This window comes from Serratia sp. ASV30 (assembly GCF_016428815.1).
GTDB lineage: Bacteria > Pseudomonadota > Gammaproteobacteria > Enterobacterales > Enterobacteriaceae > Chania > Chania fonticola_C.
In genome coordinates this window covers 114532-168646 of the sequence record NZ_JAELTL010000002.1, presented here as the reverse complement: position 1 = coordinate 168646, position 54115 = coordinate 114532, and the positions used below count along the sequence as shown (strand labels likewise).

The 54115-nt window shown below is 54.5% G+C and carries 48 protein-coding genes, 1 tRNA gene and 4 pseudogenes; 28 read left to right on the top strand and 25 right to left on the bottom strand.

Annotated features, from left to right (window positions below):
* Positions 1-223 (top strand): annotated as a pseudogene (locus JHD74_RS26565) (IS110 family transposase); the annotation flags it as partial.
* Positions 224-668: 445 nt separating this feature from the next.
* Here JHD74_RS26565 and mtnA read toward each other — a convergent pair.
* Positions 669-1697 (bottom strand): S-methyl-5-thioribose-1-phosphate isomerase, encoded by a 1029-nt coding sequence (gene mtnA / locus JHD74_RS01580; RefSeq protein ID WP_199061384.1) that lies wholly within the window; start codon positions 1695-1697, stop codon positions 669-671.
* 142 nt (positions 1698-1839) lie between these two features.
* Between mtnA and mtnK the strand changes: the two genes are divergently transcribed.
* Entirely contained in the window at positions 1840-3039 is a 1200-nt protein-coding gene (mtnK, locus tag JHD74_RS01575) for an S-methyl-5-thioribose kinase (RefSeq protein ID WP_199061382.1), read from the top strand.
* Between the two features lie 75 nt (positions 3040-3114).
* Here the strand turns inward: mtnK and fadE are convergent, their stop codons facing one another.
* Positions 3115-5571 carry an acyl-CoA dehydrogenase FadE gene (gene fadE / locus JHD74_RS01570; RefSeq protein ID WP_024483640.1) on the bottom strand — a complete coding sequence of 819 codons (2457 nt, stop codon included), beginning with the start codon at positions 5569-5571 and terminating at the stop codon, positions 3115-3117.
* Between the two features lie 256 nt (positions 5572-5827).
* Here fadE and lpcA point away from each other — a divergent pair, with 256 nt between their 5' ends.
* Positions 5828-6409: a D-sedoheptulose 7-phosphate isomerase gene (lpcA, locus tag JHD74_RS01565; protein WP_021181931.1), complete on the top strand. Its 582-nt coding sequence runs from the start codon at positions 5828-5830 to the stop codon at positions 6407-6409.
* Positions 6410-6493: 84 nt separating this feature from the next.
* On the top strand, positions 6494-7294 hold the full coding sequence (locus JHD74_RS01560) for a class II glutamine amidotransferase (RefSeq protein WP_024528984.1): 801 nt from the start codon (positions 6494-6496) through the stop codon (positions 7292-7294).
* On the opposite strand, the gene dpaA is transcribed toward JHD74_RS01560, so the two are convergent.
* A complete protein-coding gene (gene dpaA, locus JHD74_RS01555; RefSeq protein ID WP_024528983.1) occupies positions 7232-8002 on the bottom strand; it encodes a peptidoglycan meso-diaminopimelic acid protein amidase in 771 nt (256 codons plus the stop codon). The genes JHD74_RS01560 and dpaA overlap by 63 nt on opposite strands.
* Positions 8003-8675: 673 nt before the next feature.
* On the opposite strand from dpaA, the gene JHD74_RS01550 reads away from it, so the two are divergent.
* The 10 genes from JHD74_RS01550 to JHD74_RS01505 all read left to right on the top strand — a co-directional run bounded on the left by JHD74_RS01550 (position 8676) and on the right by JHD74_RS01505 (position 18215).
* Positions 8676-10025: a Na(+)-translocating NADH-quinone reductase subunit A gene (locus JHD74_RS01550; protein WP_199061380.1), complete on the top strand. Its 1350-nt coding sequence runs from the start codon at positions 8676-8678 to the stop codon at positions 10023-10025.
* Between the two features lie 3 nt (positions 10026-10028).
* Positions 10029-11270 carry an NADH:ubiquinone reductase (Na(+)-transporting) subunit B gene (locus tag JHD74_RS01545; RefSeq protein WP_065683842.1) on the top strand — a complete coding sequence of 414 codons (1242 nt, stop codon included), beginning with the start codon at positions 10029-10031 and terminating at the stop codon, positions 11268-11270.
* Positions 11260-12054: a Na(+)-translocating NADH-quinone reductase subunit C gene (locus tag JHD74_RS01540; protein ID WP_074030679.1), complete on the top strand. Its 795-nt coding sequence runs from the start codon at positions 11260-11262 to the stop codon at positions 12052-12054. Before JHD74_RS01545 ends, JHD74_RS01540 begins: the two co-directional genes overlap by 11 nt.
* On the top strand, positions 12047-12676 hold the full coding sequence (locus JHD74_RS01535) for an NADH:ubiquinone reductase (Na(+)-transporting) subunit D (RefSeq protein WP_024528979.1): 630 nt from the start codon (positions 12047-12049) through the stop codon (positions 12674-12676). Before JHD74_RS01540 ends, JHD74_RS01535 begins: the two co-directional genes overlap by 8 nt.
* Before the next feature lie 6 nt (positions 12677-12682).
* The gene (gene nqrE, locus JHD74_RS01530; protein WP_021181925.1) at positions 12683-13279 is read left to right on the top strand and encodes an NADH:ubiquinone reductase (Na(+)-transporting) subunit E; all 597 of its coding nucleotides are present in this window, start codon (positions 12683-12685) and stop codon (positions 13277-13279) included.
* A gap of 15 nt (positions 13280-13294) precedes the next feature.
* Complete coding sequence (nqrF, locus tag JHD74_RS01525) at positions 13295-14518, top strand: NADH:ubiquinone reductase (Na(+)-transporting) subunit F (protein WP_024483648.1); 1224 nt, start codon at positions 13295-13297, stop codon at positions 14516-14518.
* A 24-nt stretch (positions 14519-14542) separates the two neighbouring features.
* Positions 14543-15556 carry an FAD:protein FMN transferase gene (locus JHD74_RS01520; RefSeq protein WP_233169401.1) on the top strand — a complete coding sequence of 338 codons (1014 nt, stop codon included), beginning with the start codon at positions 14543-14545 and terminating at the stop codon, positions 15554-15556.
* Between the two features lie 5 nt (positions 15557-15561).
* Complete coding sequence (nqrM, locus tag JHD74_RS01515; protein ID WP_065683846.1) at positions 15562-15789, top strand: (Na+)-NQR maturation NqrM; 228 nt, start codon at positions 15562-15564, stop codon at positions 15787-15789.
* A gap of 264 nt (positions 15790-16053) precedes the next feature.
* Entirely contained in the window at positions 16054-17112 is a 1059-nt protein-coding gene (gene dinB, locus JHD74_RS01510; protein ID WP_024528976.1) for a DNA polymerase IV, read from the top strand.
* A gap of 89 nt (positions 17113-17201) precedes the next feature.
* Positions 17202-18215: a hypothetical protein gene (locus JHD74_RS01505; RefSeq protein ID WP_199061379.1), complete on the top strand. Its 1014-nt coding sequence runs from the start codon at positions 17202-17204 to the stop codon at positions 18213-18215.
* 37 nt (positions 18216-18252) lie between these two features.
* On the opposite strand, the gene pepD is transcribed toward JHD74_RS01505, so the two are convergent.
* Complete coding sequence (gene pepD, locus JHD74_RS01500) at positions 18253-19713, bottom strand: beta-Ala-His dipeptidase (RefSeq protein ID WP_024528974.1); 1461 nt, start codon at positions 19711-19713, stop codon at positions 18253-18255.
* Positions 19714-20049: 336 nt separating this feature from the next.
* Here pepD and gpt point away from each other — a divergent pair, with 336 nt between their 5' ends.
* From gpt to proA, 5 genes are all read left to right on the top strand, one after another.
* Positions 20050-20508: a xanthine phosphoribosyltransferase gene (gene gpt / locus JHD74_RS01495; RefSeq protein ID WP_021805588.1), complete on the top strand. Its 459-nt coding sequence runs from the start codon at positions 20050-20052 to the stop codon at positions 20506-20508.
* A gap of 167 nt (positions 20509-20675) precedes the next feature.
* Positions 20676-21923, top strand: a complete 1248-nt coding sequence (gene frsA, locus JHD74_RS01490) for an esterase FrsA (RefSeq protein WP_024528973.1) — start codon at positions 20676-20678, stop codon at positions 21921-21923.
* Between the two features lie 60 nt (positions 21924-21983).
* Positions 21984-22385, top strand: a complete 402-nt coding sequence (gene crl / locus JHD74_RS01485) for a sigma factor-binding protein Crl (protein ID WP_024528972.1) — start codon at positions 21984-21986, stop codon at positions 22383-22385.
* Positions 22386-22496: 111 nt separating this feature from the next.
* Positions 22497-23600 carry a glutamate 5-kinase gene (gene proB, locus JHD74_RS01480; RefSeq protein ID WP_024483654.1) on the top strand — a complete coding sequence of 368 codons (1104 nt, stop codon included), beginning with the start codon at positions 22497-22499 and terminating at the stop codon, positions 23598-23600.
* A gap of 9 nt (positions 23601-23609) precedes the next feature.
* Positions 23610-24863, top strand: a complete 1254-nt coding sequence (gene proA / locus JHD74_RS01475) for a glutamate-5-semialdehyde dehydrogenase (RefSeq protein WP_037434933.1) — start codon at positions 23610-23612, stop codon at positions 24861-24863.
* 87 nt (positions 24864-24950) lie between these two features.
* On the opposite strand, the gene JHD74_RS01470 is transcribed toward proA, so the two are convergent.
* The 3 genes from JHD74_RS01470 to JHD74_RS01460 all read right to left on the bottom strand — a co-directional run bounded on the left by JHD74_RS01470 (position 24951) and on the right by JHD74_RS01460 (position 27728).
* On the bottom strand, positions 24951-26582 hold the full coding sequence (locus tag JHD74_RS01470) for a class I SAM-dependent methyltransferase (RefSeq protein ID WP_199061377.1): 1632 nt from the start codon (positions 26580-26582) through the stop codon (positions 24951-24953).
* A gap of 10 nt (positions 26583-26592) precedes the next feature.
* Positions 26593-26850 (bottom strand): YjhX family toxin, encoded by a 258-nt coding sequence (locus tag JHD74_RS01465; RefSeq protein WP_024483657.1) that lies wholly within the window; start codon positions 26848-26850, stop codon positions 26593-26595.
* 305 nt (positions 26851-27155) lie between these two features.
* A complete protein-coding gene (locus tag JHD74_RS01460) occupies positions 27156-27728 on the bottom strand; it encodes a DUF1349 domain-containing protein (protein WP_074030689.1) in 573 nt (190 codons plus the stop codon).
* 327 nt (positions 27729-28055) lie between these two features.
* Here JHD74_RS01460 and JHD74_RS01455 point away from each other — a divergent pair, with 327 nt between their 5' ends.
* Both JHD74_RS01455 and JHD74_RS26560 read left to right on the top strand, forming a co-directional pair.
* On the top strand, positions 28056-28910 hold the full coding sequence (locus JHD74_RS01455; RefSeq protein WP_199061375.1) for a glycoside hydrolase family 16 protein: 855 nt from the start codon (positions 28056-28058) through the stop codon (positions 28908-28910).
* Positions 28885-29047 (top strand): annotated as a pseudogene (locus tag JHD74_RS26560) (alkane 1-monooxygenase); the annotation flags it as partial. The gene JHD74_RS01455 and the pseudogene JHD74_RS26560, both read left to right, overlap by 26 nt.
* Positions 29048-29050: 3 nt before the next feature.
* Here the strand turns inward: JHD74_RS26560 and JHD74_RS27020 are convergent.
* A pseudogene (locus JHD74_RS27020) lies at positions 29051-29128 on the bottom strand (hypothetical protein); the annotation flags it as partial.
* 112 nt (positions 29129-29240) lie between these two features.
* On the opposite strand from JHD74_RS27020, the gene JHD74_RS01450 reads away from it, so the two are divergent.
* Positions 29241-30134 (top strand): LysR family transcriptional regulator, encoded by an 894-nt coding sequence (locus tag JHD74_RS01450; protein WP_199061373.1) that lies wholly within the window; start codon positions 29241-29243, stop codon positions 30132-30134.
* Between the two features lie 33 nt (positions 30135-30167).
* Here JHD74_RS01450 and JHD74_RS01445 read toward each other — a convergent pair whose 3' ends face one another.
* The 3 genes and pseudogenes from JHD74_RS01445 to JHD74_RS01435 form a co-directional block, all read right to left on the bottom strand.
* The gene (locus tag JHD74_RS01445; protein WP_199061371.1) at positions 30168-31157 is read right to left on the bottom strand and encodes an aldo/keto reductase; all 990 of its coding nucleotides are present in this window, start codon (positions 31155-31157) and stop codon (positions 30168-30170) included.
* A 26-nt stretch (positions 31158-31183) separates the two neighbouring features.
* Positions 31184-31261 (bottom strand): annotated as a pseudogene (locus JHD74_RS01440) (aldo/keto reductase); the annotation flags it as partial.
* Positions 31262-31339: 78 nt separating this feature from the next.
* Positions 31340-31882 (bottom strand): phospholipase D family protein, encoded by a 543-nt coding sequence (locus JHD74_RS01435; protein WP_370592608.1) that lies wholly within the window; start codon positions 31880-31882, stop codon positions 31340-31342.
* 233 nt (positions 31883-32115) lie between these two features.
* Here JHD74_RS01435 and JHD74_RS01430 point away from each other — a divergent pair, with 233 nt between their 5' ends.
* Both JHD74_RS01430 and JHD74_RS01425 read left to right on the top strand, forming a co-directional pair.
* Complete coding sequence (locus JHD74_RS01430) at positions 32116-33435, top strand: hypothetical protein (RefSeq protein ID WP_199061369.1); 1320 nt, start codon at positions 32116-32118, stop codon at positions 33433-33435.
* Between the two features lie 42 nt (positions 33436-33477).
* Positions 33478-33550, top strand: a tRNA-Glu gene (locus JHD74_RS01425).
* Positions 33551-33554: 4 nt separating this feature from the next.
* Here the strand turns inward: JHD74_RS01425 and fadK are convergent.
* The 5 genes from fadK to JHD74_RS01400 form a co-directional block, all read right to left on the bottom strand.
* The gene (gene fadK / locus JHD74_RS01420) at positions 33555-35240 is read right to left on the bottom strand and encodes a medium-chain fatty-acid--CoA ligase (protein ID WP_199061368.1); all 1686 of its coding nucleotides are present in this window, start codon (positions 35238-35240) and stop codon (positions 33555-33557) included.
* A gap of 258 nt (positions 35241-35498) precedes the next feature.
* A complete protein-coding gene (locus JHD74_RS01415) occupies positions 35499-35792 on the bottom strand; it encodes a ferredoxin (RefSeq protein ID WP_024483667.1) in 294 nt (97 codons plus the stop codon).
* A complete protein-coding gene (locus tag JHD74_RS01410) occupies positions 35789-37078 on the bottom strand; it encodes an FAD-dependent oxidoreductase (protein ID WP_024528722.1) in 1290 nt (429 codons plus the stop codon). Before JHD74_RS01410 ends, JHD74_RS01415 begins: the two co-directional genes overlap by 4 nt.
* A gap of 59 nt (positions 37079-37137) precedes the next feature.
* Positions 37138-38088 carry an electron transfer flavoprotein subunit alpha gene (locus JHD74_RS01405; RefSeq protein ID WP_199061367.1) on the bottom strand — a complete coding sequence of 317 codons (951 nt, stop codon included), beginning with the start codon at positions 38086-38088 and terminating at the stop codon, positions 37138-37140.
* 22 nt (positions 38089-38110) lie between these two features.
* Positions 38111-38875 carry an electron transfer flavoprotein gene (locus tag JHD74_RS01400; RefSeq protein WP_024483670.1) on the bottom strand — a complete coding sequence of 255 codons (765 nt, stop codon included), beginning with the start codon at positions 38873-38875 and terminating at the stop codon, positions 38111-38113.
* Between the two features lie 361 nt (positions 38876-39236).
* On the opposite strand from JHD74_RS01400, the gene JHD74_RS01395 reads away from it, so the two are divergent.
* A complete protein-coding gene (locus JHD74_RS01395) occupies positions 39237-40121 on the top strand; it encodes an AraC family transcriptional regulator (protein ID WP_024528720.1) in 885 nt (294 codons plus the stop codon).
* A 70-nt stretch (positions 40122-40191) separates the two neighbouring features.
* On the opposite strand, the gene JHD74_RS01390 is transcribed toward JHD74_RS01395, so the two are convergent.
* From JHD74_RS01390 to JHD74_RS01360, 7 genes are all read right to left on the bottom strand, one after another.
* Complete coding sequence (locus tag JHD74_RS01390) at positions 40192-41343, bottom strand: acyl-CoA dehydrogenase (RefSeq protein WP_024483672.1); 1152 nt, start codon at positions 41341-41343, stop codon at positions 40192-40194.
* A 13-nt stretch (positions 41344-41356) separates the two neighbouring features.
* Entirely contained in the window at positions 41357-42952 is a 1596-nt protein-coding gene (locus tag JHD74_RS01385) for an acyl CoA:acetate/3-ketoacid CoA transferase (RefSeq protein ID WP_199061366.1), read from the bottom strand.
* Positions 42953-43130: 178 nt separating this feature from the next.
* On the bottom strand, positions 43131-43883 hold the full coding sequence (aroD, locus tag JHD74_RS01380) for a type I 3-dehydroquinate dehydratase (protein ID WP_199061365.1): 753 nt from the start codon (positions 43881-43883) through the stop codon (positions 43131-43133).
* 76 nt (positions 43884-43959) lie between these two features.
* Complete coding sequence (gene ydiB / locus JHD74_RS01375) at positions 43960-44826, bottom strand: quinate/shikimate dehydrogenase (protein ID WP_024528717.1); 867 nt, start codon at positions 44824-44826, stop codon at positions 43960-43962.
* A gap of 62 nt (positions 44827-44888) precedes the next feature.
* Positions 44889-46124: an MFS transporter gene (locus JHD74_RS01370; protein ID WP_024528716.1), complete on the bottom strand. Its 1236-nt coding sequence runs from the start codon at positions 46122-46124 to the stop codon at positions 44889-44891.
* A 579-nt stretch (positions 46125-46703) separates the two neighbouring features.
* Complete coding sequence (locus JHD74_RS01365) at positions 46704-47912, bottom strand: MFS transporter (protein ID WP_024528715.1); 1209 nt, start codon at positions 47910-47912, stop codon at positions 46704-46706.
* 193 nt (positions 47913-48105) lie between these two features.
* The gene (locus tag JHD74_RS01360) at positions 48106-48462 is read right to left on the bottom strand and encodes a YdiL family protein (protein WP_199061364.1); all 357 of its coding nucleotides are present in this window, start codon (positions 48460-48462) and stop codon (positions 48106-48108) included.
* 350 nt (positions 48463-48812) lie between these two features.
* Between JHD74_RS01360 and JHD74_RS01355 the strand changes: the two genes are divergently transcribed.
* The 3 genes from JHD74_RS01355 to arsC are packed head-to-tail and all read left to right on the top strand — an operon-like array spanning position 48813 to position 50938.
* The gene (locus tag JHD74_RS01355; protein ID WP_024528714.1) at positions 48813-49163 is read left to right on the top strand and encodes a transcriptional regulator; all 351 of its coding nucleotides are present in this window, start codon (positions 48813-48815) and stop codon (positions 49161-49163) included.
* 53 nt (positions 49164-49216) lie between these two features.
* On the top strand, positions 49217-50506 hold the full coding sequence (locus JHD74_RS01350) for an arsenic transporter (RefSeq protein ID WP_199061362.1): 1290 nt from the start codon (positions 49217-49219) through the stop codon (positions 50504-50506).
* A gap of 12 nt (positions 50507-50518) precedes the next feature.
* Complete coding sequence (arsC, locus tag JHD74_RS01345; protein WP_199061360.1) at positions 50519-50938, top strand: glutaredoxin-dependent arsenate reductase; 420 nt, start codon at positions 50519-50521, stop codon at positions 50936-50938.
* Positions 50939-50977: 39 nt separating this feature from the next.
* Here the strand turns inward: arsC and JHD74_RS01340 are convergent, their stop codons facing one another.
* Positions 50978-52510: a DHA2 family efflux MFS transporter permease subunit gene (locus JHD74_RS01340; protein ID WP_199061358.1), complete on the bottom strand. Its 1533-nt coding sequence runs from the start codon at positions 52508-52510 to the stop codon at positions 50978-50980.
* A gap of 3 nt (positions 52511-52513) precedes the next feature.
* Positions 52514-53683: an EmrA/EmrK family multidrug efflux transporter periplasmic adaptor subunit gene (locus JHD74_RS01335; protein WP_199061356.1), complete on the bottom strand. Its 1170-nt coding sequence runs from the start codon at positions 53681-53683 to the stop codon at positions 52514-52516.
* Between the last annotated feature and the right edge of the window lie 432 nt (positions 53684-54115).

The following is a 54115-nucleotide window of genomic DNA, read 5'->3' as shown; positions in this document are numbered from 1 at the left end:
ATCGAAAGTGGGACACGGTGAGCTGCGAAGCGCGTTATACATGCCCGCGGTGGTGGCAGGCCAATACAATGTAGTGGTTAAGGACTTGATAGAAAGGCTGAAGTTACGCGGAAAGACGGGCAAAGAGAGAGTCTGTGCAGCGATGCGCAAACTACTGCAACTGGCTTATGGCGTGGTGAAATCAGGAAAGACATTTAATGCGGAAATACCGCTTGCCGGATAACCGACAAGACGGTATCTCTCCCACAAGGAGAGGGAACCGATCGAGCTTGCTGATTTTTCTGCATTCTACCGCCATCCTCGTCGTTCTTGCTCCCAACTTCCCGAAGTTGCACGATCCAACCACGCGCTCCGGGCAGCTCAGCCCAATCCTCTCCCACGAGGAGAGGGAACCGATCGAGCTCGCTGATTTTTCTGCATTCTACCGCTATCCTCGTTGTTCTTGCTCCCAACTTCCCGACGTTGCACGATCCAACCACGCGCTCCGGGCAGCTCAGCCCAATCCTCTCCTTCGAGGAGAGGGAACCGATCGAGCTTGCTGATTTTTCTGCATTCTACCGCCACCCTCGTTGTTCTTGCTCCCAACTTCCCGACGTTGCACGATCCAACCACGCGCTCCGGGCAGCTCCCTCTCCCTGTGGGAGAGGGTTGGGGTGAGGGGCAAAAAGTTATGCCAATGCGCGCTGGAAAATCCCGTCGGCAACCTGCTCTGGCGTAATGACGCCGCTATCCAACACCCAGCCGCTGATTAGCGCCGCAGGAGTCACATCAAATGCCGGGTTGTAGGTTGGCGCATTGAGCGGTGCCCACTGGCAGGAACCAAAGCTGCCGCTGACGCCGGTGATTTCTTCGGCCGCGCGCTGTTCGATAGGAATGGCTGCGCCGTTGGGGCAGTGAGGATCGTGCGTGGTATGTGGGGCGGCCACGTAAAACGGAATATGGTGGTAATGGGCCAGCACCGCCAAGCTGTAAGTACCGATTTTATTGGCCACGTCACCGTTGGCCGCAATGCGGTCTGCGCCTACCCAGACTGCATCGACCTGGCCCGTAGCCATCAGGCTGGCGGCCATGGAATCGCAGATTAAGCGGTAAGGAATGCCCAGTTCTCCCAGTTCCCAGGCGGTAAGGCGGCCCCCTTGCAGCAACGGACGAGTTTCATCGACCCAAACCTGGGCGATCTTGCCTTGCTGATGTGCACGAAGCAGAACGCCAATCGCCGTGCCCACGCCCGCCGTCGCCAGTCCCCCGGTGTTGCAATGGGTGAGCAGGTGACTTCCCGGTTTCACCCACTCGGCCCCGTTATCGGCGATGCGATCGCACAGGGTTCGATCCTCCTCGACCAGGCGCAGCGCTTCCTCGGTCATCGCGCTCACCCAATCCGGCTGAGCCAAAGCCTGCTTCATACGATCCAGATTGTTCATCAGGTTCACCGCCGTCGGGCGTGAGGCGCGAAGTGTCTGTAATGCCTGCTCCAGCTCAGCCTGCGACAGGCCACGCTCAGCCAACAGGGCGAGCAGCAGGCTGGCAGATAGCCCGATCAACGGTGCGCCGCGCACCCGCAGGGCGCGGATATGCCCAACTAATTCGTCCACGCTGTCGCAGGGCAACCAGCACTTTTCCTGCGGCAAAGCTTGCTGGTCGAGGATTTGGAGACGGCTGTCTTGCAGGCTCAGGCTGGTGGTGTTAAGTGCTTGCATCAGTGGTTAAATCCTTGTGTGTTTCTTATTGCATCTGTGAACCCATTCTGCCAACATGACATCCGGATGTATAGACGTCCAAACGCTTTTGCGGCTAAAAATAAAAAATCATCGCTATGGGAAAGAACAGAGGGGTTGGGGGATGTCACAATATCGTACGTTTACTGCTGCCGATGCCGTTGAATACGCGCGCCAATATGGGCAACTGGCCGATCCACTGGCGTTGGTAAGTGCCGATGAGATCGGTGATGGCAATCTGAACCTGGTCTTTAAAATCCGTGATGCTGACGGCGTCAGCCGGGTGGTTGTCAAACAGGCGCTGCCGTATGTACGTTGCGTGGGGGAATCCTGGCCGTTGACGCTGGATCGGGCGCGTATCGAAGCGGAAACGCTGCTGATCCACGGGGCGCTGTGCCCACGCCACACGGTGCAGGTGCTGCATCACGATCCTGAGCTGGCGGTGATGGTGCAGGAAGATCTCTCTGATCATCACATCTGGCGCAGCGAGCTTGTGAAGGGGCGCTACTATCCGCTGGCCGCCGGGCAACTGGCAGAATACCTGGCGCAAACTCTGTTCCACACCTCTGATTTTTACCAGACCGCACAGCTGAAAAAGGCAGAAGTCAGCCGTTTCACCAATCCGGAACTGTGCCAGATCACCGAAGATCTGTTTTTCAGCGATCCTTACCAGGATCATGAGCGTAATCAGTTTGACGAGGCGCTGTTGCCTCAGGTGCTGGCACTGCGTGATGACGCGGCGCTGAAGTTGGCGGTGGCCGGGCTGAAACATCGCTTCCTGAGCAAGGCTGAGGCTTTGCTGCACGGCGATATTCACAGCGGATCGATATTTGTAGCTGAAGGCAAGTTGAAGGCGATCGACGCCGAGTTTGGCTTCTACGGGCCGATCGGCTTCGATATTGGCACTGCGCTGGGTAATCTGCTGCTGAACTATTGTGGGTTACCAGGGTTGTTCGGCCCGCGTGATGCGGCGGCCGGGCGTGAGCAGCGGTTGCAGGATGTGCGTGAGCTGTGGCTGATCTTTGCCGATCGCTTTCTGGCGTTGTGCCATCAACATAGCCGTGACGCAACGTTGGCGCTGCCGGGCTATGCCGAGCAGTTCCTGCAACAGGTATGGACAGATGCGGTGGGTTACTGCGGTACGGAGCTGATACGCCGTACTATCGGGCTGGCGCACGTGGCCGATCTGGACAGCATCACCGATGCGGAAATGCGCGCCGAGTGTCAGCGCAACGCCCTTAATCTGGGGCGCGCGCTGATCGTCAACGCGCCGCACATAGAACACATCGATGCCTTGCTGGCGCGTATCCGCCAACATGGTTGAGCCAATCTGAATCTGCAATGAGAAAGGGGCGATCCTTAACGGTATCGCCCCTTTGGCATTTACGGCCGCTGAACGTTATGCAGCTTCAGTCTGCTGCTGGCGTTTTTCCAGCTTTACTGGCTTTACCGGCTGCTGCGCCGCCAGCGCGTCTGGCGCAAAGTCATCAACGTTGATTGAACGCAGACGGCTCTCTTCCGCTTTCACCAGGATCTTGGCTTCGTCGGCGCTGATTTTGCCTTCATCCAGTGCACGCTGTGCCAGACGGTCCAGACGGGTGAACGGCAGGTTCTTACCGGCTTGCTTGCACAGGCGCTGGTGGATAGGTTCTGCGGCAATCACGTCCAGCAACGCGGCTTCCAGCAGGCCAACCGGGTTATGCTCGCTTGGCGTCAGGTATTGACCACGGCCAAGGCGGCTACGGGTGGCTGAAGGCTGTTGGATAATCTTCGCCAACTGGTGGTCCAGCTTATCCGAAGGTGCGGTATGCACGCGGCCGAATGGGAACACCACCAGGCGCATCACCCCGGCGATAAAGCGGTTCGGGAAGTTGCGCAGCAGGTCGTCCAGCGCTTGCTCTGCCTGATTCAGGCTGTCTTGTACGCCCCAGTGAACCAGTGGCAGATCTTCTTTCTGACGCCCTTCATCTTCAAAGCGTTTCAGCGTGGCCGAGGCCAGGTACATCTGGCTCAGCACGTCACCCAGGCGGGCAGAGATACGCTCGCGGCGCTTCAGGCTACCGCCCAGCACGCCCATGGAAACGTCAGACAGCAACGCCAGGTTGGCGCTCAGACGGTTTAGCTGCTGATAGTAGCGGCGTGTAGCGTCTTTGGTTGGCGTGCTGCTGGTGCGGCCATTGGTCAGGCCGAGCCACAGGCTGCGCATTTTGCTGCTGCCGACGTGGCCGAGGTGGCCGAACAGCGCCTGGTCGAAGCTGTGCAGATCGTTGTTCTGAGCGGCTGCCATTTCGGTCAGTACATAAGGATGGCAGCGGATCGCCCCCTGGCCGAAGATCATCATGGTACGGGTCAGGATATTGGCACCCTCCACCGTGATGGCGATCGGTGCGCCCTGGTAGGCACGGGCCAGGAAGTTGGCTTCGCCCAGCATGATGCCTTTACCGCCGGTGATATCCATCGCATCAATGATGGCCTGTTGGCCACGGTGGGTACAATGGTATTTGACGATGGCGGACAGCACCGCAGGTTTTTCGCCCTGCATCAACGCATAGGTGATCAGCGACGCGGCGGCATCCATCACGTAGGTGTTACCGGCAATACGTGCCAGCGGCTCTTCAATCCCTTCCATCTTACCGATAGAGATTTTGAACTGGCGGCGAATATGGGCGTAAGCGCCTGTCGCCAACGCCACGGATTTCAGGCTGCCGGTGGAGTTGGACGGCAGAGTGATACCACGGCCAACCGACAAGCATTCAACCAGCATCCGCCAGCCTTGACCGGCCATTTTTGGCCCGCCAATGATGTAATCGATCGGCACGAACACGTCGTTGCCGCGGGTTGGGCCATTCTGGAACGGCACGTTGAGCGGGAAGTGACGGTTGCCGATCTCTACCCCTGGGGTGTTGGTTGGGATCAACGCACAGGTGATGCCGGGGGATTCGTTATCGCTCAGCAGGCGGCTTGGGTCATGCAGCTTGAAGGCCAGCCCCAGCACGGTGGCAATCGGAGCCAGGGTAATGTAGCGCTTGTTCCAGGTCAGGCGCATGCCCAGCACCTGTTTGCCTTGCCATTCGCCCATGCATACGGTGCCTACGTCCGGGATGGCCCCGGCGTCGGAACCCGCTTCTGGGCTGGTCAGTGCGAAGCAAGGAATTTCGTCGCCGCGCGCCAGGCCTGGCAGGTAGTGATCTTTCTGCTCTTCAGTGCCGTAATGTTGCAGCAGCTCGCCTGGGCCGAGGGAGTTAGGCACGCCGACGGTGATCGCCAGAATACCTGAGACACCCGCCAGCTTTTGCAGGACGCGGGCCTGAGCATAAGGGGAGAATTCCAGCCCGCCGTACTCTTTTTTGATGATCATCGCAAAGAAGCGGTGTTCTTTCAGATAGGCCCACAGCTCCGGCGGCAGATCGGCCAGTTCGTGGGTGATCTCGAAGTCATTGGCCATGCGGCAGGCTTCTTCTACCGGGCCGTCGATAAAGGCTTGCTCTTCTTCCGTCAGCTTAGGCTGCGGATAGTTGTGCAGCTTGTTCCAATCCGGTTGGCCACGGAACAGATCGCCTTCCCACCAGGTGGTCCCGGCATCGATGGCTTCTTTTTCCGTGGTGGACATTGGCGGCATCACTTTGCGGAAGGCGCGCAGTGCTGGGGCAGAAAGCAGCGAGCGGCGCAGCGAAACGATGTTCAGCGGCAGCAGCACGATTGCCAGCGGTACCAGCATCCAGTAGGTCCAAAGGCCGATAGCGCCCATGGCCGCCGTAAAGGCCAACAGCAGCAGACTGCTGAGAGCCAGGTTCACTCGGTGATAAAACACCACACCAATGAGTGCGAGTAGAACAACGATACTAAGAACCATCATAAGAAGCTCCGAAGTAGTAAGAGGTCTGACCTGTTGTGTATATCTAATGGTTTTAGTCCATACCCATTTTTTTATCAATGCATTTACACTTTAATTACAACTTAAGTCACAAACTGACAGCATCAATTGTCAAAAAATCGCCGGGGCGGTTCACACTAGCGCTGTTTGCGTCGCAACGCTTCTAGGTTTTTCTGCAATCCGTTACACTGCGAGACGAAAGATTGACGATGCCACCGCAAAACAAGAGGCGATCTCTATGTACCACGATTTAATTCGCAGTGAACTGAATGAAGCGGCTGATACTTTGGCGAAATTCCTCAGCGATGATGCCAACATTGATACCATCCAACGCGCGGCAGTGCTGCTGGCGGATTCCTTTAAAGCCGGCGGGAAAGTGATCTCCTGCGGTAACGGTGGCTCGCATTGTGATGCGATGCACTTCGCGGAAGAGCTGACTGGCCGCTACCGTGAGAATCGCCCGGGCTATCCGGCCATCGCGATTTCTGACGTTAGCCATCTGTCCTGCGTCAGCAACGATTTTGGCTATGAGTACGTGTTTTCCCGTTATGTGGAATCCGTAGGCCGCGAAGGCGACGTGCTGTTGGGGATCTCTACCTCGGGCAACTCTGGCAACATTATCAAAGCCATTGAGGCGGCTCGCGCCAAGGGGATGAAAGTGATCACCCTGACCGGCAAAGACGGTGGCAAAATGGCCGGTAGCGCCGACGTGGAAATCCGCGTACCGCACTTTGGCTACGCCGACCGTATCCAGGAAATCCATATCAAAGCGATCCACATCTTGATCCTGTTGATCGAAAAAGAGATGGTTAAGGCTTAACGGCGAGATCAGCATTAAATATAGGGCGTGGCATCAAGCTGCGCCCTTATACCAATGTCAGTAGTCCTCAAGGGGTGGCAATCGATGTGTGAACTGCTCGGGATGAGCGCCAACGTACCAACCGACATCTGCTTTAGCTTTACCGGGCTGGTACAGCGCGGTGGCCGAACCGGGCCACATAAAGATGGCTGGGGCATTACTTTCTATGAAGGCAACGGTTGTCGCACATTCAAGGATCCCCAACCCAGCTTTAATTCACCTATTGCCCGCCTGGTGCAGGAATACCCGATCAAGTCCTGTGCCGTGGTCTCCCACATCCGCCAGGCTAATCGCGGTGAAGTGGCGCTGGAAAATACCCATCCCTTTACCCGTGAACTGTGGGGCCGCAACTGGACTTACGCTCATAATGGGCAACTGAAAGGTTATCGCCAACTGGCGACCGGCAACTTCCGCCCGGTAGGGCAGACCGACAGTGAATATGCCTTCTGCTGGCTGTTACATCAGTTGGCGCTGAAATACCCTCGCACTCCCAGCAACTGGCCAGCCGTGTTTCGCTATATAGCGTTATTGGCCGATCGGCTCAGAGAGAAAGGGGTGTTCAATATGCTGTTGTCAGATGGGCGCTTTGTGATGGCCTATTGCTCCACCAATCTTTATTGGATCACCCGGCGAGCACCGTTTGGCAAAGCCACCTTGCTCGATCAGGATGTAGAGATTGATTTTCAGCGGCAGACCACGCCGGATGACGTGGTCACGGTCATTGCAACCCAACCGCTGACGGGCAATGAAACCTGGCACAAGATAGCACCAGGCGAGTTTGCCTTATTTCACTACGGTGAGCGGCTGGCTACGGGCGAACGGGTTGGTGTTCGTCTCAAGCGTTGAGGCATATTGAGTCGGCTGGGCGCTATTCATGACCGGCTGTGCCATCACGTATTGGCCGTTGGCCACGCTAACCATCGGTGGCTGGCGGTTTTTGACGAAGTAGTCATACCCCGGTTTCAACTGACGCCAGAAGCTGATGTAGGTTGAAGAACGGTGGCGTTGCAGGTTCTGTTCGGTCATGCGGAACGGATAAATGCTGATATCCACCCGGCTTTGTCCGTGAGCAAACGCCGCTTCAACGTAACGATAGATATCGTCCATATAGGCGTTGGTCATCGCGTAGCAACCAATCGATTTACATTCCCCGTGGATCATCAGATAGGCACCGGAATATCCCTGCGCTTTATCGTAATCATTAGGGAAACCGATGTTGATGGCGCGATAATATTTGCTGTCTGGTTTCAGATGGCGGGTGTCGACGCTATAAAAGCCTTCGGGGCTTTTAAAATCCCCTTCACGGCGCTTTGGGCCAAGCCCTCCGGAGAAGTTACAGATAGAGAAACTATTCACCAGGCGGAATTCGTTGCCCATCTTGGCGTACAACTCCAGCTTGCGCTCTTCTTTGAATATCTGGATATAGACCGGTGAACCTAATAACTGCTGTGCAACCAACGGGGCCTGGGGAGCCGGGGCTGGCTCACTGGCGCTGCACGCCGTGATCAGCGGCGTACAAAATAGCATCGCAAACAACAGCGCGATTTTGCTCATTCTTAATTTATCCTGCTTATATTTATTTGCTGGCATATCCCCGTCGCCTTTCAAGCTGCAGCGTTGTTACCTGCGCTTGCTCACCCCAGTCACTTACCTAAGTAAGCTCCTGGGGATGAACAAGCTAGTCGCCTAGCTGCAGCTTGAAATTCATAGGGGATAAAAACTAATGTAGCCAGCATGCCACTGACGAGATTTCGTATTTAACCCCGTCAGATTACCAGCGTGTTGTTTTTTAGCAATATGCGAAGTGTATAAAAAAACTACAATCCTCGGTAAAAGTGAAATGAACCCACGTTTTTAACGAGTAGTGTCAAGAGATAACAGGTGTTTAATTGCATTTCCTCGACTCAGGTCACTAGATAGCACGGAAAAATTCTGTCGAAAATGTTAATATCTTGCCCATGCTGCATCGTTATTAATCGGTAATCAGTACAGGGATATTGTGTGAAATAGCAACAATTCCGCCATCGTTGATAGCAATGTTTTAACAATATGCGGTATTGGCTTAATCATTGGCCTGGATGTCGGCGGTCAGTGTGAATATTCAAGTTGGGCATGAGGTCATCGTGTTCATCCGGAGGGGGCTAGGGCCACCTCATCATCCTGCATGCTTTGTGCCTGCCTCTGGGTTGGTTAGGCGTGTGAAAATTAAAAACATCGTATAAATCCTATGATCAAAATAAAAAAAGGGTTAGATCTGCCAATCGCTGGGGCGCCTTCGCAGGCGATCCAGGATGGCCCAGCGGTCACGCAAGTGGCGCTGCTAGGCCAGGAATATGTTGGTATGCGCCCCTCCATGTTGGTACAGGTTGGCGATCGCGTTAAAAAAGGCCAGGCGCTGTTTGAAGACAAGAAGAACCCTGGGGTTTTCTTCACGGCACCGGCCAGCGGGCAGGTCGCCGCAATCAATCGCGGCGAACGCCGCATGTTGCAATCGGTGGTGATTGACATCGACAACGGCGGCGAAGAGCAGGTGGAACTGGCCTATTATCAGCAGGCCGATTTGCCGATGTTGGAGCGCCAGCAGGTTGAAAGCGATCTGATCGCCAGCGGCCTGTGGACCGCACTGCGTACTCGCCCATTTAGCAAAACCCCCCGCCCAGGTACCTCACCGCGCGCTATTTTCGTCAGCGCTATCGATACCCAGCCGCTGGCAGCGGATCCGTTGGTGATTATCAACGAGCAATTGGCGGCATTTAATGCCGGGCTGACGGTATTGGCACGCCTTACAGACGGCAAGGTACGCGTCTGCCACGCAGCGGGTACGCGGCTGGATACGGCTGCTGGCGCGCAGATTGATTACAGCGAGTTTGCTGGCCCGCACCCTGCGGGGCTGGTGGGCACGCATATTCACTTCCTGGAGCCGGTTAGCCTGAAGAAAACCGTTTGGCATATCGGTTATCAGGATGTGATCGCCATCGGCACCCTATTTACTACCGGCAAGCTGGATACCCGGCGCGTGGTCGCTCTGGCGGGGCCACAGGTGGAACAGCCGGTGCTGCTGCGCACCCGTTTGGGGGCTAGCCTGGATCAACTGACAGCGGGCCGCCTGAAGGCCGGTGAGAACCGTGTGATTTCCGGCTCGGTGCTGAGTGGTTTCCATGCCAGCGGCCCGAGTGCCTGGCTTGGCCGTTTCCACAACCAGGTGTCGGTATTGCTGGAAGGCCGGGAGAAAGAGTTGTTCGGCTGGATTGCTCCGGCATCGGACAAGTTCTCCATCACCCGCACCACGCTGGGCCATTTCCTCAAGCACAAGCTGTTCGCTTTCTCCACCACCACCAACGGCGGTGAGCGTTCGATGGTACCGATCGGCAATTACGAGCGGGTGATGCCGCTGGATATTCTGCCGACCCATCTGCTGCGCGATCTGCTGGCGGGCGATACGGACAGTGCCCAGGCGCTGGGCTGTCTGGAGCTGGATGAAGAAGATCTGGCGTTGTGTACCTTCGTTTGCCCCGGCAAGTATGAATATGGCCCGGTGCTGCGCGAAGTGCTGACCAAGATTGAGCAGGAAGGATAACCGATGGGCCTGAAGAATTTTTTTGACAAGATTGAGCATCACTTCACGCCGGGCGGCAAGCTGGAAAAGTGGTACCCGCTGTTTGAAGCGACGGCAACGGTGTTCTATACCCCAGGCACAGTAACGCGCGGGGCTTCGCACGTACGTGATGCCATCGATCTGAAACGCATGATGATCCTGGTGTGGTTGGCGGTGTTCCCGGCCATGTTCTGGGGCATGTATAACGTTGGGCAGCAGACCATTCCTGCATTGCACCATCTGTACAGCGGCGATCAGCTGCAACAGGTGCTGGCGGGGGACTGGCATTACTGGCTGGCTCAGATGCTGGGGGCAACACTCGGCGCCGATGCTGGCTGGATCAGCAAGATGGTGCTCGGTGCGACCTACTTCGTGCCGATCTACGCCGTGGTATTCCTGGTGGGTGGCTTCTGGGAAGTGGTGTTTGCGATGGTACGCAAACATGAGATCAACGAAGGCTTCTTCGTTACCTCCATTCTGTTCGCCCTGATTGTGCCGCCAACCCTGCCGTTATGGCAGGCCGCGCTGGGCATCAGCTTTGGTGTCGTGGTCGCCAAGGAGATCTTCGGCGGTACCGGGCGTAACTTCCTCAACCCGGCGTTGGCGGGGCGAGCCTTCCTGTTCTTTGCTTATCCGGCGCAGATTTCTGGCGATCTGGTGTGGACGGCGGCAGACGGCTTTTCCGGTGCGACTCCGTTGGCGCAATGGAGCGTCGGCGGAGTTCACAGCCTGACCAACGTCACCACCGGCCAATCCATCAGTTGGATGGATGCATTTATCGGTAACATCCCTGGTTCGATCGGGGAAGTCTCAACCCTGATGATCCTGCTAGGCGGGGCGATTATCCTGTTTGGCCGTGTCGCTTCCTGGCGCATTGTGGCCGGTGTGATGATCGGCATGATCGCCACGGCATATCTGTTCAATGCCATCGGCTCTACCACCAATCCGATGTTTGCCATGCCTTGGTACTGGCATCTGGTGCTGGGCGGCTTTGCCTTCGGTATGGTGTTTATGGCTACCGACCCGGTTTCCGCCTCGTTTACCAACAAAGGGAAGTGGTGGTACGGCATCCTGATCGGCGTGATGTGCGTGCTGATCCGGGTGGTCAACCCGGCCTATCCGGAAGGCATGATGCTGGCGATCCTGTTCGCCAACCTGTTCGCACCGCTGTTCGATTACCTGGTGGTGCAGGCTAACATCAAGCGGAGAAAAGCACGTGGCGAATGAATCTAAAAATGACAGCATTGGCAAAACGCTGCTGGTAGTGCTGCTGCTGTGTCTGGTGTGTTCTGTAGTGGTCGCGGGTTCTGCCGTTGGGCTGCAATCCAGGCAGCAAGAACAGCGGTTGCTGGATAAGCAGCGCAACATCCTGGACGTAGCCGGTTTACTGCAACCGGGGATGACTGGCGAACAGGTGAAAGCCACCTTTAGCAAGCGCATCGAACCGCGTTTGCTGGATCTGGACAGCGGCGAGTTTGTGCCTGGCGATGCGGCCGCCTTCGATCTGGCCGCCGCGCTACGCAGCGATGCCAAGAGCCGGGCGTTGACCGCCGAGCAGGATCTGGCCGGCATCCGCCGCCGTAGCAATGAGGCCGAAATCTACCTGGTGCGCAACGAAAGCGGCGCGGTGGACAAGATTGTGCTGCCGGTTTACGGCACTGGTCTATGGTCGATGATGTACGCCTTTGTTGCGCTGGATGCCGATGGCAATACGGTACGCGGGTTGAGTTTCTACCAGCACGGCGAAACCCCGGGCCTGGGCGGCGAGATCCAGAACGCCAGCTGGCGCGCGCAGTGGATCGGCAAGCAGCTGTTTGATGACAACGGCAACCCGGCTATCCGCATTGTGAAGGGCGGAGCGCGGCAAGGTGATATCCACGGTGTGGATGGCCTGTCCGGCGCGACGCTGACCGCTAACGGCGTACAGCATACGTTTAATTTCTGGTTGGGCGAGTATGGCTTTGGCCCATTCCTGCAGAAAGTCCGTGAAGGAGCGCTGAAAAATGGCTGATTCCAAAGAGGTTAAACGGGTCCTGTTGGGGCCGCTGTTTGACAATAACCCGATCGCGCTGCAGGTGCTTGGCGTCTGTTCGGCGCTGGCGGTGACCACCAAGCTGGAAACGGCGGTGGTGATGACGATTGCGGTCACCCTGGTCACCGCGTTTTCCAGCTTCTTTATTTCGCTGATCCGCCACCATATCCCCAACAGCGTGCGCATTATCGTGCAGATGACGATCATCGCCTCGCTGGTGATCGTGGTCGATCAGTTGCTGCGTGCCTATGCGTTTGAAATCTCCAAACAGCTTTCGGTATTCGTCGGGCTGATCATCACCAACTGTATCGTGATGGGTCGCGCCGAGGCGTATGCCATGAAGTCACCGCCGATTGAGAGTTTCATGGACGGTATCGGCAACGGCCTGGGCTACGGCGTGATCCTGATCCTGGTGGGCTTCCTGCGTGAGCTGGTCGGTTCGGGCAAACTGTTTGGCATTACGGTGCTGGAAACGGTGCAGAACGGCGGCTGGTATCAGCCCAACGGCCTGTTCCTGCTGGCGCCGAGTGCGTTCTTTATCATCGGCCTGCTGATTTGGGGACTACGTGCCCTCAAGCCAGCGCAGATAGAAAAGGAGTAACCGCCGATGGCTCACTATATCAGCCTGTTTGTGCGTGCGGTGTTCGTTGAGAACATGGCGCTGGCGTTCTTCCTGGGGATGTGTACCTTCCTGGCGGTGTCGAAGAAGGTCTCGACCTCGTTTGGCTTGGGGATTGCCGTGACGCTGGTACTGGGGATCTCGGTACCGGTCAACAACCTGGTCTATAACCTGATCCTGCGTGACGGGGCGCTGGTGGAAGGCGTCGATCTGAGCTTCCTCAACTTCATCACCTTTATCGGCGTGATTGCGGCGCTGGTGCAGATCCTGGAGATGATCCTCGATCGCTTCTTCCCGGCGCTTTACAACGCCCTGGGGATCTTCCTGCCGTTGATCACGGTGAACTGTGCCATTTTCGGCGGCGTGTCGTTCATGGTGCAGCGTGATTACAACTTTATGGAATCCGTGGTGTATGGCTTCGGCTCCGGCACCGGCTGGATGCTGGCGATTGTTGCCATGGCGGGGATCCGTGAAAAACTGAAGTATGCCGATGTGCCAGCCGGGTTGCGTGGCCTGGGCATTACCTTTATTACCACCGGATTGATGGCATTGGGCTTTATGTCGTTCTCCGGCGTCCAGTTGTAAAGGCAGGAAGCATTTATGGAAATTATTTTAGGCGTGGTGATGTTTACCTGCATCGTGATGGTGCTGGCGTTACTGATCCTGTTTGCCAAATCCAAGTTGGTGAACACCGGTGACATTGCCGTTGAGGTTAACGGCGATCAAGACAAAAGTTTTACCGCCCCCGCAGGGGACAAGCTGCTGAATATGCTGTCCAGTCAGGGGATCTTTGTTTCCTCAGCCTGTGGCGGCGGCGGTTCCTGCGGCCAGTGCCGGGTGGTGATCAAAGAGGGCGGCGGCGATATTCTGCCAACCGAGCTTTCTCATATCAGCAAGCGTGAAGCCAAAGAGGGCTGCCGCCTGGCGTGCCAGGTTAACGTGAAGCAGAACCTGAAAATCGAGCTGCCGGAAGAGATCTTCGGCGTGAAGAAATGGGACTGCGAGGTGATCTCCAACGATAACAAAGCCACCTTTATCAAAGAGCTGAAGCTGCGCATTCCTGACGGGGAAGATGTGCCTTTCCGCGCCGGGGGCTTTATCCAGATCGAAGCGCCCGAGCATGAAGTGAGCTATGCCGATTTCGATGTGCCGCAGGAGTACCGTGGCGACTGGGATAAATTCAATCTGTTCCGCTATCGTTCGGTCGTCAAAGAACCGACGGTGCGCGCCTATTCGATGGCCAACTATCCCGATGAGAAAGGCATCATCATGCTCAACGTGCGTATTGCTACGCCGCCGCCGAGCAACCCGGACGTGCCGCCGGGCATTATGTCTTCCTATATCTGGTCGCTGAAGGCGGGGGATAAGGTGACCATCTCCGGGCCGTTTGGTGAGTTCTTTGCCAAAGACACCGACGCCGAGATGATCTTTATCGGCGGAGGGGCCGGCATGGCACCGATGCGTTCCCACATCTTCGATCAGTTGAAGCGCCTGAAGTCGAAGCGCAAAATCACCTTCTGGTACGGTGCGCGTTCCTTGCGCGAGATGTTCTACGAGGACGACTTCAACCACCTGCAGGAAGAGAATGAAAACTTCACCTGGCATGTAGCGCTCTCCGATCCGCAGCCCGAAGATAACTGGACGGGCTACACCGGCTTTATTCATAATGTCCTGCTGGAAAATTATCTGCGTAACCATCCAGCGCCGGAAGATTGTGAATTCTATATGTGTGGGCCGCCGATGATGAACGCGGCGGTGATCAAAATGTTGAAAGATTTGGGTGTGGAAGATGAAAACATCATGCTCGATGACTTTGGCGGTTAAATGCGAGCAGCAGGCGGCGATGGAATGAAGGCTTGGATGATGGTGGTGGCGCTGGCCACCGCAGTGTTACTGACCGGTTGTGAGCCGAAACAGGAAAACCTCAAGGGTAAAACCATGGGGACGTCGTACTCGATCAGTTATCTCCCTGGGGACGGAACGCCTTCGCTGGCAACCCTGCAAGCGGAGATCGACAAACGGCTGGTACAGGTCAACGATCAGATGTCGACCTATCAACCTGATTCCGAGTTGAGCCGCTTTAACGCCAGCCGGGAAGTGGGCAAACCTTTCCCGGTTTCTGCTGCCACCACGGAAGTGGTGCTGGAAGCGCTGCGCATTAACCGTGTGACCGACGGTGCGCTGGACGTGACCGTCGGGCCGCTGGTGAACCTATGGGGTTTTGGCCCAGAAGGGCGGCCTGATAAAGTGCCGAGCGTCGCCGAGCTGGAACAGCGCCGCAACTGGACGGGGATCGACAAGCTGTCGGTAGAAGGCAATGCGCTGGTGAAACGTATTCCTGAGCTGTATGTCGACCTCTCTTCCATTGCCAAAGGCTACGGCGTTGATGCGATTGCTCAGTATCTGCAATCACAGCACGTCGCAAACTACATGGTTGATATTGGTGGGGAGGTCCGCACCCGTGGCCATAACGGCGAGAAGAAACCCTGGCGCATTGCCATCGAACGGCCAAACGCCGGGGGGGAGCAGCAGGCGCAACTGGTGATCGAGCCTGGTGAGATGGCGATGGCCACCTCCGGGGATTACCGAAACTACTTCGAGCAGGACGGAGTGCGCTATTCTCATACTATCGATCCGCTCACCGGTAAACCGATCCACCACAATTTAGTGTCGATCACGGTGATCAGCCCGCTGTGTATGACGGCGGACGGCCTTTCTACCGGGTTAAACGTGATGGGGCCGGAGCGGGGTATGGCGCTGGCCAACCTGCTGGGGATCCCGGTGTTTATGATCGTGAAAACCGCCAAGGGGTTTGAAGAACGTTATTCCGATGCGTTCAAACCCTATCTGAAGAAAGGGTAGACGCCATGTTGACGATGTTTGCTGCATCCTTTGTGCTGTTTCTGCTGGTGGTGGGCGGGATGTCGCTGGGCTATGTGTTCAAGCGTAAAACCTTGCAGGGTAGCTGTGGTGGCATTACCGCGCTGGGGATGGAGAAGGTCTGTGACTGCCCGGAGCCTTGCGATGCGCGCAAAAAGCGCATCGCCAAGGAAGCGCTGCGCCGCGAAATGCTGGAAAAACACCGGATCCTCTAGCCACACAGGTTTTCCATGTAGGGGCTCTGCACAGCCCCTCACCCCAACCCTCTCCCAATGTACATACCGAGTGCCTCATGAACACTTGTTTGGGGAGAGGTGGCTAGTCCGGAGTTGCGGTCAGGTGCCGGAGCTAATTTGTGGCACGTTCGGTCCCCTCTCCCTGTGGGAGAGGGTTAGGGTGAGGGGCGTCACTAGTCTACACTCTCCATATTGAGCTTTTAATAATTGGCTGTATACTTATACAGTGTTATTGGAGGCGCGATGCGTAAAATCATTCATGTCGATATGGACTGCTTCTTCGCAGCGGTAGAAATGCGCGACAACCCCAGCCTGCGCGATATCCCGCTGGCTATCGGTGCCAGCGCCGATCGGCGTGGCGTGATCAGCACCGCCAACTACCCGGCGCGCCGTTATGGCGTGCATAGCGCCATGCCGACCGCCACGGCGCTCAAGCTCTGCCCGCACTTGACGCTGTTACCGGGCCGCATGGCGGCCTATAAAGAAGCCTCACTGCATATCCGTGAAATCTTTGCCCGCTATACCCCGCTGATAGAACCGCTCTCTCTGGATGAAGCCTATCTGGACGTGACCAACAGCACCCAATGCAACGGCTCTGCCACCCTGATCGCCCAACAGATCCGCCAGGACATTGCCGCTGAATTGAACCTGACCGCCTCGGCGGGCATTGCCCCGATCAAATTCCTCGCCAAGATAGCCTCCGAGTTGAACAAGCCAAACGGCCAATACGTCATCACACCGGCCCAGGTGCCCACTTTCTTGCAGCAACTGCCGCTAAGTAAAATCCCTGGCGTGGGCAAGGTCACCGCCAAACGGTTGGAAGAGGTTGGGTTAATCACCTGCGCCGATGTGCAGAACTATAATCTGGCCGATTTGTTAAAGCGCTTCGGCAAATTTGGTCGGGTGCTGTGGGAGCGCTGTCAGGGTATCGATGAGCGTGAGGTGTCTCCCGATCGTTTACGCAAGTCGGTAGGGGTCGAGCGAACGTTGGTAGCCGATATTCATGAGTGGGAAGATTGTGAGGCGTTGATCGTTGAAAAGCTCTACCCAGAGTTAGAGATGCGGCTGCGCAAGGTCAAACCGGATCTGCATATCGCTCGCCAAGGGGTAAAACTGAAGTTCCAGGATTTCCAGCAAACTACCCAGGAGCACGTTTGGCCAGTGCTCAATATTGAGGATTTGCTCAACGTTGCCCGTCAGGCATGGCAGGAGCGGAGGGAAGGGCGTGGTGTGCGCCTGGTTGGCCTGCATGTAACGCTGCTCGATCCTCAGTTGGAACGGCAGTTGGTACTGACGTGGTGATATTAAAATCGGGTGTGTTTAGTGCACAGCCGTAGGTACAATCGTTGGCAGTTCTTTGGGATTAAGACATTCAACGGGAAGAGTTAAAAATGGACGTGATTCAGCAAAAACCGGCCAAAAGATGGACATGGGCCGATTTACAAAGCAGCTATCGATTTTGGGGCCTGGTAGTTTATTTCACCGCGATTGTGACTAGCCAATATCTCTTTAATGCCTATTCGGCACTCTATATCCGGCAAACTGCAGATTTACCGATCTCGATGATTGGGGTCGCAGTTGGATTACAACAGGTTGGCATGCTGTTTGGAGCCTTGTTGGCCTGGATGGCCAGCCGGATGAAAAGCTATTATTTACTGTATCTCTTTAGCGGGTTGTATTTGTTTGGCCTGTTTTTGTTCTGCTTTCATACCAGCAATCACTTTTTGATGATAACAGGAGAGGTCCTGATAGGCATGGGGCTAGGCGCTATCATGCTGATCGTTCCGGCCTTTATCGCGGGGGCAGTTGGTAGCGTAGAGGCATTTGTGCTGTCATTTGGCCTGATGGTGACGTTAAAAATGGTGTTTGGCTCATCCATGATGGCGATAGCCGGATGGCTTTTTGATATGGAGCGGTTATTTTCCAGCCCTGAGAACTTCTTTACCCTGCTATTGGTCCCCGTCATTATCGGGACTCTGTTCCTGCTGCCGATTAAGGCCTGTTTATTTAATTGCGAACCGCCTGTGCGGCAAGCAATACCACAGCCGGTCAAATACCGCGATCCTGCCGTGACTTTCCTGCTGTTCTTGGTGCCGTTTTACAATATCTACTGGTTGGTAAAAATCCATGGGGAGATCAGAAATTACACCCAGTCCGCGGCTCTGCTAACGCCCAGAGGGGCTGGATGGTCAGCTTTTATTACCGCCTTTGTCACGCCGGTGATATTTTCCACACTTAACGACAATCTACGCGCCATCATTGAAAGCCATGGGCAAACCGCAAGGTATAAAACCTGGCTGATTATCCTGTTTGCTTTCCTGTTACCACCTGTTAGTGCGGCGTTGATACAGTCGCAGATGAATGAAATCAACGGCAATCTGAAGCGAGAAGAACAACTGTCATAAGGAAAAATGGGCCCAGCTTTTAACCGGGCCCAATAACTTATCCGCGCTCAGGGATCGCTTTCAGCAGAGCGGTCAGCAGCGTCCAGTATTGGCCAACGCTGGCGATATGCACCTGCTCATCCGGCGAGTGAGGCCCGGTGATGGTCGGCCCAATCGACACCATATCCATCTGTGGGTAAGGTTTCTTGAACAAGCCACACTCCAACCCGGCGTGGATCACCATGATGTTTGGCGTCTTGTTGAACAGCTTTTGGTAGGTTTCACGCACCAACTGCATCACAGGAGATTTGGCATCTGGCTGCCAGCCTGGGTAGCCGCCTTTCGGTGCTACTTTGGCGTTGGCCAGTTGGCCTAATGCGGTCAGCATATCCACCACATAGTCTTTACCGCTGTCGAGCAGGGAGCGGATCAGGCAAATGATCTCGGCTTCATGCTCGCTGGTGGTCACCACGCCGACGTTCAGCGAAGTTTCTACCACGCCTTTCACTTCGTCACTCATGCGGATCACGCCGTTAGGGGTACCGTTGAGCAGTGCCACAAAGCGGTTCTGGCTGTCTGCGGTTAGCGCCTGCAAAGCGGTGGTGGCTGGTTCGAGCAGAACGGTAATGTTCTTCTCTTTGGCAGACAGTTCGTTTTGCAGCGTTGCCAGGAACTGCTGGCTCAGGGCTTTCAGCGCATCGGCTTTGGCGGCCGGAACGGCTACTACGGCAGAGGCTTCACGTGGGATGGCATTACGCAGCGTACCGCCGTTCAGCTCCAGCAGGCGCAGGTTCAGCTCTGGCGTGTGGGCAAACAGGAAACGGGCCAGCAGCTTGTTGGCGTTGCCCAGGCCGTGATGGATATCGGCACCGGAGTGGCCGCCTTTCAACCCTTTCAGGGTCAGCTTCAGCGTTTGGTAACCGGCTGGCAGTGCTTCACGTTGCAGTGGCAGGGTGGTGATGAAATCGATCCCCCCGGCGCAGCCCATATAGATTTCGCCTTCCTCTTCGGAGTCGGTGTTGATCAGGATGTCGGCTTGTAACCAGTTTGGCTGCAGGCCAAAGGCACCGTCCATACCGGCTTCTTCCGTCATGGTCAACAGGACTTCCAGTGGGCCATGCTCTACGCTGTCATCGGCCAGCACCGCCAGCGCAGAGGCCATACCGATACCGTTATCGGCACCCAGCGTAGTACCGCGTGCCTTGATCCATTCGCCGTCGATATAAGGCTGGATCGGATCTTTGGCGAAATCGTGAACCGTATCGTTGTTCTTTTGCGGCACCATATCCAGGTGCGCTTGCAGCGCTACCGGCTTGCGGTTTTCCATACCTTTGGTGGCAGGCTTGCGCAGCAGAATATTGCCAACCTGGTCGCGCTCGGCATGCAGGTTCTTTTCTTTGGCCCAGTCGAGGATGTGCTGAGCTAGCGCTTCTTCATGGTAAGAAGGGTGCGGGATTGAGCAGATTTTGGCAAAAATATCCCACAGCGGCTGTGGCGAAAGTTGAGACAATTCAGACACTATAAGTCTCCTGTGACAGCATTTTCAGCAGGGAGTGAATGCTGTGCGGTTAGGGTGAGTGGCTATCTGTGCTTCAGGCACGTGAGCCTGAGAATATCATTTTATTTGCGGCTGTGCGCGTCCCGTATAACGCTGTTTATCGGCTTGGGCTCCCCGTTTTACGGGCGGTTGCGCAGATAAGCCACGCGGCTCGCCGCAAAGATAATCACAGGAAAAATGCATCAACTCCTCGGTTCAACTGGTATTCGTGGCGCGCAGTCTCTATAATCTCGCGCAACCTTTTTTCCCCCTGAACTACTGAGTAAGCCACATCATTGCTGGCTGGGACACCATTCTATGAGCGAAAAATACGTTGTTACCTGGGATATGTTGCAAATGCAAGCGCGCAAACTGGCTCACCGTCTGCTGCCTGCCGATCAATGGAAAGGCATCATTGCTGTAAGCCGTGGCGGCCTGGTACCTGCTTCACTGCTGGCACGTGAGTTGAGCATCCGTTATGTGGATACCGTCTGCATCTCCAGCTATGACCATGACAACCAACGCGAAATGAAGGTGCTCAAGCGCGCCGAAGGCGATGGTGAAGGCTTTATCGTCGTTGACGATTTAGTGGATACCGGCGGCACCGCCAAAGCGATCCGCGACATGTACCCGAAAGCCCATTTCGTGACCATCTTCGCCAAGCCTGCTGGCCGCCCACTGGTTGACGATTACGTGGTGGATATCCCGCAGGACACCTGGATCGAGCAGCCTTGGGATATGGCGGTGACCTTCGTGCCACCGATCGGCGGCCGTTAATCAGCCTCTGCTTCAAACGCCCGGCAATACCGGGCGTTGTTGTTTATGCAGCGGTTTCGTCAAATTCGGTAAATTCCCCGCCTTATCCCCCCAGAGTTAGGTACACTAGCACCTAGATATCCCGGCTATTCAAGCCTTGATGTAAGTCTCAGGAGGCTGTTGTTACCATGGCACAGGCCAACCTTTCCGAAGTACTGTTCAAACCTTCATTTAAACATGTCGAAACCTCGACGTTAGTCACCCGTGCCCATCATGCGGTAGGTGCCGATATGCACTCCGCCTTGGAGGGGGACACCGATGGCAACTGGTATCGCATGCTCAACCATCTGCTGTGGACCTGGCGCGGGACCGATCCGCTGGAGATCAGCGAAGTGTTGGCGCGCATTGCGGCCTCCAACGCAGAACATAGCGACGATCACCTGCTGGATACCGTGGTCGGTTACCGAAACGGCAACTGGATCTACGAATGGGTGCGCCAGGGGATGCTGTGGCAACAGCGGGCATTGGAGCAAAAAGATCCGCTGGTCGGCGGGCAATATTGGCTGAATGCCGCCAATCTATACAGCATTGCCGGTTATCCGCATTTAAAAGGGGATGAGCTGGCTGAACAGGCAGAGGTGCTCTCAAATCGTGCCTATGAAGAAGCTGCATTGCTGTTGCCATACCAGCTTAAAGAGCTGGAGTTCGCCATTGAGGGGGGCAGCTCCATCACCGGCTTCCTGCATATGCCCGATAACGGCCAGGCACCGTACCCAACGGTGCTGATGTGCGGTAGCCTGGATACTTTGCAGACCGATTATCACCGCCTGTTCCGTGATTATCTGGCGCCACACGGTATAGCGATGCTGACCATCGATATGCCGTCCATCGGTTCATCCTATAAGTGGAAGCTGACGCAAGATTCCAGCTTCCTGCATCAGCAGGTGTTGGCTCAACTGCCTTCCGTGCCTTGGGTTGACCATACGCGTGTCAGCGCCTTCGGCTTCCGCTTTGGTGCCAACGTGGCGGTGCGCCTGGCCTATCTGGAGTCGCAGCGTTTGCGCGGCGTAGCCTGCGTAGGGCCGGTGGTGCACAGCCTGCTGTGTGAGTTGAAGTGCCAGGACCACGTGCCGGATATGTATATGGACGTGCTGGCCAGCCGCATGGGCATGGCCAACGCCTCTGACAGCGTGCTGAAAACCGAGCTGAACCGCTATTCCCTGAAAACCCAGGGATTGCTGGGCCGCCGCTGCCCAACGCCGATGCTGGCCGCCTACTGGGATGACGATCCGCTCAGCCCAAAAGAAGAGTCGCAGCTGATCGCGTCTTCTTCACTGAACGGCAAACTGATCGCCATCCCGCGTACGCCGGTTTATCAGAGTTTCCATCAATCCTTACTGCAAATTTGTGATTGGCTAAGAGATAAAATGCGCTAACCAGTTGCTAATTTTTAACAGTTTGTTAAAAAGGGTGGACTACATTGTGGAGGTTGAAAAATGACGCTACCGAGTGGCCACCCTAAAAGCCGACTAATGAAACGCTTTGCCAGCCTGGGCCCTTATCTGCGCGAAGGGCAATGTGAGAACGACCGCTTTTTCTTTGACTGCCTGGCGGTCTGCGTCAACGTCAAGCCCGCGCCGGAAAAACGTGAATTCTGGGGCTGGTGGATCGAACTGCAGGCCGATAATTCCCGTTTCACCTATAGCTACCACTTTGGTCTGTTTGACAAGGAAGGGCGTTGGAACGAAGAAAAGATTAAAGATGCTGAAGTGAAAGAGAAGCTGGAAACCACGCTGCGCGTGTTCCATCGTCGGCTGGGTGAACTGCTGGCCACCATGGAGCTGAAGCTGGAACCCGCCGATGATTTCATCGAGCAGCCGATAAAACTCTCCGCCTAAATCAATTCCCCCGCAAATTTACGCCGAAATCGCGTTGTGCCTGTTGGCATAACGCGTCTCTCCTGTTACAACGTCCTTTGCATTCCTTTTAACTCCAACGGCAGAACTATTATGAACGGCAGCCAGACATTGGTTGTGAAATTGGGCACCAGCGTGTTGACCGGCGGTTCGCTGCGTCTGAACCGTGCCCATATTGTCGAACTGGTGCGTCAATGCGCCCAGCAACATGCAGCGGGTCACCGCATCGTTATTGTTACCTCCGGGGCGATCGCTGCCGGGCGGGAACACCTGGGCTACCCCGAGCTGCCTGCCACCATCGCTTCCAAGCAGTTGCTGGCGGCAGTGGGGCAGAGCCGGCTGATCCAGCTGTGGGAACAGCTGTTCTCGATCTATGGCATTCATATCGGGCAGATGCTGCTGACGCGTGCCGATCTGGAAGACCGCGAGCGCTTCCTCAACGCGCGTGACACCATGACCGCGCTGCTGGATAACCGCATTGTCCCGGTGATTAATGAGAACGATGCGGTTGCCACCGCAGAAATCAAAGTCGGCGACAACGATAACCTGTCTGCACTGGCTGCCATTTTGGCCGGGGCGGATAAACTGCTGCTGCTGACCGATCAGCAGGGCCTGTATACCGCCGACCCGCGCAATAACCCAGAAGCCGAGCTGATCCGTGAAGTGCACGGTGTTGACGATGCGCTGCGTGCCATTGCCGGTGACAGCGTTTCCGGTCTGGGTACTGGCGGCATGGGCACCAAACTCCAGGCGGCTGATGTGGCCTGCCGTGCGGGCATTGATGTGATTATCGCTGCCGGTAGCAAGCCGGGCGTGGTGGCTGATGTGATTGAGGGCAACCCGGTGGGTACCCGCTTCCATGCGCTGGAAACCCCATTGGAGAACCGCAAACGCTGGATCTTCGGTGCGCCCCCTGCGGGCGAGATCACCGTTGACGATGGGGCGGTAGAAGCGATGATGGCCCGTGGCAGTTCACTGCTGCCGAAGGGGATCCGCGATGTTAAAGGTGATTTCTCACGCGGTGAGGTGATCCGCATCCGCAATCTGGCGGGGCGCGATCTGGCTCATGGCGTCAGCCGTTATAACAGCGATGCCATGCGCATGATCGCCGGGCACCACTCGCAGCAAATCAGCGAGATCCTGGGCTATGAATATGGCCCGGTGGCCGTGCACCGCGACGATATGATCGTAAGTTAAGGAGTGAACATGCTCGAGCAGATGGGGAAAGCCGCTAAACAGGCTTCCTGGCAGTTGGCGGTACTGAGCACGGCGAAAAAGAACCAGGTGTTGGCGGTAATGGCCGACATGCTGGAGGCTCGCAGCGAAGAAATTCTACAGGCGAATGAGCAGGATATGGCGCAGGCGCGTGCCACCGGGATGAGTGAAGCCCTGTTGGATCGTCTGTTGTTAACCCCAGCGCGTCTGGCGGCGATCGCCAACGATGTGCGCCAGGTCTGCCGCCTGAGCGATCCGGTTGGTCACGTGTTGGACGGCAATCTGCTGGACAGCGGCCTGAAGCTGGAGCGCCGCCGTGTGCCGCTCGGGGTGATTGGCGTGATCTATGAAGCGCGCCCCAACGTTACCATTGACGTTGCCAGCCTGTGCTTGAAAACCGGTAATGCGGTGATCTTGCGCGGCGGTAAAGAAACTCACCACACCAATCAGGCGACGGTGAAAGTGATCCAGCAGGCGCTGGAACAGTGCGGCCTGCCAGCGGCGGCAGTGCAGGCGATCGAAAGCCCGGATCGTGAACTGGTGAATGAACTGCTGCGAATGGATCGCTATGTCGACATGCTGATCCCACGCGGCGGTGCCGGGCTGCATAAGCTGTGCCGTGAGCAATCGACCATTCCTGTGATCACCGGCGGTATCGGCGTGTGCCATATCTATGTAGACGACAGCGTAGACTACGACAAGGCGCTGACCGTCATCGAAAACGCCAAGATACAGCGGCCAAGCGCCTGCAACTCGGTCGAAACCCTGCTGGTTAACCGCACTATCGCTAACAGCTTCCTGCCTGCGCTGAGCGCGCGTATGGCCGCCGTTGGGGTAACGTTGCACGCCAGCGATAACGCCATGCCGTTGTTGCAGGAAGGGCCAGCGAAGGTGGTTGCAGTGGCCGCAGAAGATTACGATGACGAGTGGCTATCGTTGGATTTGAACGTGACGCTGGTGGACGATATCGATCAGGCCATCGATCATATTCGTACCCACGGCACCAGCCATTCCGATGCCATTCTGACGCGCTCGCTGAGCAACGCCGAGTATTTTGTCCGTGCGGTAGATTCCTCTGCGGTATACGTCAACGCCAGCACCCGCTTTACCGACGGTGGCCAGTTTGGCTTGGGCGCGGAAGTCGCGGTCAGCACTCAGAAACTGCACGCCCGCGGCCCGATGGGGCTGGATGCGCTGACCACCTATAAGTGGATTGGCTACGGCGACGATTTGGTGCGCAGCTAGGTTCAGGTTTAAACGATGCGAAAGGGCGCAGTGTATAGATACTGCGCCCTTGTTGTTTCTGGCTATTGGCTCACTCGCCGCTTTTGATCATCTAGCCATCAAAGCAAACACTCCCCAGCCAAGGTATTCACGCGTGAACGCCACGTGGCGTTTTGGCGCTGTCGTCAACTGCGTCCGGACTTCCTCCGCCATGTCGTCATCGGGGTTTGCCTCTAACCACCGACGCATCGTCAGCCACATGGCCGCGACGTACCTGTCCCAACCTTCCTGATCTGCCAACACCATTTCTACGACGTCGTAACCGAGCGTGTCGAAAGAGGTGACAAGATCTGCCAGGGAAAGAAAGTCTGAGAGGGCATTGGCGCCACACTCTTTGGCGATTTCTTCCGTCGGCGGCAACAGACGCCAGTAAGGCTCACCGATTAGCAGGAGCCCGCCAGGTTTCAGGCTTTTACTCAGCAGCTCGAGAGTCCCGGCGACGCCTCCAGCAATCCAGGTGGCACCGACGCAGGCCGCCACGTCACATTTTTCATCGGCTACGTAACCGGCAGCGTCGTTATGGATAAAATCGACGCGATCGGTGACACCGAGTTCCTCTGCGCGCAGTTTGGCCTGTTGAGTAAATAATGGGCTCATGTCGATGCCAGTACCGGTGATGTTGTAGTCGCGCGCCCAGGTGCAGAGCATCTCCCCCGAACCGCTGCCGAGGTCGAGCACTCTCGTGCCTGGAGCCATACGTAATACTGCGCCGAGAGTGGCGTACTTCTCGGGCGTGAAGGGGTTATGGATGCGGTGAGCACTTTCGCAAATAGTGAAAATACGTGGGATATCCAATGCAGAATTCCTTTCATTGATTTGTGTAGTGTCAGAGGTTGCTGTGATTGCTTTTTCTGCCAGCAGGGCAATCAGTTTTCCTTCGAACGTTTCGCTGACTGGCCATGCTGCACTATCCGGGCCGGGGAGCACGGTGAGGCCGCAATCACCGATCAGGTGGAGATATTCTTCATCGTGCCAGGCCGTCATTTGGTTACCAAAGCGGGTGACGTCACCATTTTCTTCGATGGCCCAGAAAAACGTTGAGCTGGTCTGCGCCGTTTCATCCCAGGCGTGTTCCGTCAATAACAAGTGAGGCCTGGCAAGAAACAGTCCTTGCGGACAGCGTTGCCAGCTCGGTGCAGCCATGCCCTGACGCTTTATTTCATCAAAGGTATGCACTTCTGCCAGCAGCTTGCCTCCTGGAACTAACCACTGTGCGCAACGGCTAAGCAAGGTATGGGCGTCCACCGCGCTGAAGACATTCAGTTCACCAAAGGTCATCATGATGAAATCGAACCGCTTCTCCGGGGAGTACATCCGTACATCCTGTTCGATATATTCAATATCCAATCCTGCCGCCTGCGCCTGCTGACGGGCATAGGCGATAGATGCTGGAGAGAAATCCACGCCGGTACAGTGAAAGCCTTGCTCTGTAAGCATGCGGGTGTAAAAGCCTGGGCCGCAGCCGAGATCGAGAATGCGTGCGCCTGCCGGGAGCTGGCTGGTGATCCATGCCACCTGTCGTTCAATGACCGGTAGTTTCCGGCTGGCCCAGTCGTGCTCCTGCGACAAGTGGTTCTCCAGCATGCGTTGGCTAAACGCCGGATCGTCCCAAGGGATTTTGCTTTCATCTGGCGACAGTTTTATGGGGTGGGAGCCAGAAATAATTGTGTTGATGTCCATCACACTCTCCTTAGCGGTTGTCCAACTGGGCGCGAACGTTGTTCAGCCCGCTGGTATTGATGCGGTACGGTTGTCCATTGACGGACTTGATCAGCTTTTTGGTTTTGAGTTTTTTGAATACGGCGAGCGTGCAGTCGCTGAGCAGCAGCCCTTCACGGCTGTAGCATTCAACGGAAGTGACGCGGCCGGATGTATCGCGGACGTGCGCAATACGTCCACCTTTGGCGAGAACGTGTAAGGTACGTTGTTCCTGACGGGATAAATTCATGCTGAAAAACCTGTTAATCATCATGTGCAAAACGTGCAAACACACAGCGGTGTCCGCATTCGATTTCGGCGCATTGATAATCAGTCCGGCCTGAAAAGGTCGGGAAGCTGATTATCGGATGATTACATTCTCCAGCATCAAAGCCTCGGTATGAGTTGAAAGGGTTTTACGCAACGATGTTAACACATGTTTTTTGTATGGGAATAAGCAGCCACTTAAAAGTGTGATCCTTGATACATCAACGCTAATGTTGTCGGGCGAGAGTGAAGGCGATCCAGCATACTGAATCGCACAGACTCGAACGATTAACTCAGGTCATGTAATGTTTTATCCACCGGCGGAGTTAGCGTGATATTCAGGAAATCCACCGATAACCCGCGACGTTCAGGCGTACAGCACATCACACCGATTTTCGCTGGGCCCTGCGGAAAATAACACAAGCGTAGCAGCGGCCAGTGATGACCCTCCGTTGAGTATTGTAACCGCAGGCTGTTGCCTTTGCGGGTCAAGCGAAGCCAGAACTCACGCGGATCACCCGTAAAGGTGCCGGTTGCCCAGTCTGAGTTCTCCAGCGTCAGCACGCTGCCGATTGCGGGAGTGCCGTCGTTAAACTCAATGCCGGCTTTAAGCCAGTGTTGGTCATCGGTCATGAACATGAGCCCGGCCTGGTCATACAGCGTGGTGAAGTCCGCGCAGACCTTAACCTGAAAGGTGAAGTCTTCACTGACGTCGGTGGCGAAGATGTGCCCTGAAAAACGCTCAAACCCGTACCAGGTTTTTTGCCAGAAGTCGGTTTTGTCATTTGTGACAACGCTTAACTTGCCGTTATCGCACTGCCATTGTTCGGGTTCATTAATCCAGTAAAAGGAATCAAGCATCGGTCCTCCCAGGGCCAAAAAATACACCTTTGTCTACAGGAAATCAGTTTATGCCTTTGTTGATACAATGACCTCCCCCCGAAGCCCATCGTCTTTCAGCGCTTTGATGCGCCAGACCAGCGTCAAAAATGGGACTGCCGGTATCATTATCGCCTTGGCTGGTGGTTCCAGATTAAATAATTCTGCAAGCAAGCCCACAAATATTGATTGAGCGCAGATAGCGACTCGTTTCAAGTTTGATAGTCTCTGATCGCCCATTGGTTAACCGGCATCTTTAACCAACACATAAATTCTAAAGCAACACTGTTATATTTCAGGTGGGTAATAATGAAAATTGCAAGCCAAAAATTCATTGACGGGGAAAGATACCAGCTGGAATTTTATGACGGATTTGATCGCGGTTATCTCGATGAGTCACATTGGCTTCCCTACTATCTACCGCAGTGGAGTTGCCGGGCGTTATCCTCACCCAGATTCGAATTTTCTGAAAACGGCTTTTCACTTAATATCGAGCAAGATCAACAGCCCTGGTGCCCAGAGTTTAATGGGGAAGTCAGAGTATCTTCTCTGCAAACCGGTGTTTACTCTGGCCCGGTGGGGTCACTACTTGGCCAGCATCGCTTTTCGCCAGACTGCCGGGTGCGTCAGGCACAGGTGGCTGAGAAAAAATATCTGCCAAAATATGGCTATTTCGAACTGCGAGCCAAATGCCTTATTGCAGCAAACAATGTCGCTGCACTCTGGATGATAGGTTACGAAGATCTCCCCGAGCGGTCTGCGGAGATTTGCCTCTTCGAGCTTAAGGGGAAGAATATCCGTAACGGCTACTCTCTGATTGGTTATGGGGTTCATCCCTTTGGCGATGCCCGCATTAGGGACGAATTCTATGAGGAGCCTGTTGAGATTGATGTCACTCTATTCAACACTTACGCCATTGCATGGACGGAAAGCAAGATTGATTTCTTTATCAATGATCGAAAAGTGAGAACCATCAATCAATCACCCGATTATGAAATGCAGCTGATGTTAAATATTTATGATCTTGAAAATAACAACGCTGAAAATATGCGTTTCTATATCGACTATGTTGCCGGGTTCCGCATGCTTACCCGATGTTCCCATAATGAAGACATGTTAATCAGAACGAGTGTATTAGATTTATCATCGAATCAGCCTTCCTGATAAAGGCCCGCTTGCAGAAGAGGAAGCAGCCTCTGCCGCTTTGCAGCGTACGCTGTACTTGGCTAAATACGCCGAATCCTGGGGGTTACCATCGATTCTGGATTGCTGAGCATCACAATACTCCGCGCCTGGCCAGCCTCCCGACCAGGCAGCGCATTGAAGATCAGGAGTAGCAGCGAATTTTGTCTGAATTGCGCGACGATTTGCCGTTTTTGTTGGCGAGTTATCAGCAACCTTTGTTGGCAACGGCGCTAAAATGGTAGTGTCTATGAACTAGTTTCATAAGTTCTGTCCGAACAGGCAAGGTTTACGTCAACCAAGGGAATACGCATGCTGAAAGAAAACTTCAATGAGCTACAGGTTTTTCTCGTCGTGGCGAGGGAGAGAAGTTTTACCAAAGCGGCGGGTAAGCTGGGTGTTTCACAGTCTGCACTCAGCCACGCTATAAAGGCGCTGGAGGAGCGTTTAAACCTGCGTCTGCTAACTAGAACCACTCGCAGCGTTGCCCCCACGGAGGCGGGTGAGCGGATCATTGCCTGTCTCGAACCCCGTATTGCAGACCTTGAACAGCAGTTGGAAGCTCTCGTTCAACTGAATGGTTCCGCGTCCGGTAATATTCGGCTTTCGGCGGGCGAACATGCGGTGCGCAGCCTGCTATGGCCAAAGCTAAAGCCGTTTCTACGGCAATACCCGGAAATCAACGTTGAGCTGGTGGTAGATAACGGGTTTATCGATATTGTGGATGGACGTTTCGATGCCGGAGTTCGCCTTGGCGAAAGCGTCGATAAGGACATGGTTGCCGTGAAGATCGGTCCGGATATGCGTATGGTGGTGGTTGGCGCGCCAGCGTATTTCGCCACCAACAGCATTCCGCAGACACCACATGAACTGCAGGATCATCAGTGCATTAATATGCGTTTACCTACCGCAGGCGGCTTATATCACTGGGAGTTTGAGAAAGCAGGTAAACCGCTGCGCGTCAGGGTTGAGGGCCAACTGACGTTGAACTTGTTGTCGGAGAGAATCGACGCGGTGCTGTCAGGGTTTGGCCTTGCCTGCGTGCCAGAGGATATGGTCCAGGACTTGGTCAAATCCGGCGAACTTGTTCAGGTGCTGCAAGAGTGGTGCCCCTCTTTCCCGGGTTACTATCTCTATTACCCCAGTAGAAAGCAGCATCCTCCCGCGTTTGCTCTATTGATTGATGCGTTGCGCTGGGGTGATTAAATGGCTTGCGGGAAACCGCAAGCCAGAGAAACCTTAACGACCCACGCGTGCCTGTAAGGCGGCCGGATAACGTTCACCCACGATTTTCACCTTCTCCAGCGCTTGAGTCATCTTGAGCAAATCATTCTGGGAAAGAATGAGATCTGCAGCCCCCAGATTCTCTTCCAGCCGATGCAGTTTGGTTGTCCCTGGGATGGGCACAATCCACGGTTTTTGTGCCAGTAGCCAGGCCAGAGCAATTTGCGCTGACGTCACGCCTTTCTCTGTGGCAAGTATTGTCAGCAGGCTGACTAACTGCTCATTCGCTTCCAGCGCCTCTGCGGCAAAACGCGGCACCTTGCTGCGGAAATCATCTTCACCGAATGTCGTGCCGGCTTTGATAGCTCCGGTCAAAAAGCCTTTGCCCAATGGGCTGAATGGCACGAATCCAATCCCTAACTCTTCCAGCACCGGCAGGATTTCCTGCTCAGGTTGACGCCACCACATTGAGTATTCACTCTGTAGGGCGGTAACCGGCTGTATCGCATGAGCGCGCCGAATGGTTTGCACGCCAGCCTCTGACAGGCCGAAGTGTTTGACCTTACCTTCAGCAATCAGATCCTTCACGGTGCCCGCAACGTCTTCAATGGGGACATCGGGATCGACGCGGTGTTGATACAGCAGATCGATCACGTCGGTTTTAAGCCTGCGCAGTGAGCCTTCCACTGCCTGGCGGATATGTTCTGGGCGGCTGTTTAAAATTTGCTGTTTGTTATCATCACCAAAGGTAAAGCCAAATTTAGTGGCGATAACGACCCGATCGCGCAAGGGTTTTAAGGCTTCGCCGACCACTTCTTCATTCAGATACGGGCCATACACTTCGGCGGTATCGAAAAAGGTCACGCCACGCTCAACGGCTGCGCGGATAAGTTCAACGGCCTGACGGGTATCCGTTGCCGGGCCATAGCCGAAGCTCAACCCCATACAGCCCAGGCCCAGCGCTGACACTTCCAGCCCGGATTTACCGAGATAACGTGTTTGCATTCGGGAATTTCTCCAATTTTATGTCGTTAAACGTCGAGTTTGCGGCCGGTCAGCCGTTCCACCATGGCCGGATCGCGATGCGAGAAGAAAGCACTGGTCGCGCTTGCAGATGAACTTATGTTAGCGGGTAAAGGCAGGGAGATAATCACGGATAATAGGATAGGCACTATGAGTAGAATTCATCAATGTGGCCGTTTCGTGGCTTCAAGCCTCACCTTGTAAGGGAGGCCCAAATCCCAGCGGCTTTGCCAGTGTGCGATGAACTGCCTGGTAACGTCGGGCATATGGCGCAGTACCACCACGTTTTCGCTATTTTGCGTCTCAGCTGAGGAAGCATAGTTAAACGAGCCGGTTTCCACCGTCTTGCCATCGACAATAATCGTCTTGTCGTGCTGAATATGATAATGCCCATCGATGCGCATCTGTATGCCGTGAGTGGCCGCGAAGTTAATCGCGGTCTGGCTGGTTTTGCCCTGATTCCGGCGTTTGTCGACTACCACGCGCACCTCCACTCCCCGATTGTGCGCCGCTACCAGCGCCTGGGTGATATCGGGTGCCTGGAAAGAATAACCTATCATTTGGATGGACCGATATGCGTGGCCGATAATGTTCAGCACCAACGCCCGCGCCGAGCCCTCAGGCGAAAACCCCACCTGCACGTTAGGAGCCGCATTGGCAGCGGCAGGCAAGGCGACGGCAGCGATCAGCACTAGCCGATTTATCAGGTTTTTAAACAATTCTGTGCTCCAAGGTGAACGCGGTAGGAATAACAAAGCAGCAGGCTCTGGGCCAGGTTCGGTGAGTTTAACTTGGTCGCAGGGGGCATTTCACGACTAAACGGGTTGATCAATTGACCTCTATCAAAATAGTCAACAGTATGTCATTTGGATGATGCTCAGGCTGAGGCCTGTATCAACTGACCCCCTTAAGATTTTAACTTTTTAATGGATTAACCCTGATGGATAACCTCGCTCGGCTGTTCTCCTCACTGCAAGCCCGCCTTCGCCCGGAAGACGTGGCTGAACTGATCCTCACGCAATTGGGGGATTCCCTGACACCCGTAGAAACGGCTCTGCTACGACAGGCGGCAGCTGGGTCACTGAAGTCCGGCCTGGTACAGATGACCTCGATGATGCAGGAGTTTCGTCAACCGATTGCTCCAGAGAAACAGGTGGCGAAGGCAGGGGAGTTGTTTGCTGGTGCCCCGGTGTTGGACAGCATTGATTGCAGCGATATTCAACAGGTTCGCCAACTGATTGAGCAACTATCGGTGGAGATCCAGAAAGCCCCAGGCAGTAATAATTTTATCGCCGACCGTTTCAGCCGTGCGCAGCGGCAGCAGGCGGGCATGGATATCTCCAAACGGCGCTATAACAAGCTGTTCCGTTTTCTGCAGCGCTTTGAGAGCAAGCTGGCGACCTACCAACTGGAAACGCAAAAATACCAGGCGACCCGGATGGCTAAATCTGGGCTGGCGATGATGATCCGCTATGAGGATTTTGCCTCCACGCCGGACGTTGCCTGCTTTATTGCCTGGCTTTCCGCCCGCCTGAACCGCCGCAGCGTGTTTACCAACCAGGCACAGGATCGTGCTTTTGACCAGATTGGCGAGATGCTGCTGGCGCGGGTACAACAGGCGCCGACATCGGCAGGCTGGTACGCCATTGCCCATATCATGCCGGATCGTGACATCGTAAAGCACCTCGACGATCGGCAAAAGCTGAGCCTGTTCACTCTCTATCTGGCACAGCTCAATGAACTGGCCGGATTGCTACAATTGATTTGGCAACGCAATACCTTCAATCGCCAGACCATGATTGTGAAGCGTGGCGACGACTCCTCTACCTGGAATGCTCTGGCCGGAGCCTGGAACAGCGCCCGGCAAGGGTGGCTTGCGCTGGCTGTCGTATTAGGGATGGAGGAGATGGTCGAACAGATGTGCCTGGGCAAAGTGCTGCGCCTGATGGCTGGGGACGTCGCCGCCTGGCACTATCAGACGGGCGGTGGGTTGGAGCCGGATACTCAGGTGTGGGCGCATCTGCCGTTGCCTTGGGAAGTGTTTTCTGGTGCCAGCAGTTGCACCAAAGCCGATGTGCAGCGGGTCTGCGAGCAGTTTGGCGTCGATCCTTATAACAAGGGGTGGATCGGCCCACGCCGCAATCGGCAGGCGGTGGCGTTTGTGCCAACGCCGGAGCTGGTTCATGGGGTGGTGGTCGATAAGCCGGAGATCGCCCTGATACTGCGCAAGGCGGGCTATTTTTCCGGTAAAGGCGGTTAGCCCGCTTGACCGGGCTGACGGCTCGTAGATAATAGCCCTAACTCTGGTATAGCTCAGTGGTAGAGCAGTCGGCTCTCCATCCGACTGGACACAGGTTCGAGCCCTGTTGCCAGAGCCTTTCATTTTGCTTGTTCCGTAATGCGAACATCGTCTCTTTTCCCCATAGCCGCCTGTTTAACCTCTTCGCCAAGACGCTGGATAATATCCTGACGTAGCAGGAATTTTTGTATCTTGCCCGAGGCGTTACGCGGCAGGCTGTCCACCATCACCAGATGTTCCGGGTATTTGTATTTGGCGACCCGTTTGCGCCCGAAGAACGCGATGACCTCCTCCAGGGTGAGTGAACCGTAAGCGGCCTTTAGCACCACGTAGGCGCAGGACCTTTCCCCTAATCGTTCATCCGGCATGGCAACAATAGCGGCATCATGGATACGAGGATGTTGCATCAGGATATCCTCCACTTCGCGGCTGCTGATATTTTCCCCGCCACGCACGATAATATCCTTCTTGCGGCCAGTAATTTTAATGTAGCCGTCAACGTCCATGCGGCACAGGTCACCGCTGTAGTACCAGCCATCCTCATCCAGCGCACGGGCGCTCAGCTCGGGTTCATCCAGATACCCCATAAATACGTTGGGGCCACGTGAGGCTTCTTCACCTTCTTCGCCGTAGGGGAGTGGATTGCGGTCTTTATCTACCACTTTGATTTCTACCCCAGGTGCGGCAAAACCGTCGGTGTTGAGCACGCGGGAAAGGGGATCGTCCAGGTTGACCACCGCGTGGGGCGAACTTTCCGTTGAGCCATAGACGCTGAGCAGTTTAATGCCCATTTGCAGGCAGTCCTGGGCAATTTTTTTCGGGATGGTGGTGCCGCCGCACAGGAAGAAGCGTAGCGATGAGATGTCGTGCGGCTGCTGTTGCAGGGTGCATAACAGGTCATAGACAAAAGGCGTTGCTCCGAGCACGCAAGTGCAGCGCTCTTGTTGCAGCAGGGCAAGGCAATCGAGCGGATTAAAGATATCGAGCAGGACGCTGCGTGCGCCAATCAGAAAGGGGGCCGTCACGCCGTGCAAAAAACCGGTCGCATGCCCCAGCGGTGCGGGCATCAGGAAGGTATCCAACCAGGTAAGATTGAGCCGTGCGCAGTAGGCACGCTCGCTGGCCAGAATATTGTTGTGCGTCAGCATCACGCCTTTGGGTTTGCCTTCGGTGCCGGAGGTGAACAGTACGGCGGCCAGTTCATCGCCATGCACGTTGACCTGCTTGGTCAGTGGCGGAGTGTCTCGCAGCAACTGGCTCAGTGCGGGGGCGGTAGTTGCGGGAGAAAGCTTATCGACGGCCACCACCTCAAGTAGGCCCGGTATTTGATCGCGTAGCGGCAATATGAGGTCAATTGGGCGGGTATTTCTGAATGAGGTTGGCGCGAACAGCACCTTAGCCTGGCATTTGTTCAGCACCCAGACCAGCTCGGCCTCTCGCCAAGAGGGGAGCAGGGGAACGGAAACCGCCCCCGTTTTCAGGCAAGCCAGGTAGATCACGGTAAACTCACACCAGCCGGGAAGCTGAAATGCGATGCGGTCACCCGGTTCGATACCGCAGGAGATCAACCATGCTGCCAAGCTACTTGCCGCGCGGTCGAGGGCGGCATAAGTGTAGGACGTCCCCCGATTGTCGATCACGGCAATCTTTTCCGGCATGGCCTGCAGGGTTTGATGCCAGTAATCGGCAAGCGATGCATCGCCCCAAAAACCTTGCTGCCGGTATTTGGCCCGGCGTTCGGGATTGAGTTTTATCGTGACACTCATTGTTTATCTCTATTCATTATTTCTGGGGGGATGTTGAACTGTTCTGGTCCGGTAAACATTGCCCCTCACCCTAGCCCTCTCCCACAGGGAGAGGGGACCGATCGAGCGTGTTTGAAATTGTAGTGACCCACCTTTGATCAGTGACGAGCGGTTTGCTGAGAGGGTCTCTTTACTGCCAAAAGTGCAAGGGCTATCAGCTCCCTCTCCCTACGGGATAGGGTTGGTGTGAGGGGCTGGCACGCTCTTTCAGGCAGACGCTCACCCGTAGCGAAACTCAACGCCAAACGTCCCCAGAGGATATTCCCACTGCTTAAGAATGGTGTCGCCGCACAGCACGCGGCAGGTCCCGCATTCCAGACAACCGGCGGAATCGAAATGGATATTGCCTGCGCTGTCTTGCTTATACAGCCCGGCAGGGCAGGCCAGCATCAGCTTACGGAACTCGTCCATATTGGGGTTATCCACCAGAATGATGTGCGGATGGCCTTCATTGACATGGAACTTGTTGATGCCCAGTTTGACGTCTACGTTGACCGGATTTTCGCTGCTCATAGCGCTGTTGCCCCCTTGATGCCGTCTTTCAATAAATTCATCAGCCCAATCTGTTTCACCCTTTTCATCAGAGCCTTACGCACGGGCTGAGTGGGGCTGCCATCGATGGTGAACATATCCCCCATGATGTCCGCGACCATGCGCGGATACTGGGTAAACAGGCGCGGGTTTTCCATGAGCGCAGGGATTTTGCGAAAGTGGTGTACCTCATGCATCACACAGTTTTGCTCCAGGGCGTGCTTATATTCCCCCAGGCTGCTGGCGGAAAAGTTCTGCCGCTGCTTGGCCGCGATGGCCGTATTGGCGGCGGCCTGTGCCGATGCAATAGCGAGATCCATGCCACGTATGGTAAAGCCCAGGTTCAGGCAGAATCCTGCCGCGTCGCCGACGATCATCACGCCGCCGTCAGCCAGCGTTGGCACCATGGCCTTGCCGCCTTCCGGAACCAGATGCGCGCCGTACTCCAGCAGTTTTCCTCCCTGGATCAGTGGGCGAATGGAGGGGTGCTGTTTAAAGTCCTCCAGCATCTGGGGTACGCTTTTCCCCGCGTGGCCAATCTCCCCCAGGCCGCATACCAGCCCTAAAGAAATGGAGTCCCGGTTGGTATAGAGAAATCCGCCCCCCATCAGGCCATTGGACGGGGAACCGGCAAACAGCCAGGCGGCTCCGTCATTGCCAGAGAGGTTAAAGCGATCTTCGATCACCGAGGGGGATAAACCGATAAGCTCTTTGACACCTACCGCATAGTGATGCGGTGAAGAGGGGGGCACCAGGTTAATCGAGCGGCCGAGCATGGAATTCACACCGTCAGCCAGGATCACTATGTCAGCCTTCAGGATATCGTCGCCCGCCTGCACGCCGGTGACTTGATTACCTTCCCGTATCAGCGCGTCGACGCGGACACCCGAGATAAACTGTGCTCCGGCCTGTTCGGCTTTTTCCATCAACCAGGGATCGAACCGGTTGCGCAGCACGGTATATGATGCCTGGGCGGCAATGTCCGGTTTCTCGCTGTGAAAATCGAGCGTGACGGCGCTTTCTTCCGTCATGAATGAGATCTTTTCGCGGGTGACTTTACGTTCTACCGGCGCTTCCTCAGCGAACCCGGGCATAATGCGTTCCAGACTATGGGCATACAGGCGCCCCCCGGTCATGTTCTTACTGCCAGCGCTGTTGCCGCGTTCGATGACCAGTACATCCAACCCGGCCTGCGCCATCACGTAGCTGGCTACGGCACCAGCGACGCCAGCACCGACCACGATGGCATCAAATTTATCATCCGACATGCTTATGCTCCCTATCCCGCCGCGGGTGTGCGGCGAGATGCGTGCGGTGAATCAAAGGGTTAATGACCTAATTGGTCGATCAGGGCTGGGACCACTTTGTAAATGTCGCCCACCAGGCCGTAGTCGGCATAGTTGAAGATCGGGGCGTTTTTGTCCTTGTTCACCGCGACAATGATCTTGGCACCGTTGCCGCCGACCATATGCTGGATCTGCCCGGAAATGCCCAGCATCAGGTAGAGATCGGATTTCAACTGCACGCCAGATACCCCGATATAGCGCTCGCGTTCCATCCAGTTTTCGCCCTCGGCGATAGGGCGAGAGCAGCCAACCTCTGCTCCTAACAGGGCTGCCAACTCATGGACCATTTTCAGGTCGTCCTGTGCAGCCAGCCCACGTCCGACACCAACCACGCGTTTGGCCTTGCTGAGATCGACGCTGCTCAGCGCTTTGGCACGGCGCTCCTTGCAGAGGATTTCCTGACGCGGGGCAACATAGCTGAGCTGAGTGACCAGGCAGTCATGCGCCGGGTCGGCAGCGGCAGGTTCCACCACACCGGGAGCCAGGGTGATGATGGCGGTGGTGGAGTTGATCTTTTCTTTACCGAAGGCCAATCCGCCATACATACGGTGTTCGGCGATGAAATCAGCCCCGTCGACGTGCACGGCGGTCACATCGTTCACCACCGCTGCGTTCAGCAGTACGCCCAGGCGGGCGGTGAGTGCTTTACCACGTTTGGTGGCAGCCATCAGCACCAAGGCTGGAGTTTGTTCGCCGTTCACCTCTCTCAGGATATCCGCCAGAGTCTCAGCATAATTTTCAATGCGCTGCAGCGCAGAGGTTTTCTCCAGCACGTAGATGCCGTCTGCACCCAGAGACTTGAGCCGGGCAACCTGTTCGCTGTCCTGCACGAGGGCATAAACATGCTCGCCCCACTGGCGTGCACCTGCCATCAGTTCGCCGTAGCGCTCAACGTTGTCGCTGAACACCCATACGTTTGTCAGTTTACTCATGATGATTTTCTCCAGTCGTGGGTTAGTTCAGCGCTTTTTTCAGATGGTCCGCCAGCTCGGCAATGGCTTCCGGCGAGTCGTTTTCCAGAATGATGCGTTGACGCTGTTTCTGTGGCGGTACGGTGATCTCGACCAGCTCGGCCAAAGGCGGCGTCTGGCTCCAGGCGATATCATTGGCTTGCCACTGATTGACCGGTTTTTTCCCGGCGCCGAGGATCGCCTTCATTGTCGGAATGCGGGGAACGTTAATATCTGAGGTTACGCAGATCACCGCTGGAAGCGGCAGTTCAAGCACTTCTACTTCTTCTTCGAGCGTGCGCTCAACCAGCACACGGTCACCGGCAAACTGGATTTGGCTGACGGCATTAACGGTAGGGAGCTGTAAGATCTCCCCAACCAACAGGCCCACCTGTTGTGCATACAAATCCCCGGAACCTTCACCAAACAGCATCAGGTCAAAGCCGATTTTATCTGCGGCGGCGGCCAGTGCGTGTGCGGTATCCATCGGCAGCGCGTTTTCCAGTTGCGCATCCTGCACCAGATAAAGCTCATGAGGGCCGCGCGACAGCACGTCCTTACGCACCTTGGAGTTTTGCAGCAGCGAGCCGCCCACGCAGAGCGCGGTAATCTGATCGTTCTCGGTGGCCAGTTGGGTGGCAGCCTCGATCGCATTCAAATCGAACTGGCTGATTTTGGCTTCGGCGTGATCGAAATCGAGCGTACGTTGTGCGGTAACCACAATATCTTGCTCTTCGGGGACCAGCTTAAAGCAGGTTATTATTTTCATGATATCTCCTGTGGGGCGCTCGCTGGCGGCAGAGAGCGTTCTATCAGCGGAAAGGACAAAAAGCATGACAATATATTGCGAGTGCGCAGGGGGATTTACGACTGGATAATCTGTTTTTGTTGCTAACAATCTTGCAAAAAAATGGCTAACAACGGATGGATTGCCGTGCGGGAAAATGGTTTGCCAGTGAGTAAGGTAAGCCGGCGGCACGAACGTCGTGATTTTATTTTCGTGCCATCTTGCATGCGGGGCAAACTATCTTGTTTTAGTCGTCTGGGCTCATATTGTATATTGTTTTCTGTCGCTCTATTTTAGCCACTGATCATTTTGCCAAAGCCAACTGTATTGTGTGGAGGTTGCCATGTTTCAGCGCTGTTTCGATAATAAAAAAGAAGCCCTTTTTGCGCAGGGGATGACGCCAAAACTCTCGCGGTTCGTCATCAGTGACGATCCCAACTGGGAGTCTGGGCATCATGTGCATAATGATGAGAGCGAACTGATTTACGTTAAGCAGGGGGTGGCCAGGCTGGTCATCGACTCCTCTTACTACGTGGCACACGCTGGTGATATCGTGGTTATTGAGCCTGGCCGACTCCATGCGGTAGCATCTGACTGCACCTCTCCGGCTACCACCTATACCTGTGCCGTCCATGGCTTCAAGTTTCAGGGCTGGGAAGAGAATCAGATTTTACAGCCTCACTCCTGCCCGGTAGTTTCCGTTGGGCAAGGGGGAGAGGTGATAAAAACGATCCTTCATGAACTCGGCGTGAGGCTACCCCAGCAGAAAAACGAGTTAAGCTCATCGATTTACGATGCTTATGGTTATGCCCTCACCGCACTGTTTTATGAGAACTTTAAAAACGCTTACCGTTCAGAGTTGGGATACATAAAGAAAGATGTGCTGGTGAAGGATGTACTGGTTTATTTGAATAATAACTATCGTGAAAAGATCACTCTCGAACAGTTAGCTAAAAAGTTTCGCGCCAGCGTCAGCTATATTTGCCATGAGTTTGCCCGCGAATATCATATATCACCGATTAATTACGTTATTCAGCGCCGGATCACCGAGGCCAAGTTTACGCTGACCAATACCGATAATAGCCTCAATGAGATCGCCTGGCGGGTAGGGTACGAAAACGTCGACCATTTTGCCAAATTATTTATGCGCCATGTCGGTTGTTCCCCAAGTGATTATCGTAAACAGTTCAATAATAACTTGGCAGAACCGGCGTGTTTGCCGGGTTGAATTCGCTGGTGGTTTATTGATAACTCGCCAGGAGGTTGGCTTATTGGCTGCCTCCTGGCGTTTTATTACCTTATTTGCTCTGGTAGTCTTTCAGGATCTGGCGGCCAGCAATATAAATCATGATTTCATCGGTGCCACCGCCAATCCTTTCGCAGCGCACGTCACGCCAGAAGCGGGAAACGCGAGCCTCATCCGTATAGCCCAGCCCGCCCATGATCTGGATGGCGTCATCAATCACTTCCATCGCCGTACGGGCGCAGTGGAGCTTACACAGCGCGGCACTGGTGCGCAGTGACTGTTTTTGATCCGCTTGCCAAGCGACTTTCATCACCATATTACGCATGTTGTCGACCTTGATCGCCATCAGCGCCAACTTTTCCTGGATCATCTGGTTATGGCCGATCGGCTTGCCGAAGGCGATACGCTGGTTGGCATAACGGGCGGCATCTTCAAACGCGCACTCGGCGAAACCGGCGCTGCGTGCGGCGTTGATCAGGCGTTCCATTTCAAAGTTGTACATCACATTGAGGAACCCCATGCCTTCTTCACCCACCATATCGCTCTCATCCACCTCAACGTTATCGAGGTAAACTTCGCAGGTGCTCAGCATGTGCCAGCCGATCTTGTGCAGCGGATTGACCTTAATGCCCGGCTTGTTGGATTCCATCCACCACAGGGTGAAGGCCTTCTTCGGATCTTTGGGCTCAGGATCGCGCGCCAATACCAGCATGTACGGGTATTCTTTCGCACCGGTGATAAAGGTTTTTTGCCCGTTCAGATACACCTTGCCGTTTTTACGGGTGTAAGTGGTGGTCGCGGCGCTGTTGTCCGAGCCCGCGCCCGGTTCGGTCAGGGCCAGCGCATAGGCCGGATCGCCGGTGGCCAGCGTGCTTTCTGCCGTCTTGCGCAACTGTTCGGCCGAACCGAAACGGCGCATGCTGTGAATACACTGGCCATTGGTGATCAGGAACGCCGGTGCGCCACATTTGGAGACTTCCATCAGCGCCAGCATCTGGGTGACATAGTCCGCCGGTATGCCGCCGAACTCTTCTGGCACACCTAACAGAGAAATACCGCTATCGGCGAGCGCGCGCATAAACTCGGTAGGGTAGGTTGAGGTCTGATCGCAGGTGCGGAAATACTCTTCCGAAAAGTTATTGCCGATCAGTTCCCGAATACTGGCAAGCAGCAGTTCCTGCTCCTCAGTTAAAGAAAAGTCCATAGCCTTACTCCTTTTAATATACCGCTTCAGGTAAAGTGAAACCCATTACGCCGTCGATAAACAATCTCTTGTCCATCAGTGTTAACTGCGGGGAAATAACCGGGGCGAAATCCATTTTTGCCAGAATGTCTTTTTCCAGATCCACTCCGGGGGCAATTTCAACCAGGTGCAGGCCATCAGCTTTGAGCGTAAAGACGGCACGTTCGGTGATGTAACGCACGTCTAATCCCCGCTCGAGCGCGATTTTGCCGCTAAAGGTGATTTCCGGTAATTGCTTGATAAATTTTTTGACGCGTCCTTCCTGCACAATATTCAGCTTGCCGTCGGTGATGTCGGTTTTTAAACTGCCGGCGGTGAGGGTGCCGCAGAACACAATCTTTTTTGACGTCGCGCTGATATCGATAAAGCCACCGGTCCCCATGATTTTGCCGTTGAATTTATGCACGCCAACGTTGCCCTGTTGATCTACCTCGGCAAAGCTCAGGTAACAGACATCCAGCCCACCTCCGTGGTAGAAATCGAATTGGGAGGTCATATCCAGGATGGCTCGGGTGTTGACGTTCGCACCGAAGGCCACACCCTGAGAGGTAATGCCGCCGATGGGGCCAGTTTCGACCGTCAGCACGAAATCATCGGCACACCCCTCTTCGCGGGCGACCAGGCCGATGCCGTCGGCAATGCCCACCCCAACGTTGCCTACCGCCCCTTTACGCATCTCAAATAGTGCACGTCTCGCTACCAGTTTGCGCTGGTTAAGGGGCAGGGCGATTTGGGTGCTGTCATCAAGCACGAAATCGCCGGAAATAAAGCGGTTTACCGGGGCGCCACCATACAGCTGCGTCTGCTGTGGATCGACCACCACGATATCAACCAGATAGCCAGGGATACGCACCGATTTAGGGTGCAGCGTCCCCTTCTTGACCATCTTTTGCACCTGCATCATCACGATGCCGCCGTTGTTGTGCACCGCCTGCGCAATCACCAGTGCGTCCAGATACATCACCTCGTCTTCGAACGAGGCATAACCTTCGCTGTCGCAGGTGGTGGCGCGAATAAAGGCGACGTTGGGCGCAATGGCCTTGTAGTAGAGATATTCCTGGTTATCGATCTCGACCAACTTGATAAGATCTTCTGTGGTCACCTCATTGAGTTTGCCGCCTTGCTGGCGCGGATCGACGAAGGTACCAATACCGATATCGGTTAAAATCCCCGGCTGGTGCGCCGCTGCGGCCCGTAGGGTCTGGGTTAACACGCCTTGGGGATAGTTGTAGGCCGCAATTTTGTTCTGTTCGGCCAGATCGGAGATGCGTGGGGACTGTCCCCAATGCCCGCACAATGCCCATTTCACCAGCCCAACCTGTGCCAGCGGGCTGATGCCGCGATCGGCCCGGTCACCTAACCCTGTCGGGCTGATTAATGACAGGTCACGCGGGGTTTGCGTGGTTTGATATTTCTCTGCCAGCGCGGTAATTAAGGTGGTGGCCTCCAGAATACCGCCACCGGCCCCTAATACGCACAAGGTGGCTTCGTCAGGAATATAATTTACCGCCTCTTGTGCCGATAATACCGGGACTCTGCCATTGATTCTTTTCGGTTTTACCAGATCCATAACTACTCCTGTTGATGACCGATGCATTTATTTTATTTTGCGGGCAACTCAACCCGCACGCAGGCGTGCGGATACCGCAATTAAGCTGTATTAAAATTGAATGCTCTTTTTAGTGACTGGTTTTATTTTGCGGGAATACCATTATTCCCGCCGACAGTAATATCAGTGCACCACTGAATTAATGCAGTATCGTTAATATGGTGCGTAAATCCGTGACGGAGATTTGCCCTGGCGCGGAGGCTTTCTTGACCGCGCCAAAGGTGGCCGCTGAGCCGAAGGTTTCGCCCGCTAACCGGGACACAATGCCGGTTTTGGCCATCGACATGGTGATTATCGGCCCGTTGGCATGTTTTTCGTGCATTTCCAGCGTCGCGGCCAGCAACGTCAATACGTCACTCTTGTTTTGCGGCATCAGGGCGATTTTCGGAATATCGGCTCCCAATTCCTGCATTTTGCACAGGCGCTTGACGATTTCCTCCTGCGGCGGCGTTTTATGGAAATCATGATTCGACATGATGACTTTAACGTTCTTGGCGTGGGCATGGGCCACGGCCTCTTTGACCAGTTCGTCACCGGTAAACAGCTCCAGATCGATCATATCGACCAGGCCGCTGTCCACCGCAGCCAGATTGAGCGCGATATAGGCCTGTGGGGGCAACGCCTGCTCACCGCCTTCCTGGGCGCTGCGGAAGGTGAACAGCAGCGGCTTGTCGGCAATGATCTCTTTGATCTGACGTGCGGCGGCTATCACGTTGCTGAGCGTGGCGACATCCTCAAAATGATCGACGCGCCACTCCAGAATATCGAAATCGGCGTGACGATAATCCTGCGCTTCAGCCACCACACTAGGGATATCTTTACCCATCAGCGAGACAATGATTTTTGGCGCGCCTTCGCCGAACACAATGTTTTTTACGGTTATGGTTTTCATTTTTACCTTTTGCATGCTCTTTTGCCGCAATCAATAAGGTGGTGATTCAAGCCCATCACCACGCGCTACGGGAATGCTACGCCTCGAATCCCATCACCTGCTTAACGTATTCCAGTGGGAAATCCTTGCCAGTCCACAGTTTGAACTGTTCGGCGCCTTGCCATAACAACATGCCGTAACCGTCCACCGTTTTGCAACCTGCCTGTTGGGCCATTTGCAGCAACTTGGTCATGTGCGGGTTATATACGCACTCCGTCACCAGCAGTTCCGGGCGCAGCAGGGTGATGTCGCTGACGATACTCTCGTTTTCCAGCGGCTTCATCCCGACCTTGGTGCCGTTAGTCAGGATGTCCGCGCTGGCGATGGCGCTGGCAAACGCTTGCTGGTCTGCCAGATCGGTCACGGTCACTTTACAATCGGTGTTGTCGTTGACCCGTTTGGCAAAGGCGAGCGCCTGATCAAAGAACTCGTCCTTACGATTAAACAGCTTGATCTCTTTGATGCCTTCAACGGCCGCCTGCGCGCCGATAGCGGTAGATGCGCCACCCGCGCCGACCAGCACCATGGTTTTACCCTTGATATCAAAACCGGTTTCCTTGATGGCCCGAATATGCCCGGTGCCGTCGGTGTTATAGCCGCGCAGGTAGCCGTCGTCGTTGACGATGGTGTTGATAGCACCAACCAGTTTGGCCGCTGGCGTTAATTCATCGACATACTGACAGGCAAACTGCTTGTTAGGCATCGAGACGCCGGTGCCGCGCATTTTTAACGCCTTCAGCCCTTCAATCGCGCTGGCGAAGGTGGTGGTATCGACTTCGAAAGCCATGTAGGTAAAAGGTAGCCCGACTTTTTCCAACGCTTTATTTTGCATCTCTGGCGATAAGCTGTGTCTGATCGGATAGGCCATCAGCCCGATAAGCTCATATTTTGCGGTTACATCCATTCTAAACTCCTTGTCTAACCATGTTCGTGTGGGGCGCAAACCTGCGTAATCGTTGTTTTGGGTTATTGGAAAAAGCGCTCGCCCAATCGCAGGTCACTTTGCGGGACTTTGAATACTCTGTAATAGCGAATGAAGACGATGATGGCGGTAACAAATGCCAGCAGGGCAAAGGCAATATCCAGCAGGATGATGTATTGCAAGCCAATATTGGAGAGGTAGCCGGTAATCAACGGGATCAAGAAGTTGGCTAACCCACCCATCATCATATAAACGCTGGTGACCTTGGCTTTGCTTTTCGGGAAAAACTCCGACATGACGGAGACGCCAAGCTGCAATATCCCACCGGCGGCAGAGAAACCAATCGCAAAGGCGCCAAGGTTACAAACCAGCGGTGAGGGATACAGATAGATAATGGTTGCCGCGATCACCGAGACGCCGGCGTTAAACACATTTGCCCATACCGGGCGCACGGTGCTTTTTAACAGCAGGGCGAAGATAAACACGCACAGCAGCGAGCCAAGGCTATACCAGGAGATGGTTTTCAGCGCATCGGCCTCCGCCATACCGGCAAATGCCATTGCGTATTTCGGCATCCAGACCACGATCACGTAAAAGGTAGAGAATGCAGCCACGCCGAAGATAACGGACGAGACACCCTCCAACCAGGCCAGCGGCTTACTGTTCATCTGCGGCAATTCTTTAGCCACGGAGGCATCAACCAGCTGGCTGGGGAACTTGCTTTTAAGCAGCAGTAACGTGATGAGGACGAACAGGATCCCCGGGATAACCATCGCGTAGCCGTACCAGATGTGGCTGACCAGCAGGTAGCTGACCAGCATCGGATAGAACATCTGGCCGAAAGAGACCATGGCTTTCACCAGGATCACCGCCGAGCCGGAAGTCTTGGGATAGCTCTCCATCAGGGCAGGATAGCCGCCGGTATCAAGCGCCGCATTGGCAACGCCAACGCAAACCGCCAGGCCAAAGGCGACAATCAGATTAGGGCTGGCCGGGATGCCAAAGAAGAACAGAATATACAGGGCGACGCCGATCAAAATGGCGGCGCGGCGGCCAAACTTATCCGATATCACGCCAAAGAACAGAATGCTGACTAGTCGACCCAACCCAATACCGGATATCAGGTAGGCAATGCCCGCGTTGTCGGTGCCGAACTTCTCGGCCAGCGGGGTCATGTTTTGTGCCAGCGTAATGACGCTGGCACCGTGGAGAAAATAACTCAAATAGATACTGATGACCGCTAACAAAAATGGCGCTTTGAAGGCCTTGCTCTGGCTCATACTGTTCTCCGCTTGTCGCTAATTTTTACGTTATCTAGATCCAGGGGACTTGTTGTTCTAGTGGCCTTTCTTTTTCATCAATCATTAATCATTGCGGGAAAGTAATGGGTGAAAATATCCCGATAAGTCACGCTGCGGTAAATAACTTGGGTCATGGATAACCGCCAATACACCGGCAACCTGACGTGTGCTGAGTATAGGTAATGCAGTAGGTGATAAATACGTAATATGCCGTTTTAGTTTTCAACTTTATTGCAGACAAAGATGCGGAGGCGGCGTTTGATGGTGTTACTGAATTGTGCCGAAATTTCGCCGGCTAAATTAGGTCTGGAGGACTGTTATCAGGGGCTGGCCATTTAGGAGCGACGTATACCTACGGTAATTAACAAGCTATTTACTTTGTCTGGGTGGCAGCCACTAGCGGAATACTGTCTCATATTGCACGGGGGCATAATAATATTGTATCTGGTGTGGGGTAGAGGAATAACAGCACATTCTTCAACCGGCTCACTATACGTAGGGGCGCTGCATGCAGCGCCCGTTTAACGACATGTTTGGGGTGAGGTTAAAACTGTGGGATCAGTTGATCACTTGGGCTATCTTGAAGGGATTGTTGGCCTCTTTATGGCTACGGTAGCCAATGAACAGCGCCAACAGAAAGCCACAGGCCGCGATACCGGTATCGAACCACATAATGTTGGCGATACTGGTTTCGGAAATCTTGGCGGTAATCAAAGGAATGGTGAACGTTGCCAGGCTGCCGGCGCTGTAATAAATGCCGGTGGCTTTGCCTTTCGCGTGGGGAAGGCGGGTCGCCATCAGCGTCAGCCCTAGTTGCATGACCCCACCTGCGGCAGAGAAGCCGATAACAAAGGCGAAAACCATCACGACGTACATATTGGGATACAGGCAAACGGTGAGTAAGGTAATGAAGGAGATAAAGGTATACAGCATCAGAAAGGTGGTTGATTTAAACCTTTTCTTTACCAGGCCGGCGGTGATGAACACGCACATCAATGATCCGATGGTGTAGATGCTCAGCAGCTTGATCGACATCGTATAGCTCATACCCGCCACAAACTGCCCATACTGCGCCAGCCACTGGCTGATCAGGTAAAAGGTGGCCATGGCGATATAGCCATATAAGGTATAGCTGATGAGATCCACGATGGAACAGTGATGGTTTTCATCTGCATTTTTATCGGTCCTGGTGGCTATGCGTTGCACCGGGTGAGCGGGGAATGGGCAGCGCAGCAGGAACAGGCCGTTGAGCAGCATAATGCCAGCAGCGATCAGGAAGGACCAGCCAAACCAGACCTCGGCCCAGACCAGTAGGCTGATGACCATCGGTAACAGAAACTGGCCGCCGGAGACAAAGGCTTTAATCAGGATATTGGCGGTGCCTGGCGACTTGGGGAATGCCTCCATCAGCGTAGGGTAGGTGCCCGAGTCGAGAAAACTGTTGGCAACGCCGGCTAAAAAACCAAATACATAAGCGATAATAATCGTGGGGCTGAGAAGAATGCCGAAAAAGAAGCCTAAATAGCACAGGATCCCCAGAAAAATAAAGGGCCTGCGGCCAAAACGATCGGATAACATGCCGGTGATTAATAACACACTGAGCCTGCCAATGCCCAAAGAAGAGATGACGATCGAGATGCCAGCGGCATCGGTGTGCCATTGTTCTGCCAGATAAGGCATATTCAAGCTGATTAATATTACCCCCATACCGTGCACCAGATAATTCAGATACAGCCCCAAGGCTGTTGGTACATACTTGTTTTCCATAGGTTGTTGCTCAGAAACTCGTTCATAATAAATTATTCGTGCCGGGAAAAACGGCTGGGCACGAGATTGTTACAGGCGTTAGCCTGCTGTCAGGGGTGATAGTCAGTCAAAACGATGGGCAGGTGGTGTTGATAAACCTTCCTTATATAATCCCGTCAAGGTTAACGAGCGCGATGTGTCCTATTAGTTTGGGTTAACATAGCCGCTCTAGATCATAAGCATAAAGCTGTGCGGCGACCGACTGATAAATTTTCCATTCCAGATAATCACCTTGGGCATAGACAGCCAGGAAGGACGCATAATCGGGGAAGAAGCGCATGGTGTTATTACCAATGCGATTGTTGATCTTGTCGATGATGGCGTTGATGTGGTTTTTTCTTTTTTTAATCATTTTTGTGAATGTATCAATAATAGCGGCCGGTATTTCACTTTCACCACGCTCCCATTGCTGCCATGTAGCTAAATTGTTGTCAGATGAAATATAGGCCGCACATTCTTCGACCGTCATAAAAAAAAGCTGACGCAGTGCCTGCAGTTCTAAATGATTCATGATGACGCAGATCCACGTTAGAGAAAACCATGCAGAATAAATAGCATTATTGGGTTTTTTTCGTCTTGAACAGGCTCACACTATTGGGTGCAATATTATTTGTTGCCGGGGTGTGAATATATTACCGCATTATGGCTTTTAAATTGGCTTAAATGTAAAGCCGTATTGCCGGACGCATCGGGTGGCCAGGGGGCTTTCTGGCCACCGTTGCTACGCGACGTATCGACACAACGTTGAGCGCTTTCTGTGGCAAGGGAAGAGAGAAAATACATATATGAAAATTCAAATGTGTCATTGACTTGAAAGCGCCTGCGGGTATGCTTTATCCACCGATCGTAACGGAGAGACCGATGACCCTGACTTCCTTGCAACTGTTCAAAATCCTGTCGGACGAAACCCGCCTGGGTATCGTGTTGCTGCTCAAACAGTTGGGTGAACTGTGCGTTTGCGATCTTTGTACTGGGCTGGAAGAGTCGCAACCCAAGATTTCACGCCACTTGGCAATGCTCAGAGAGTGCGGATTGCTGCTGGATCGTAAGCAGGGGAAGTGGGTGCATTATCGTCTTTCCCCGCATATTCCTGCCTGGGCAGCCCTGGTTGTTGAACAAGCCTGGTTGAGTCAACAGGACGAAGTCCACACTATGGCACGTAAGCTGGCAGCGGCGAATTGCTCCAGCGAGGGTAAAACCCTGTGTAGCTAAATTTTTTGTGCAAACACATATGAAAATACATATATAAATGTGAGGTGGTAAGTATGTTATTGGCTGGGGCGATATTTATCCTGACCATTGTGCTGGTGATCTGGCAGCCGAAAGGGTTAGGGATTGGGTGGAGTGCCACACTTGGCGCGGGGTTGGCCTTGCTCACCGGCGTGGTGCAGATTGCCGATATCCCAGCGGTATGGAATATTGTCTGGAATGCTACGGCGACCTTCATCGCCGTGATCATTATCAGCCTGTTGCTTGATGAGTCTGGTTTTTTCGAATGGGCTGCGCTGCATGTCTCCCGCTGGGGAAACGGGCGGGGGCGCCTGCTGTTCACTTACATCGTTTTACTAGGCGCAGCCGTGGCGGCTTTGTTTGCCAACGATGGTGCAGCGCTAATCCTTACCCCCATAGTAATAGCCATGCTGCTGGCACTGGGATTCAGCAAAGGCACCACGTTGGCGTTTGTCATGGCTGCCGGGTTTATTGCTGATACCGCCAGTCTGCCGCTGATTGTGTCCAATCTGGTCAATATCGTTTCGGCAGACTTCTTTGATCTGGGGTTCACGCAATATGCTTCGGTGATGGTGCCTGTTGATATCGCTGCGATTATCGCGACGCTGGTGATGCTGCATCTGTTCTTTCGCAAGGACATTCCGCCGACCTATGATCTCGAACGACTGAAACAACCGGCGCAAGCCATTAAAGATCCGGCCACGTTCAAAACTGGCTGGGTGGTATTAATCCTGCTGTTGGTGGGTTTCTTCGTGCTGGAGCCGCTCGGCATTCCGGTCAGCGCTATTGCTGCCGTGGGGGCGATGATCCTGTTTGCGGTGGCCAAAAGAGGTCATGCCATCAACACCGGGAAGGTGCTGCGCGGTGCGCCCTGGCAGATCGTCATTTTCTCGCTGGGGATGTATCTGGTGGTTTATGGCCTACGCAATGCCGGATTAACGGAATACCTTTCCGGCGTACTGAACCTACTGGCGGATAATGGTTTATGGGCCGCCACGCTTGGCACTGGCTTCCTGACCGCATTCTTGTCATCCATTATGAACAATATGCCAACGGTATTGATTGGCGCGCTGTCTATTGAGGGGAGTGCTGCGTCAGGGGTGATTAAGGAGGCCATGATTTACGCCAACGTTATTGGCTGCGATCTGGGGCCCAAAATCACGCCGATTGGCAGCTTGGCAACGCTGCTCTGGCTGCATGTGTTGTCGCAGAAAAACATGACGATCACCTGGGGATATTACTTCCGTACCGGAATCATCATGACCGTACCCGTGTTGTTGGTCACGCTGACTGCCTTGGCGTTACGTCTATCCATCACTTTGTAGCGAGGAACATCCATGATCACGATTTACCACAACCCTGCCTGCGGCACCTCGCGTAATACGCTGGCGCTCATTCGCAACAGCGGTACAGAGCCAACGATCGTCCATTATCTGGAGACACCCCCCAGCCGCGCTGAACTGGTGAAACTCATTGCAGACATGGGGAGCAGCGTGCGGGCCTTGCTGCGTAATAACGTGGAACCCTACGAGCAGTTAGGGCTGGCAGCAGACGTCTTCACCGACGAGCAACTGATCGATTTTATGTTGCAGCACCCGATTCTGATTAACCGGCCGATTGTAGTGACGCCGCTGGGGACCCGCCTATGCCGCCCCTCCGAAACGGTGCTTGATATCCTGCCCAATCCGCAAATAGGGGCATTGGCCAAAGAGGACGGCGAAAAGGTTGTTGATGGCTCCGGTAAACGGATCAAGTAAATCAGGAGGCGCGTCAGCGCCTCTCTATGTTCCCGTTTATCACCCCGTCTTGGCCGTATTAAACGGGGGTTTGGCGAACCACACCAGTAGGGTCAGCATCAGGAACACCCCGGCAGAGAGATAGAAAATATCGTTGGCCGACATCAGCAGGCTCTGTTGGGTAATTTGATCGTTGATATAGGTCGCGGCTTGCTGCTGATTGAACCCCAGATTTTGCAGATGGTGATCCAGGTTGATCGCCGCCGGGTTGAATGGCGTCACTGACTGTGTCAGTTGCGCATGGTGAAATGACTCCCGGTGGCTCCACAGGGTCATGGTGAGTGACGTACCGATCGAGCCAGATAACGTCCGGAAAAAGTTGCTCAGGCTGGTGGCCGCAGCGAATTTTTCTGGTGCGAGCCCTGACAATGAAATGGTGGTCAGCGGCAGGAAGAAGCAAGCCACGGCGAAGCCTTGCATCAACTGCGGCAGCACCACGGCAGTAAAATCAATCGCCGGATTAAACGTCATCGCACGCCAGTAGTAGCAACCGGCATACACGATAAAGCTAAAGGTCACCAATACCCGCATATCAACACGATCGCCGTAGCGGCCAATCAATGGCGCGATCAGCAGCGGCATCAGCCCGATGGGAGCATAGGCCAGCCCAGCCCATACCGAGGTGTAATCAAACACCGTCTGTAGCAGCTGCGGCATCAGCACAATGGCTCCGGCATAAATCAGATACGCACAACTGATGCACAGGACGCCGATGCTGAAGTTACGTGAGCGGAACAGGCTCAGATCGATGATCGGGTTATCGTTGGTGGCTTCCCAGATAATCAGCAAAATCAGCGCGACCACGGCGATCACGGCCAGCACGATCACGGTGGTAGAGCTAAACCAATCGAGGTCTTTGCCTTTATCCAACATGATTTGCAGGCTACCCACACCTAGCACCAGCAGGCTCAGGGCGAACAGGTTGATTTTTACCGGCTCGGTGGGTGTTTCTCTTCCTTTCAGTATCCATGCGGTAATGGCAACGACGATGATACCGAATGGAACGTTGATTAAAAATATCCAGCCCCAGTCGTAGTTATCGCAAATATAGCCACCAATAATCGGGCCAAAGATCGGGGCGATTATCACCGTCATCGACCACAGCGCCAGCGCGATATTACGCTTCTCCGGCGGGTAGTTACGCAGCAGCAGGCTTTGCGATAGTGGGATCAACGGGCCTGCGACCAATCCCTGAATGACGCGGAAAAAGATCAGCATATCGAGATTGGTGGAGAACCCGCAGCATAGCGACGCCAGTGCAAACAACGTCACCGAAGCTAAAAACAGCTTACGCTCGCCGAACCGTTGCGCCAGACGCCCGGTTATCGGGATGGAGATCGCATTGGCGACGCCAAACGAGGTGATCACCCAGGTTCCTTCATCCGTAGAGGCACCCAGGAACCCGGAAATGGTGGGAATGGCGACGTTGGAGATGGTGGAATCCAACATCTGCATAAAGGTCGCCATCGACAGCGACAGCGTCACCAGGATCAATGACCAGCCTTTTAACGGCAGCAGTGTGTTGTTGCTCATAAGTCACATCGCATTGGCTTTGATGATGTCTTGGATTTCCTGGTCGATACTGGAGGTATCGAGCACCAGCGCCTGGCTTTGGTAAGCCGGTTTCTGGCGTTGGGTGGTAGATAGGGCAGGGCCATTGGTATTGTTTTCGCGCAAGGTCACCGTGGTGGATAAGCCAATCCGCAGTGGGTATGCCTTGAGCTGTTCTGCATCCAGGGTAATACGCACCGGCAGGCGTTGAACCACTTTGATCCAGTTACCGGTGGCATTCTGCGCGGGCAGTACCGAGAACGCGCCGCCGGTCCCCATATTGATCCCTTCAACCACGCCGTTGAACACCACATTGCTGCCATACAGATCGCTCACCACGCTAACCTTTTGCCCAATGCGCACGCCGCTGAGCTGGGTTTCCTTGAAGTTGGCGTCAATCCACAGCTGATCGGCCGGGACGATGGATAACAAGGCCTGGCCAGCGCTCAGCGTTTCGCACACCTGCACATTGCGTTGAGCAACATAGCCGGTCACCGGACTGCGAATTTTGGTGCGCTGTAGCGCGAGCCAGGCTTCGCGCATTTGTTCTGCCGCCAACAGGATGGCCGGCTGCTGTTCTAGCGTGGAATTCTGGATCAGGATACGATTGCTGCGATATTGCTCGATAGCGACGTCCAGTGCCGCTTTGCTGCTGCTAACGGCATTGCGCGCATGTTGCAGGTCTTCTTTTGAAAAAGCCCCCGCTCCCATCAATTGGGTTCGGCGCTGATAATCGGCCTGCGCTTGCTGATAAGCGATTTTAGCCTGGGCAATATTGGCATTATATTGTGCGTCGTTGACATAGATCTGTTTGGTTTTTCTCACCGTTTCCGCCAGCTTATTTTTGACTTTTTTAAAGTTGAGGTTGGCATCGGTATCATCTAAATTGACCAAGACATCCCCTTGCTGGACTAAATCGGTATTGGTGTAATTCACGCTGACCACGCTACCGTTAACCTGCGAAGAAATAGTGACCTGATTGCCCATCACATAGGCATCATCGGTGCTTTGCACATTGCGCGAATTGAAATACCACCAGGTTGCACTGGCCATAGCCGCAATAACAATCACCATTAGAAAAATGAGCAGCCATTGCTTTCTTTTTTCTAATGGTGTTTTCACCGGGTTACTGTCTGGCTGCGGTAAATGTGGCATGGAAAAACCCTTGCTTGTCTGTTTTAGGAGCAATAGCAAACCATTACGCTGCTGTGGGTAATAAGCTCAGCGCGTAATTTATTCATTGAATGGCTTGGTTAATCACCTTCAGCTTAAAGCGGCATAGGCTTACGGGAAGAAACGCTGAAGGTTCGTAGTGATTATAAAAGCGGGCGTTGCCGTAACACAGCAGAGACATCGGAAATCGTTGCAGGCAGCGTCCTACAGGTGAAGTCCACCCCGCAGCTACAGGAGCAGGGAGTGGGGGCTGAATGTGCCACAGATTGACTTCTGCACCTGACTTAGGCTCCGTACAGCACCCTCTCACGGTGTGAGAGGGTTGGGGTAAGGGGGCCAAAAGCGAATTAGAACTATAAACAGGGTTATGCTATAAGCTCGTAGATAGCTTGAAATCCTTAAAATAGAGCGTGA

Excerpts from the sequence above, each read along its gene's own strand:
- mtnA (WP_199061384.1), bottom strand. The coding sequence starts at position 1,697 with ATGCAAGCACTTAACACCACCAGCCTGAGCCTGCAAGACAGCCGTCTC.
- mtnK (WP_199061382.1), top strand. The coding sequence starts at position 1,840 with ATGTCACAATATCGTACGTTTACTGCTGCCGATGCCGTTGAATACGCG.
- fadE (WP_024483640.1), bottom strand. The coding sequence starts at position 5,571 with ATGATGGTTCTTAGTATCGTTGTTCTACTCGCACTCATTGGTGTGGTG.
- lpcA (WP_021181931.1), top strand. The coding sequence starts at position 5,828 with ATGTACCACGATTTAATTCGCAGTGAACTGAATGAAGCGGCTGATACT.
- JHD74_RS01560 (WP_024528984.1), top strand. The coding sequence starts at position 6,494 with ATGTGTGAACTGCTCGGGATGAGCGCCAACGTACCAACCGACATCTGC.
- dpaA (WP_024528983.1), bottom strand. The coding sequence starts at position 8,002 with ATGAGCAAAATCGCGCTGTTGTTTGCGATGCTATTTTGTACGCCGCTG.
- JHD74_RS01550 (WP_199061380.1), top strand. The coding sequence starts at position 8,676 with ATGATCAAAATAAAAAAAGGGTTAGATCTGCCAATCGCTGGGGCGCCT.
- JHD74_RS01545 (WP_065683842.1), top strand. The coding sequence starts at position 10,029 with ATGGGCCTGAAGAATTTTTTTGACAAGATTGAGCATCACTTCACGCCG.
- JHD74_RS01535 (WP_024528979.1), top strand. The coding sequence starts at position 12,047 with ATGGCTGATTCCAAAGAGGTTAAACGGGTCCTGTTGGGGCCGCTGTTT.
- nqrE (WP_021181925.1), top strand. The coding sequence starts at position 12,683 with ATGGCTCACTATATCAGCCTGTTTGTGCGTGCGGTGTTCGTTGAGAAC.
- nqrF (WP_024483648.1), top strand. The coding sequence starts at position 13,295 with ATGGAAATTATTTTAGGCGTGGTGATGTTTACCTGCATCGTGATGGTG.
- JHD74_RS01520 (WP_233169401.1), top strand. The coding sequence starts at position 14,543 with ATGAAGGCTTGGATGATGGTGGTGGCGCTGGCCACCGCAGTGTTACTG.
- nqrM (WP_065683846.1), top strand. The coding sequence starts at position 15,562 with ATGTTGACGATGTTTGCTGCATCCTTTGTGCTGTTTCTGCTGGTGGTG.
- dinB (WP_024528976.1), top strand. The coding sequence starts at position 16,054 with ATGCGTAAAATCATTCATGTCGATATGGACTGCTTCTTCGCAGCGGTA.
- JHD74_RS01505 (WP_199061379.1), top strand. The coding sequence starts at position 17,202 with ATGGACGTGATTCAGCAAAAACCGGCCAAAAGATGGACATGGGCCGAT.
- gpt (WP_021805588.1), top strand. The coding sequence starts at position 20,050 with ATGAGCGAAAAATACGTTGTTACCTGGGATATGTTGCAAATGCAAGCG.
- frsA (WP_024528973.1), top strand. The coding sequence starts at position 20,676 with ATGGCACAGGCCAACCTTTCCGAAGTACTGTTCAAACCTTCATTTAAA.
- crl (WP_024528972.1), top strand. The coding sequence starts at position 21,984 with ATGACGCTACCGAGTGGCCACCCTAAAAGCCGACTAATGAAACGCTTT.
- proB (WP_024483654.1), top strand. The coding sequence starts at position 22,497 with ATGAACGGCAGCCAGACATTGGTTGTGAAATTGGGCACCAGCGTGTTG.
- proA (WP_037434933.1), top strand. The coding sequence starts at position 23,610 with ATGCTCGAGCAGATGGGGAAAGCCGCTAAACAGGCTTCCTGGCAGTTG.
- JHD74_RS01470 (WP_199061377.1), bottom strand. The coding sequence starts at position 26,582 with ATGGACATCAACACAATTATTTCTGGCTCCCACCCCATAAAACTGTCG.
- JHD74_RS01465 (WP_024483657.1), bottom strand. The coding sequence starts at position 26,850 with ATGAATTTATCCCGTCAGGAACAACGTACCTTACACGTTCTCGCCAAA.
- JHD74_RS01460 (WP_074030689.1), bottom strand. The coding sequence starts at position 27,728 with ATGCTTGATTCCTTTTACTGGATTAATGAACCCGAACAATGGCAGTGC.
- JHD74_RS01455 (WP_199061375.1), top strand. The coding sequence starts at position 28,056 with ATGAAAATTGCAAGCCAAAAATTCATTGACGGGGAAAGATACCAGCTG.
- JHD74_RS01450 (WP_199061373.1), top strand. The coding sequence starts at position 29,241 with ATGCTGAAAGAAAACTTCAATGAGCTACAGGTTTTTCTCGTCGTGGCG.
- JHD74_RS01445 (WP_199061371.1), bottom strand. The coding sequence starts at position 31,157 with ATGCAAACACGTTATCTCGGTAAATCCGGGCTGGAAGTGTCAGCGCTG.
- JHD74_RS01430 (WP_199061369.1), top strand. The coding sequence starts at position 32,116 with ATGGATAACCTCGCTCGGCTGTTCTCCTCACTGCAAGCCCGCCTTCGC.
- fadK (WP_199061368.1), bottom strand. The coding sequence starts at position 35,240 with ATGAGTGTCACGATAAAACTCAATCCCGAACGCCGGGCCAAATACCGG.
- JHD74_RS01415 (WP_024483667.1), bottom strand. The coding sequence starts at position 35,792 with ATGAGCAGCGAAAATCCGGTCAACGTAGACGTCAAACTGGGCATCAAC.
- JHD74_RS01410 (WP_024528722.1), bottom strand. The coding sequence starts at position 37,078 with ATGTCGGATGATAAATTTGATGCCATCGTGGTCGGTGCTGGCGTCGCT.
- JHD74_RS01405 (WP_199061367.1), bottom strand. The coding sequence starts at position 38,088 with ATGAGTAAACTGACAAACGTATGGGTGTTCAGCGACAACGTTGAGCGC.
- JHD74_RS01400 (WP_024483670.1), bottom strand. The coding sequence starts at position 38,875 with ATGAAAATAATAACCTGCTTTAAGCTGGTCCCCGAAGAGCAAGATATT.
- JHD74_RS01395 (WP_024528720.1), top strand. The coding sequence starts at position 39,237 with ATGTTTCAGCGCTGTTTCGATAATAAAAAAGAAGCCCTTTTTGCGCAG.
- JHD74_RS01390 (WP_024483672.1), bottom strand. The coding sequence starts at position 41,343 with ATGGACTTTTCTTTAACTGAGGAGCAGGAACTGCTGCTTGCCAGTATT.
- JHD74_RS01385 (WP_199061366.1), bottom strand. The coding sequence starts at position 42,952 with ATGGATCTGGTAAAACCGAAAAGAATCAATGGCAGAGTCCCGGTATTA.
- aroD (WP_199061365.1), bottom strand. The coding sequence starts at position 43,883 with ATGAAAACCATAACCGTAAAAAACATTGTGTTCGGCGAAGGCGCGCCA.
- ydiB (WP_024528717.1), bottom strand. The coding sequence starts at position 44,826 with ATGGATGTAACCGCAAAATATGAGCTTATCGGGCTGATGGCCTATCCG.
- JHD74_RS01370 (WP_024528716.1), bottom strand. The coding sequence starts at position 46,124 with ATGAGCCAGAGCAAGGCCTTCAAAGCGCCATTTTTGTTAGCGGTCATC.
- JHD74_RS01365 (WP_024528715.1), bottom strand. The coding sequence starts at position 47,912 with ATGGAAAACAAGTATGTACCAACAGCCTTGGGGCTGTATCTGAATTAT.
- JHD74_RS01360 (WP_199061364.1), bottom strand. The coding sequence starts at position 48,462 with ATGAATCATTTAGAACTGCAGGCACTGCGTCAGCTTTTTTTTATGACG.
- JHD74_RS01355 (WP_024528714.1), top strand. The coding sequence starts at position 48,813 with ATGACCCTGACTTCCTTGCAACTGTTCAAAATCCTGTCGGACGAAACC.
- JHD74_RS01350 (WP_199061362.1), top strand. The coding sequence starts at position 49,217 with ATGTTATTGGCTGGGGCGATATTTATCCTGACCATTGTGCTGGTGATC.
- arsC (WP_199061360.1), top strand. The coding sequence starts at position 50,519 with ATGATCACGATTTACCACAACCCTGCCTGCGGCACCTCGCGTAATACG.
- JHD74_RS01340 (WP_199061358.1), bottom strand. The coding sequence starts at position 52,510 with ATGAGCAACAACACACTGCTGCCGTTAAAAGGCTGGTCATTGATCCTG.
- JHD74_RS01335 (WP_199061356.1), bottom strand. The coding sequence starts at position 53,683 with ATGCCACATTTACCGCAGCCAGACAGTAACCCGGTGAAAACACCATTA.